The sequence below is a fragment of the Pantoea sp. B9002 genome, from assembly GCF_013385945.1.
Classification (GTDB): Bacteria; Pseudomonadota; Gammaproteobacteria; order Enterobacterales; family Enterobacteriaceae; genus Pantoea.
Map to the genome: position 1 here is coordinate 171792 of NZ_JACAPA010000002.1, position 56377 is coordinate 228168.

Here is a 56377-nt window from a genome sequence, read left to right on the forward strand (position 1 = left end):
CCGGGAATAATAAAGGAGTGATTAAACACAAACTTGCCGATACGGGTTGAACCGGTGTCATCCATTTCCACCGCAGCCAGTAGCGTAGGATAGGTCGGCAGCACGAACAGGGCGGAAACCGCCGCAAAGGACGCGACGGCGGCCAGCGGCGAGACGCCAAGCATCAACGCGGCAGGCATCAACGCTTTGGTGGTGGCGGCTTGCGAATAGAGCAGCGTGGAGGCGAAGAACAGCACCAGCGCCAGCATCCACGGATAACCTTGCAGCATGTCACCGGCTAACGCCTGAATATCGTTGAGGTGCGCTTTAACAAAGGTATCGCCCAGCCACGCCACGCCCATTACGCAGATACAGGCGCTCATGCCCGATTTAAAGGTGCTGGCGCTGAGGATTTCACCGGTATCGACTTTGCAGGTCAGGCAAATCAGCGTGGCAACGGTCAGCATAAATACCACGATGGCTTCGTTGCGCGGCAGCACGGGATTGCTGATCAGGCCAACGCTGTCGCTGATGGCGGTGGCGTAGAGCACCACGGCGGCGATGCCGATCAGGAACAGCAACACGGCACGCTTCGCGCCGGGTTTGATGTCATAAACCTGCTCACCGCGCAGTTTCACTTCACCTTTCGCCAGGCGCGCCTGATACACCTCATCATCCTTGAGCTCCTTGCCGAGGAAACTGGTGATGATAGCGGCGCAGAAGATCGCCGCCATGGTGGAGGGAATCGCCACGCCCAGCAGCGACAAATAGCTCACGCCGCGCGGTTCAAGGATGGAGGCGAAGAATACCACCGCCGCCGAGAGCGGCGAGGCGGTAATGGCAATCTGCGAAGCGACGACCGCAATCGACAGCGGACGCGACGGGCGCACGCCTTGCTCTTTCGCCACTTCGGCAATCACCGGCAAGGTGGAGAAGGCGGTGTGACCGGTGCCGGCCAGCAGCGTCATGACATAGGTGACCAGCGGCGCAAGGAAAGTGACATAGCGTGGATGGCGGCGCAGCAGGCGTTCCGCCAATCCCACCAGATAATCGAGACCGCCGGCGATTTGCATCGTAGCAATCGCGGCAATCACCGCCATGATAATTTCGATCACATCGAAGGGGATCGCGCCAGGTTTTAAGCCGCAAATCAGCGTCAACGCCAGCACACCTAAACCGCCCGCGAAACCGATACCGATGCCGCCAAGACGCGCACCGAGCCAGATCGCCAGCAGGACAATAACTAACTCCACTACTACCATTCGTTCCACTCCCTGAGCCGCGGAGAAATCCCGACTCTTAAAGTTGTAGCCGCCAAAATGAAAAAAGCACGCCGCATTGTATACGGGCGTGCTTTTGGCAACTTGATCCGGAACGGATTACTGTTCGTTTTCGTCGGTGTAGCGTTTGGCTTTGTAGGCCGGATGCATCAGGTTCTGAATGGAGAAAATATCGTCCAGTTCGGTTTCCGTCAGCAGGCCGCGCTCCAGCACCACTTCACGTACGCTCTTACCGGTTTCGGCGCAAATCTTACCGACGATATCGCCGTTGTGATGGCCGATGTACGGGTTGAGGTAGGTGACGATACCAATCGAGTTGAACACGTAGGCTTCACACACCGCTTTATTGGCGGTGATGCCGTTGACGCATTTTTCCAGCAGGTTGAAGCAGGCGTTTGTCAGGATGCTGATCGATTCAAACAGCGCCTGGCCAATCACCGGCTCCATCACGTTGAGCTGCAGCTGACCCGCTTCTGACGCCATGGTGACGGTGATGTCATTGCCGATCACTTTGAAGCACACCTGATTCACCACTTCAGGCACCACCGGATTGACTTTGGCAGGCATGATTGATGAACCGGCCTGCAGTTCAGGCAGGTTGATCTCATTCAGGCCAGCGCGCGGACCGGAAGAGAGCAGGCGCAGGTCGTTACAGATTTTCGACAGTTTCACCGCCAGACGTTTCAGCGCCGAGTGCACCATCACGTACGCGCCGCAGTCGGAGGTGGCTTCAATCAAATCTTCTGCAGGCACCACCGGCAGATTACTCACTTCCGCCAGACGCTGTACCGCCAGCTGCTGATAGCCATCCGGCGTGTTGAGACGTGTACCGATGGCGGTGGCGCCGAGGTTCACTTCCAGCAGCAGTTCGGCGGTGCGCAGAATGCTGCGAGTCTCTTCATTCAGCAGCACGTTAAACGCATGGAACTCCTGGCCAAGCGTCATCGGCACCGCATCCTGCAACTGGGTACGGCCCATTTTCAGGATGCTTTCGAATTCAACCGCTTTGCGCTGGAAACCTTCGCTCAGTTGATTGATGCCGTCGAGCAGTTTTAGGATCGAGGCGTACACCGCAATACGGAAACCGGTTGGATAAGCGTCGTTGGTGGACTGACACTTGTTCACGTGATCGTTGGGATTCAGGTACTGATATTCACCTTTCTGGTGGCCCATCAGCTCCAGACCAATGTTGGCCAGCACTTCATTGGTGTTCATGTTGACCGAAGTGCCCGCGCCGCCCTGATAGACGTCAACCGGGAACTGATCCATGCATTTACCGTTATTCAGTACTTCATCACAGGCCTGAATAATGGTGTTGGCGATATTGCGGGGAATGGTCTGCAACTCTTTGTTGGCGAGCGCGGCTGCTTTCTTCACCATCACCATACCGCGGACAAACTCCGGTATGTCACTGATTTTGTTATTACTAATATAGAAGTTTTCAATCGCACGCAGAGTATGAACACCGTAGTAAGCGTCTGCCGGAACTTCGCGCATGCCTAACAGGTCTTCTTCGATACGAATGTTGTTCGCCATGATTACCTTCTTGTTATTGCTGCCTGGTTACTGCCGGGCGTCGGGATGGACGGGCGGCAAACAACGTGCAGGTGAAGCGATTATATTGTCGTGGAATGTCAGCGCCGACATATTATCCATCTTCGCACTGACGGGCACGATCATATTCTGATGTTACAGAATTGTTTGTGCACAGATCACTTTACGGGCTTTTACAGGCCCAGCGGTAATAACGATATGTGATGTACTTCGCAATTTTAAGTCAGTGGGAAAAAAATGGCAGGATCGGTTGAAAATGCCGGTTCAAATGCCCATCTCTATCAATACGGTCATACAGACCCTCCCTTTCTGCTGCCTGGCAATTTGCGGGGCAGCTCCAACTCACAGGAGAATTCGGTGCGCTGGTTACCGTTAGTGATTTTTTTTGTTTTGGCCTGGATTGAGATCTCAATCTTCATTCAGGTCGCGCATGCGCTGGGCGTGCTGCTCACCATGCTGCTGGTGATCTTCACCTCGTGTATTGGTGTGTCGCTGGTGAAAAATCAGGGCATGAAGAACTTCCGGCTGATGCAAGAGAAGCTGGCGCGTAACGAAAGCCCGGCGGCGGAGATGACCAAAAGCGTTTCGCTGATCATCTCCGGCTTCCTGCTGCTGTTGCCCGGTTTCTTTACTGACTTCCTCGGTTTATTGCTGCTGTTGCCGCCGGTGCAGAAGCATCTGACCTTGAAGCTGATGCCGCATCTGCGCGTGTGGCGCGGACCGGGCGCCGGTCCGGATGCGGGCTTCACTATGGACGGTGAATATGAGCGCAAAGATCAGGACCGAATTGGTCACGATAAAGACCAATAATTTCATCAAGGCGGCGCAAGCCGCCTTTTTGCTGCATTTTTCGCCATCTGTTGCAGAAACGAAAATATTTATATTTTTTGCCCTTGAAACCCCACTTATTGCCCCTATCTCTTCCAGCACGAGGCCGGAAGCCATGCAGTCCGGTTCAACCCCAAAAAATGAATGATTGGACTTCTCAAAGGAGAGCTATCAAATGAAAATTCGTCCATTGCACGATCGCGTCATCGTCAAGCGTAAAGAAGTTGAAGCTAAATCAGCGGGCGGCATCGTGCTGACCGGTTCAGCTGCCGGTAAATCTACCCGCGGTGAAGTCCTGGCTGTTGGCAAAGGCCGCATCCTGGAAAACGGTGAAGTTAAGCCACTGGACGTAAAAGTGGGTGATCTGGTGATTTTCAGCGAAGGCTACGGTGCTAAAACCGAGAAAATCGACAACGAAGAAGTTCTGATCATCTCCGAAAGCGACATCCTTGCAGTTGTTGAAGCGTAATTTACGCGTAATTCACTGAACGAAACGAATTTAAGGGATATTTGAAATGGCAGCTAAAGACGTAAAATTCGGTAATGACGCACGCGTAAAAATGCTGCGTGGCGTAAACGTACTGGCAGATGCAGTAAAAGTTACCCTTGGCCCGAAAGGCCGTAACGTGGTTCTGGATAAATCTTTTGGTGCACCGACCATCACTAAAGATGGTGTTTCTGTTGCGCGTGAAATCGAACTGGAAGACAAGTTCGAAAACATGGGCGCACAGATGGTGAAAGAAGTGGCCTCTAAAGCGAACGACGCAGCAGGCGACGGCACCACCACCGCAACCGTACTGGCTCAGGCGATCATCACCGAAGGCCTGAAAGCCGTTGCTGCGGGCATGAACCCGATGGATCTGAAGCGCGGTATCGATAAAGCCGTTATCGCCGCCGTAGAAGAACTGAAAACCCTGTCTGTACCTTGCCAGGATTCACGCGCGATTGCACAGGTTGGTACCATCTCTGCTAACTCCGATGAAACCGTGGGCACCCTGATTGCCGACGCGATGGACAAAGTGGGCAAAGAAGGCGTTATCACCGTTGAAGAAGGCACCGGTCTGCAAGACGAGCTGGACGTGGTTGAAGGTATGCAGTTTGACCGCGGCTACCTGTCTCCGTACTTCATCAACAAGCCAGAAACAGGCGCAGTTGAGCTGGAAACCCCGTTCATCCTGCTGGCTGACAAGAAAATCTCTAACATCCGCGAAATGCTGCCAGTGCTGGAAGCCGTTGCGAAAGCCGGTAAGCCACTGCTGATCATTGCAGAAGACGTGGAAGGTGAAGCTCTGGCAACGCTGGTGGTGAACACCATGCGCGGTATCGTCAAAGTGGCTGCGGTTAAAGCACCTGGCTTCGGCGACCGTCGTAAAGCGATGCTGCAGGACATCGCTATCCTGACCGGCGGTACCGTGATCTCTGAAGAGATCGGTATGGAGCTGGAGAAAGCTACCCTGGAAGATCTGGGTCAGGCAAAACGCGTTGTGATCAACAAAGACACCACCACCATCATCGATGGCGTGGGCGATCAAGGCGCTATCTCTGGCCGCGTAACGCAGATTCGTCAGCAGATCGAAGAAGCGACCTCTGATTACGACAAAGAGAAACTGCAGGAGCGCGTAGCGAAACTGGCAGGCGGCGTAGCCGTTCTGAAAGTGGGCGCAGCAACTGAAGTTGAAATGAAAGAGAAGAAAGCACGCGTTGAAGATGCTCTGCACGCGACCCGTGCTGCGGTAGAAGAAGGCGTGGTTGCTGGTGGTGGTGTGGCGCTGGTTCGCGTTGCAGCGAAAATCGCCGCATCTGGCCTGAAAGGCGATAACGAAGATCAGAACGTGGGTATCAAAGTTGCGCTGCGCGCAATGGAAGCGCCACTGCGTCAGATCGTTTCTAACGCCGGCGAAGAGCCTTCAGTTGTTGCTAACAACGTGAAAGCGGGCGACGGTAACTACGGTTACAACGCGCAGACCGAAGAGTACGGCAACATGATCGACTTCGGTATCCTGGACCCAACCAAAGTGACCCGTTCTGCGCTGCAGTACGCTTCATCGGTTGCGGGCCTGATGATCACCACCGAAGCGATGGTGACTGATCTGCCAAAAGGCGACGCACCTGATTTAGGCGGCGCTGGCGGTATGGGTGGCATGGGCGGAATGGGCGGCATGATGTAATTGCCCCTGACTGCTTAAGTCATCTGGAAAACCCCCGATCGGAAACGGTCGGGGGTTTTTCTTTTGCTGGGGAACAAGGTATAAGTAAGGGCGCAATACTTCGGCTTTACGGGTTTAGGGCAATGAATGTTCAGAAAAAAAGTGCGCTTTTCTGCTACGCTGCCGCCCGACACTGATGATAATAAATGGGGATTACAATGCGGATTAACCTCTTGCTCGGTCTGGCAGTCGGAACTTTACTGCTGGCGGGCTGTAGCAGCTCCAATCAACTGAGTGCTGGCGGCGAACGTGTGACCTTCGTCGACCAACAACCCGCAAGTCAATGTCAGCTGCTGGGAACGCTTACCGGCTCCCAGAGCAACTGGCTGAGCGGTTCAGGCGGTGAAGGCAGTTCGCTGCGTGGCGCAGCCAACGACCTGCGCAACCGCGCGGCAGAAATGGGCGGCAACGTGATTTATGGTGCCACCAGCCCGACGCAGAATTTGCTGTCAGCTTTCGCACCGCTCGACAGCAAAATGTCCGGCCAGGTGTATAAGTGCCCGTAAGTTGCAGTCGTAAAAAAAGCCGCTGATGCGGCTTTTTTTATTCCTGACGCAGCTGTAAATCCAGCGGGGTCTTGCTTGGCTCGCCGCCAATCTCGCGCGCCAGTTTCGGCACCATATAACCAGACACCATCGGCAGCAGCTGGCGCATCAACCCACGCGCTTCCTCATCTGACACAAAGAAGTGCGCCGCGCCTTGCACCTTATCCAGCACGTGCAGGTAGTAGGGCAGAATGCCGGCATTAAACAGCGCATTACTGAGATCCGCTAGCGTTTGCGCATCATCATTCACATCACGCAGCAACACGCTCTGATTAAGCAGCGTAACGCCCGCACGCTTCAGCATCTGCATGCCGTAACGCAGCTCGTCATCAATTTCCTGCGCGTGGTTGATATGGCTCACCATCAATACTTGCAGACGCGTGTCCGCCAGAATCTGACACAAGCCTTCGGTGATACGCGCCGGGATCACCACCGGCAAGCGGCTGTGAATACGCAGGCGTTTGAGGTGTGGGATTTTCTCCAGCGCATCCACCAGCCATGCCAGCTCATGATCTTTCGCCATCAGCGGATCGCCGCCGGAGAAGATGATCTCATCCAGTTCCGGATGCGTGGCGATGTAATCGATCGCCGCCTGCCAGTTACGTTTGTTGCCCTGATTATCCTGATAGGGGAAATGACGGCGGAAACAGTAGCGGCAGTTAACCGCACAGCCGCCTTTTACCAGCAGCAGCGCACGGTTTCTATACTTATGCAGTAAACCTGGCACCACGCTGCTTTGTTCATCCAGCGGATCGGTGCTATAACCTGGCGCATCAATAAATTCCTGACGGCTGGTGAGCACTTGCAGCAGCAGCGGGTCCGTCGCATCGCCTTTTTTCATGCGTGCGATGAAGGCGCGCGGTACGCGCAGGGCGAAAAGCTTGCGTGCATCAGCGCCTGCAGCCAGATCAGCATGCTGATCAAGAGATAAAAGTTGCAGTAATTCAGCAGGTTCGGTGACAACATCAGCTAGTTGCTGCAACCAATCTTCTCTGACGGGGGGATTTAGGGTTACAATGTGTGCCATTTTTTTGGCTATTTACCAGTTCAATATTTACAGAGGGCCTTTATGGCGACTTATCTTAGCAACGATTTCCGTCCCGGTCTTAAAATCATGTTCGAAGGCGAGCCATATGCCATCGAAGCCAGTGAGTTCGTTAAGCCGGGTAAAGGCCAGGCATTTGCGCGCGTTAAAATGCGTCGTCTGCTGACCGGTTCTCGCGTTGAGAAGACCTTCAAATCTACTGACTCTGCCGAAGGCGCAGACGTTCGTGATATGACGCTGCAATACTCTTACAACGACGGCGACTTCTTCTACTTCATGCACCCGGAATCGTTCGAGCAGTATCAGATCGAATCTAAAGTGCTGGATGACGTGACCAAGTGGCTGCAGGACAATGCGGATTGTATCGTTACCCTGTGGAACGATAAAGCGATCGCTGTTCAGCCACCGAACTTCATCGAAGCTGAAGTTATCGAAACCGATCCAGGCCTGAAGGGTGATACCGCAGGTACCGGCGGTAAGCCAGCTACGCTGTCGACTGGCGCGGTGATCAAAGTGCCACTGTTCGTACAGATTGGCGAAGTGGTAAAAGTGGATACCCGCTCTGGCGAATACGTTTCTCGCGTAAAATAATCGTCAAATCAGGCGCATCATCGATGCGCCTTTTTTCTCCCTGTGTGTTTCCCTTCTCTTTTTTCATCCGCCCAATCCCGCAGTTTTACAGATCAAGACTATGCTTTAAGAGCTGTACTTTTACTGCAACCAAAAAGGATATGGCTATGTTAAAGAAAAGTATTGTCGCGATTTTTTCCGTGCTGGTGCTCTCATCCGTTCTGACCGCTTGTAACACCACGCGTGGTGTTGGCGAAGACGTTTCGGCGGGCGGCAAGGCAATCCAGCGCAGCGCACAGTAAGCTATTCCGGTGCGAAAGCGGCTTTCGCACCGGTCCTCTCTATTTCTGCTCCACCCAAATCAGTTCATCCACCGGGAATCCGGCACTTCTGGCCTGTTCAACCAGGCGTTGCTTAACATTTTCATCCAGCTGCGGCGTACGTGAAAGAATCCACAAGTAGCTACGATTCGGTCCGCACACCAGCGCATAGCGATAATCAGGATCCAGTGCGATCACGTTGTAGCCGCCATAGAACGGGCCAAAGAACGACACTTTCAGCGAGGCGCGCTGTTTATCGCCGGTGAAATAGGCTTTGCCAACGCTCTCTTGCCAGCGCTGTTTCTGCTGATTGTAACCGCGGTTGATCACCTTCAAGCCGCCGTCCTCGCGCGGACTATAATTAGCGGTAACCTGTTGTAATCCGCGCTCAAAGCGGTGATCGAGGCGGGCGATTTCATACCATTGGCCGAGATAGCGCTGACTGTCGAAACCTTCCACCACCGTCACGCCTTTGGGCGGCGCGGTTGAGCAGGCAACGGAGAGAAAAGCGCTCAGGCTGGCGAGCAGGGTTTTCCATGGGGACATTGTGGGATTCCTTTACGATTTTAATGGGTTAAGTATAGCTGCCCGATAGCAAATTGCTGCCTGCGCCCGCTGCCGTTGTTTGCCATCGGCATTGCGGGTAGACTTCCACCCCTTATCTGTATGAGGAGTCATCAACATGAGCGAAACGGCAAGCTGGCAGCCGAGCGCACCCATTGCCAATTTGTTGAAACGCGCCGCTATCATGGCGGAAATACGTCGTTTCTTTGCCGATCGCGGCGTGCTGGAGGTCGATACCCCGGCGATGAGCCAGGCGACCATCACTGACATCCATCTGGTGCCGTTCCAGACGCGTTTTGTTGGGCCAGGCGCAGCCGAAGGGCGCGATCTGTGGCTGATGACCAGTCCGGAATATCACATGAAGCGCCTGCTGGCGGCCGGAAGTGGTCCGATTTACCAGATGGGCCGCAGCTTCCGTAATGAAGAAGCCGGGCGTCACCACAATCCCGAGTTCACCATGCTGGAGTGGTATCGTCCGCACTACGATATGTACCGCCTGATGAACGAGGTGGACGATTTGATGCAGCAGGTGCTGGAGTGCGACAGCGCGGAATCCCTGTCGTATCAGCAGGCATTTATCCGCCATCTGGAAGTCGATCCGTTATCGGCTGATAAAGCGCAGCTACGCGAAGTGGCGGAGAAGCTGGGCGAGGGCGAGCTAGCCAATCGTGAAGAAGACCGCGATACGCTGCTGCAGCTGCTGTTTATGCTGGGCGTTGAACCGAAGATTGGTAACGATAAGCCGTGCTTTGTCTACCACTTCCCGGCGACGCAGGCCGCACTGGCGGAGATCAGTACGGAAGATCACCGTGTCGCCGAGCGCTTTGAGGTCTATTACAAAGGGATTGAGCTGGCGAACGGTTTCCGTGAGTTAACCGATAGCCGTGAGCAGCGTCAGCGTTTTGAGCAGGACAATCGTCGTCGTGCTGCACGTGGCCTGCCGCAACATCCTATCGATACCTATCTGCTGGATGCGCTGGCGCACGGTATGCCTGCCTGTTCTGGCGTGGCGTTGGGCGTGGATCGTTTGATCATGCTGGCGCTGAAAGCCAGCTCGCTGAGCGAAGTGATCGCCTTCCCGGTCGATCGCAGCTAAATCATCTGGGCGCGCAAGCGCCCTTATGGCGTGGTGGTGGCGGGAGCGGTCACTTCCGGGAATTCCTGAATCGTCACCGGCAAGGTCATTTTCTTTTCATTGCGCAAAATCTGCACGTCAATCACCGAGCCCGGACGAATTTCTGCCACCTGATCCATGGTTTCCTGCGCCGAGAGCGCCGGTTTACCATTCACTTCCAGCAACACGTCATTGGCCTGAATGCCAGCGCTATCCGCGGGGCCGCCAGGCGTCACGTCGCTAACGATAATGCCCTGCACGCGATCGAGATTACTGCCCTGGCCGTGCAGCGGCGGCAGTTCGCGTCCGGTGATGCCGATGTAGCCGCGAATCACCCGACCATCACGAATCAGCTTATCCATGATTTTGCTCGCCAGCGCGGTGGGAATGGCGAAACCAATCCCTTCTGGCGTTTCGCCATCGCTGCTTTTATCAAACGTCAGGGTGTTAATGCCCATCAGTTCGCCAAGCGAGTTAATCAATGCGCCGCCCGAGTTGCCCTGATTGATCGAGGCATCGGTCTGCAGGAAGTTTTGTCGTCCGGATGAGCTCAGGCCAACGCGTCCGGTGGCGCTGATGATGCCTTGCGTCACGGTTTGGCCGAGGTTGTACGGGTTGCCGATCGCCATGACGACGTCGCCGATGTGTGCGATACGTTTGGCGTTGATGGGGATAACCGGCAAGTTGGAGGCGCTGATTTTCAGCACGGCTAAATCGGTCATGGCATCGGAACCCACTAAGGTGGCTTCGAAGAAGCGTCCATCCTGCAGCGCGACGATGATCTGGTCAGCGTTATTAATCACGTGTTTGTTAGTGAGGATGTAGCCTTTGCCGTTCATGATCACGCCGGAACCCAGCGTGGTGATTCCGCGATTATTGTTACCATGGGCGCTGCGGTTATAGACGTTGACGACCGCGGGCACGGCACGTCGCACACCCTGATTAAAACTAGCGGGTGCTTCATCGTCGCTGTTGTCATGATCAAAGGTGACGTTGCTGCCCATACGCAGCGCAGGGATCGCGACGAGCAGTAAGCCAGCCACGATCAGGCCCATCACCACAGAACGCAAAAGTTTAAGAAACATGGTGTTATTTCAAGCCAGGTGAGATCGCAGGGCAGAATAGCATGAGAAAGGCGGACAAACACCTGCTTGTCCGCCTGTTGCGAGGATTATCGCAGAAGCAGGTAAATACTCTCTTCGCCACGCACCACGTTCAGTGCCAGCACCGGCGGTTTACCTTCCAGCACTTTACGCATTTCGGCAATAGAAGCGACGCGATTGCGGTTTACGCCGATGATCACATCATCTTTCTGCAAACCGACTTGCTCCGCTGGCGTGCCTTTTTCGATGGCATCGACTTTCACGCCTTTATCACCGGTTTTGGTCGCGCCGTCGCTCAGCGTTGCGCCTTGCAGTGCCGGCGACATCAGCTGCGCGCTGGCGGTGGTTTGTGCGCTCTGTTCCAGCGTGACGGTAACGTTTACCGGTTTGCCTTCGCGCAGCAGGCCGATTTTCACATCCTGGCCCGGCGGCGTGGTACCGACTTTCACACGCAGCTCAGCAAAGCTGGTGATCGGCTTATCATTGATGGAGGTGATGATATCACCGGCTTTGATGCCGGCTTTCTCGGCCGCTGACTTCGGCAGCACTTCCGAAACAAAGGCACCGCGCTGCGCATCAACGTTAAACGCTTTGGCGATGTCGGCGGTCATTTCCGTGCCTTTGATACCAAGCTGACCGCGCTTCACTTCGCCGAACTGAATCAGCTGCTGCGCCAGGTTCATCGCCATATTGGCGGGAATGGCGAAGCCAATGCCGATGTTGCCGCCGCTTGACGCCAGAATCGCGGTGTTGATACCAATTAACTCGCCATTCAGGTTAACCAGCGCACCGCCGGAGTTACCGCGGTTAATCGCGGCATCGGTCTGAATGAAGTTTTCCAGACCTTCCAGATTCAGGCCGCTACGACCGAGCGCAGAGATGATGCCTGACGTGGCGGTTTGACCCAGACCAAACGGGTTACCGATGGCCACGGCAAAATCACCCACTTTTAGCGAATCGGAATCAGCGATTTTCACCTGCGTTAAGTTTTTCGCGCCTTCAACCTGGATCAAGGCGATGTCGGTTTGTTCATCATGACCAATTAACTTAGCGTCATATTCGTTGCCGTCACCCAGCTGCACGCTGATTTTATCGGCGTTGCTGACCACATGGTTATTGGTGAGGATATAGCCTTTAGCGGCATCAATGATCACGCCAGAACCCAGACCTTCAAAAGGCTGCGGCTGCGATTGTCCCGGTGCCTGACCAAAAAAGCGCTTCAGCGGTTCAGGAATATCCTGCGCCTGCTGACCGCTGTCGGTACCTTCAACACGCACGCTCACTACTGCGGGCAGAACTTTTTCCAGCATCGGTGCCAGGCTTGGCAATGCTTGTCCCTGAATCTGGGCGGGAAGAGTCGCCAGCGCACTCGGCGCCGCAGCCAAACTCATCCCGATACCCAAGGCTAATGCGCTTAACAGACGTGCTTGTTTTTTCATTGCTACAACGCTCTCGCTGCGAAAGGGATAAAAGAAGTGTGACAGTAGTTTGTGGTTTGTGTTCGAAAACAAAAAGGGCACAGCCAAGCTGTGCCCCAAAAGGATTAATTACGCGGAGCGCGGTCGCTGCCACGTAACAGGCCGGATGCGCCTTCAGAGTAATCACGCGGCATCTGCACCGGCGCCTGATCGTTATCCGCTTCGGCTTCCGTTAACTGGTAGGCAAACGGATTTTTCTCGCCTGGCAGATTTGGCAGCAGGTCGTTAGACCCTTTCGCCATGTGCTGATACAGCTGGCGATAATCATGCGCCATGTTGTCCAGCAGCTCGGCGCTGCGGGCGAAGTGGTTAGTGAGCTCCTCGCGGTAATCCGCCAGCTCAGCCTTCGATTTTTCCAGTTCATACTGCATGCTACGCTGCTCACGCAGCTTCTTGTTGCCAAAACGCATGACGACTGCGCCGACAATAATGCCAATCACTAAACCAATCAGCCCGTATTCCCAGGTCATAATGACTCCCGTGTAATTTCCGTTGTTTCGTAGGGCATTGCTTCTGTTGCAACATCAACTTCAATAGCAGCCACTATACCCAATAATCTATTGGAAGTGGAACTATCGGGCTGCATCGCTTAGTGTAGAGCGGCCTAATTTTCGTCAACCGACCCGTGAATCGGACTTTTTCAGGGATTCTGAGAGAACCATGCAAACCTCATCTCCGCTTGCACGCTACGAGCAGGCGCTGTCGCAGGGCGAATTTCGCCCGGATGACGTACAACGAGAAGCGATTACCCGCTTAGATACCATCCAGCAAGGATTGATTGCCCGCCAGCAACAGGTTGAACCGGCTGCCAAAGGTCTGTTTGGCCGCCTGTCTAAGATGCTTAATAAAGAGAAAAGCACCAGCGAAGCGCCAGTGCGCGGCCTTTATATGTGGGGCGGTGTGGGACGCGGTAAAACCTGGGTGATGGATCTGTTTTTTCAGTCAATTCCTGGTGATCGTAAACTGCGTCTGCATTTCCACCGCTTTATGCTGCGTGTCCATCAGGAGCTGACGCAGCTGCAAGGCCACAGCGATCCGCTGCTGATTGTCGCCGATCGCTTTAAAGCGGAAACAGACATTCTCTGTTTCGATGAGTTTTTTGTCTCGGATATCACCGACGCAATGCTGCTTGGCACGCTGATGGAAGCGCTGTTTGCGCGCGGCATTTCACTGGTGGCAACCTCGAATATTCCGCCGGATGAGCTCTATCGCAACGGCCTGCAGCGCCCGCGTTTCCTGCCAGCCATCGAACAAATCAAGCGTCATTGTGAAGTGATGAACGTTGACGCGGGTATCGATTACCGTTTGCGCACCTTAACCTCGGCGCATTTGTGGAACTTCCCGCTTAACGATGCCACGCATAGCGAAATGGAACGCATGTTCCGCGCGCTGTCCGGCAAAGCGCGTGAAGACGCGCCGGTGCTGGAAATCAACCATCGCCAGATGCCCACGCTGGGCGTGCATGAAGGCGTGCTGGCGATCAATTTCCTGACACTGTGCGGCGAAGGGCGCAGTCAGCACGACTATATTGAGCTCTCGCGCCGTTTTCACAGCGTCTTGCTGTATGATGTGCCGGTGATGATTTATAAGACCGAAGATCAGGCGCGCCGCTTCCTTGCGCTGATCGATGAGTTCTACGAACGCCACGTGAAACTGGTTGTCGCGGCTGAAACATCACTGTTTGAAATTTATCAGGGCACACGCTTGAAGTTTGAGTATCAGCGCTGCTTGTCGCGTTTGCAGGAGATGCAGAGCGAAGAGTATTTGCGTCTGCCGCATCTGCCCTGATGACGTGGCATAAATCGTAGGTTTTAGATGCAAAAAGGTTCGATCTTTGAGTTCGACTTCTCTATAATCTTGCGACCCCACGTTACAGCATCGGTTTTCTTTCCCAAGAACTCGATGTGATCCGGTAACTCACTTGAAGGGGTGGCTTGCTGGGCAAAATGGTCGTGTGAGCCTCAATCGTTTACTTAGCGTTTGGGATTTCACCAACGTGTAACTTTTTATTTGGGTAAGCTTTTCAATGAAAACTTTTACAGCTAAACCAGAAACCGTACAGCGTGACTGGTATGTTGTTGACGCAACGGGCAAAACCTTGGGTCGCCTGGCGACTGAACTGGCGCGCCGTCTGCGTGGTAAGCACAAAGCGGAATACACTCCGCACGTTGATACCGGTGATTACATCATCGTTCTGAACGCAGAAAAAGTTGCTGTAACCGGCAACAAGCGTACTGACAAGATTTACTATCACCACACTGGCCACATCGGTGGTATCAAGCAAGCGACCTTTGCAGAGATGATCGAGCGCCGTCCTGAGCGTGTGATTGAAATCGCGGTTAAAGGCATGCTGCCGAAAGGCCCACTGGGTCGTGCTATGTACCGTAAACTGAAAGTTTACGCAGGCAACGAGCACAACCACGCGGCGCAGCAACCGCAAGTTCTTGACATTTAATCGGGATTATAGGCAATGGCTGAAACTCAAAACTACGGCACTGGTCGCCGCAAAAGCTCTGCCGCTCGCGTCTTCATCAAGCCGGGTAGCGGTAACATCGTAATTAACCAGCGCTCTTTGGAGCAGTACTTCGGTCGCGAGACTGCACGCATGGTCGTGCGTCAGCCGCTGGAGCTGGTTGATATGGTTGGTAAATTTGACCTGTACATCACTGTTAAAGGTGGTGGTATTTCTGGTCAGGCTGGTGCGATCCGTCACGGTATCACACGCGCTCTGATGGAGTACGACGAGTCTCTGCGTTCTGAACTGCGTAAAGCGGGCTTCGTTACCCGTGATGCGCGTGAAGTTGAACGTAAGAAAGTCGGCCTGCGTAAAGCACGTCGTCGTCCGCAGTTCTCCAAGCGTTAATTGTTTGCTGCTTCGGCAGCTGCAGTTGGCTCAAAAAACCCGCTTCGGCGGGTTTTTTATTGCCTGCATTTATGATTTTTTCCCACGAAAAACGCGAGCTTTACCCGCATTTTGCCCGCAAATCATCACGCCCGCCCCACAAGCTGCTTAAAATCTGGTAAACTCACTGTCACTTTGCGCCTGCGAGACGCAGCGTTGTGCTTGTCGTTCCTGTCCGGAAGACCGGGCGATGCTTCTAACGCTGACGGTAGGCGAATCTGATGAGCCGGTGAGTCGCCGCGTGGTTGGCTATTCGCAGTATCTTTTTGTGAACAAACTTGGAGGTTTTCATGGCTGTCGCTGCCAACAAACGTTCGGTAATGACGCTGTTTTCTGGTCCGACTGACATTTTCAGCCATCAGGTACGTATCGTACTGGCTGAGAAGGGCGTCAGCGTGGAGATCGAGCAGGTTGAAACGGATAACCTGCCGCAGGATCTGATTGACCTCAACCCGTATCGCACCGTACCGACGCTGGTCGACCGTGAACTGACGCTGTATGAATCACGCATCATCATGGAATACCTCGATGAGCGTTTCCCGCATCCTCCGCTGATGCCGGTTTACCCGGTAGCGCGCGGTGAAAGCCGTCTGATGATGCACCGCATTGAGCAGGATTGGTACAGCCTGATGCGCACCATCGAAACCGCCAACGGTGCCGAAGCCGATGCAGCGCGCAAGCAACTGCGTGAAGAGCTGCTGGCGATTGCGCCACTGTTCGCACGCACGCCGTTCTTCATGAGCGAAGAGTTCAGCCTGGTGGATTGCTATCTGGCGCCGCTGCTGTGGCGTCTGCCGCAGATGGGTGTTGACCTGTCTGGCGCGGGTTCTAAAGAGCTGAAAGGCTATATGACGCGCGTGTTTGAACGTGACTCTTTCCTTGCGTCACTGACGGAAGCAGAACGTGAAATGCGCCTGCAAGCTCGGGGCTAATGTATGGAAATGTCGCAACTAACGGCGCGTCGTCCTTACCTGTTGCGGGCGTTCTACGACTGGTTGCTGGATAACCAGTTGACGCCGCATCTGGTGGTCGACATCAATCTGCCAGGTGTGCAGGTGCCGCTGGAATATGCGCGTGATGGACAGATCGTTCTGAACATCGCGCCGCGTGCGGTAGGCAATCTTGACCTCGCCAATGATGAAGTGCGTTTCAACGCGCGTTTCGGTGGCGTACCGCGTCAGGTTTCTGTGCCGATGGCTGCGGTTCTGGCGATTTATGCCCGTGAAAACGGCGCTGGCACCATGTTCGAACCGGAACCGGCTTATGAGCTGGCGACGGACGAACAGGATGGGAGCGGTCAGGAAGAGACGATGATGTCTGTGATTGATGGCGATCGTCCGGATGATGCGACTGACGACGATCACTCGCCAGATGATGAGCCGCCGCCGCGTGGCGGACGACCTTCACTGCGTGTGGTGAAGTAAAACGTGCAATAAAAAACGGGCCGATTGGCCCGTTTTTTATTGCCTGCGCGCCTTAGTAGACGTCGCGCAGGTAGCGTTTATCTTTCTTCAGCTGATCAACGTAAGCCGCTGCGCGCTCGCTGGACAAGCCACCGAACTGACGAACCACTTCATACAGCGCCGCATCAACGTCTTTTGCCATGCGTGATGCATCGCCACACACGTAGAAGTACGCGCCATCCTGCAGCCAGGCATACAGCTCAGCGCCTTTCTCCAGCATGCGGTTCTGCACGTAGATCTTCTCTTCCTGATCGCGTGAGAAGGCCAGATCCAGATTAGTCAGCAGACCTTTCTCTTGCCATGCCTGCAACTCTTCTTCGTAGATGTAATCATGTGCCTGATGCTGGTCACCGAAGAACAGCCAGTTTTTACCTTCTGCGCCCGTTGCCTGACGTTCCTGCAGGAAGGCGCGGAACGGTGCAATACCGGTGCCTGGTCCAACCATAATCAGCGGCGCATTGCCGTTTGACGGCACACGGAACGCTTTGTTTGGCGAGATGAAGATCGCCGGCTTTTCGCCGCGACGAACACGTTCAGCCAGATAGGTAGAACACACGCCTTTACGCTCGCGGCCGCCGCTATGATAGCGCACGGAAGCGATGGTCAGATGGACCTGATTTGGATGGGCTTTCGAGCTCGACGAGATGGAGTAAGCGCGATGCTGTAACGGACGCAGCATGGCAACAAATTCCGGTACCGACAGGCTGCGCGTCAGCTCAAGCTGCAGCAGATCCAGCGTGTCTTTGCCCCACAGCCAAACGGCAAGGGTATCTTTATCGTCGTGCTGCAAGACGTGACGCAGTTCCTGGTTGGTGGTGTGCTGGCCAACCCACTCAATCAGTTTGCGTGACGGCTCGGAGATTTCGAACTGATAAGTCAGCAGATCGCCGAGGTTGCGATCAAAGCTGGGAACTGGCGTTTCGTAGTCTGCTTTCAGCTGGGTCAGCAGCAGTGAAACCAGTGCTGCGTCGTTCACCGGGATCACACCCAGCGCATCGCCCGCTTCATATTTCAAACCGCTGTCGGTGAGATCAAACTCGAAGTGACGAATATCTTTCGCCGACTCTTCTGCCGACAGGCGCTTGTTAGTCGCCAACGCAGCCGCATAAGGGTTTTGCTTATTGCTGCCCGGAATGACGGGCGCTTCTGGCGCGCTTTCTAATGCCGTACCGCTGCTGCCCGCGCTGGCGGCGAATTGCGGCATTGCCGTGCCAATCCACTCGCTGGATGGCTCTTCGAAGTCGATATCGCAGTCGATACGATCGGCAACGCGTTTCGCCCCGAGCTGTTCCAGACGCATATCGATGAATTTACCTGCCTGGCAGAAACCGTCGTAGCCGGTATCGCCAATCGCCAATACCGCAAAGTGCATCTGCTCCAGACGCGGCGCAGTGCTGGCTGAAATCGCGTTCCAGAACAGCTGGGCGTTGTCCGGCATTTCGCCTTCGCCATAGGTCGAGGTGACGATCAGTACATGACGCATGGTGGCGAACACATCCAGATCCACTTCGCCCAGCGCCTGCACCACCGGCACCAAACCTTTGGCGCGTGCGGCTTTAGCCGCCGTCTGTGAAAGCGCTTCAGCATTCCCGGTTTGTGAACCAAACAGGATATGCAGCTGGGTATTTGCACCCGCAGCCGGTGCGCTCTGCTTGTCTTCTAATACCAGCAGGCGCGAATGGAGACCGGCGAGAAAGCCTGCCAGCCAGTATTTCTGCTCACCGTTAAACGGTGCATCTTCAGGAATGTAAGGAATTTTCATCGGTAAGGCACTCAATCCTGTTCAATCAAAATATAAAGACTAAATTACACATGTTCATTAGCACTGCAATCAGGAAAGTTTCCCGACCGCAGCAGCGATTTCTGGCAGTGCAGCACGCGCAAACAGCTCTTCAAAATCAGGCAGATGACCAAGCACTTCGCGGTTGCAGGCATCCTGATAAATGATCCAGCCATAAGTGGCCAGGCTGTCCATCGAGCGAATGTTGCGCTGCGTTAATGCCGCTTTGTAATCCGCCATGCGTTTTGCGGCAATCAGGCTTGCCAGCTCGTCATCGCTGTAGCTCTCAATCGCAGAGCGTGCATGACGTTGCAGCTTGCTAATCAAGGTGAAATCTTCCGTCATCAGCAGATTGCGTACCGCTTTTTCGACGGCCGGATCTTCCACCGCCGTGCCTTTCGGCAGTTTGCCCAGCGCCAGCTGCTGCGCGAGACTAAGAACGGTGTAGTTGTTCAGCAGAACAAACATCTCCAGCGTATCGGTCGCGCCGTAAGCCGGAACCGCGCCGTTAGCAATGGTTTTACCGTCACGCCACGCGGATTTGAACTTCGCAACCTGATGCGCAGCCAGCGAGGTTGACAGCTCTTCGAGCAGGTCTTTACGTGATTTGGCTTTAAGGATCTCGGTGCCATCCTGATACAGCAGCAGCGAACGCGGCATCACATAAACAAAGTGGTGGCACTCGGTTTCCCAGTTATCCAGCAGCCAGGCCGCGCGTGGCGATTGGGTTGCTTCCAGATGCCAGTTCAGCATGGTCAGCACCGCTTGTTTGTGCACCTGCGCCATTTCGTCTTCATCGGCGATGGAACCAAACAGCACCGAATCACCTGCCGCGTGCGCCGCCAGCGAACCATACGGGTCGTACTGGTAAGCAAAACCGCCGCTCATGCCGTTGCCGAAGCCTTTACCAAAGGTGCCAAGGTTAAGGATGGCGCCGTTGGTCATGTATTCGCAGCAGAAGTCACCAACGCCTTCAACTACCGCGGTTGCGCCGGAGTTACGCACGGCGAAGCGGTCACCCGCCTGGCCCTGAACGAACAGACGACCGCCGGTGGCGCCGAACAGCGCGAAGTTACCGATCAGCACGTTGCCATCGCTATCCTGTGCGCCGCCGCCTGGTGACATCACCACCAATTCGCCGCCGCACTGCCCTTTGCCGACACCGTCGTTACAGGTGCCGTAATGCTTCATCTGCATGCCGTCGTTGCAGAACGCGCCGAACGACTGGCCGGCAGAACCGCTGGTGTTAATCAGCACGGTGGCTGGCGCCAGATAGTGACGACCGCGATCGTCTTTCAGCACCGCTGGCAATGCAGCCAGCTGCTCTTGCGAGAGTTCATGGTTAAGCATGCGTTCGATATCGATCGCCAGCTGACCACCGACGCTCTTGTTACGGTTGTTCAGCGCGATGCCCGCGCCCAGCGCGATTTCACGGCTTGCCGCGCCAACCAGCTGTGTTTTCAGCTCGTTGACCCAGCCATCATCCAGTTCAAAGTCTTTTTCCAGATACACCGGCTTGGCAATTTTCTGCTCTGGCACCACGGTCAACATCGCACGCAGATCCAGTTTGCCGACTTCCAGCGGGTGATCCATCAAGTGCAGCAGATCCGAACGGCCACGCGCTTCACGCAGGGAACGCAGACCGAGGCGGGCGAGGAACTCACGCACTTCCTGCGCCACGTTGATGAAATACTGCGCCAGCTGACGCGGATCACCATCAAACGCTTCGGCGTTGGTGGTTAAACCGGCCGGGCATTTGACGTTACAGTTTTTCGCCATTACGCATTTCAGCATCATCAGCGCGGTGGTGCCGAACTCGAAGCTGTCGCCACCGAGCAGGGCAGATTTGATCACATCGCTGCCGGTCTGCTGCGCGCCGGAGCAGCGCAGCTGCACTTTGTCGCGTAGGCCGTTAGCACACAGCGCCTGATGCACTTCGGCGATGCCGATTTCCGCCACGCGGCCGGTATATTTCAGGCTGGTAACGGACGCTGCGCCGGTGCCGCCGGTGTTACCCGCGACGTTAATCACATCCGCGCCAGCTTTCGCCACGCCGACGGCGATGGTGCCGATACCTTCAGATGAAACCAATTTGACGATGACACGCACGCGCGCGGCTTTACAGTCGTGGATCAGCTGAGCCAAATCTTCGATGGAGTAAGTGTCGTGGTGCGGCGGCGGTGAAACCAGCTCAACGCCCGGCGTACCGCCACGCGCTGCGGCAATCTCAACGGTCACTTTCGGTGCCGGCAACTGGCCGCCTTCACCGGGCTTCGCGCCCTGACCGATTTTGATCTCCAGCTCTTCCAGCATTGGATCAGCAAGATAAGCCGCCCACACGCCGAAACGACCGGATGCCAACTGTTTGATACGTGACGCGCGGATGGTGCCGTGACGTGAATAGTGCTCGCCACCTTCACCACAGTTACTCATGCCGCCAACCATGTTGGTACCGTGTGCGACAGCTTCGTGCGCCGGCGCAACCAGCGCTCCGTGGCTCATCGCACCGGAAGCAAAGGTACGCGTGATTTCGTGGGCCGGTTGAATCTCTTCCAGCGGCAACGATGGCAGCGCAGTGAAGATCAGCGACAGATAATCGGCCGCTTTGCCGTAAGCGGTGATGTGCAACACGCCATCCGCCACGTTACTGCTTTCGATATCGTCGGTGAAACGGGTTTTTAGCGCACGCGCCAGCGCTTCCAGACGCTCGCTTTCCGGTTTCAGGCCAGCAATGGCATCGATCAGACGCAGCTCGAACTGGTTCAGGCTGCCGTTCACCGCTTCACACTTGAGGCCACGCGTAGCGAAGCCGTTGTTCACCAGCGAGTAACGGCCCAGTTTGCGACCGAATTCGGCTTCGCTGTCCACGTGGGTCAGATCGCACGGCAGCGCAAGGATGTCACGCAGCGCCGCAGGACGACGTTTACGTTCGGCATGCATCAGGCCGGAGAACTGACGGTAATCTGGCGTGATGGCAAAGCTGTCGATCACATCATTTGGGATGCGCTCAAAGCTGCTGTCTTTAAAGGCTTCGGCTTTGATGTTGAAAGCGTTATCCAGTTTGGCCAGCGTCATCAAACGAATAAAGTTGTCCTCTTCGCGCTCTTTGTTAGCAAAGCGAATTGGTTGTTCCGTCATATCGATAAAGGTACGCACCGCGATAGTGCCGTACGAGTGGCCCGCGCCTTCAGCACGCTCTTTGAACAGGCCGAGCAACGGCACTTCTGCTTCGCCCTGAATTTTCAAGGAGCTCTGATGCCAATCCACCGCCATCTGGGCGATCGCTGGGAAGCCCGCGCCGCCGACCGGCGTTTTGATATTCGGGAAATACTTTTTCAATACCGGATCGTCGGTATTCAGGAAGTTCGGCTCGAAGAACTCGCCACAGCTGTAGCTCTCAACGGTACACAGGCCGACTTTGCCCATGGTTTTCATCAGCGCTTTTTCGGCTGCTTTGGCATAGCGTTTAAAGGCTTTGTTGCCTTCTTCGCCTTCACCGAACTTCTCTTCCGCACGCATCTGCACGCCGAGTGGGTAAACGGCAGAAGCACCGAAGCCCAGCGTTGCCGCGATATGGTGTGAAGAGATGCTTTGACCACTTTCGACCACCAGCGAAACATCCAGACGCAGACCTTCCTGCACCAGACGTTGGTTGATCGCCGACACCATCAGCAGCATCGGAATCGCTGCGTGCGTTGAAGAGATGTGACGATCGGTGATCACCGCGATGCCGCCTTGCTGGCGTGCGAAATCCACTACCTGCTGGGCTAAGTCATCAATGGCTTTTTCCAGCGCGTTGGCGTTGGCCGCACGGCTGACGATATCTTTGCCGACCACCGGCTCATACAGCATCTCGAAGCGCGCATAAGGTGCGACGGTTTGCTCACGCAGGCGCAGCATGTCGAGGTGCGTCAGGATTGGCGTCGGAACAATGATTTGCTGACCTTTACTGCGGCCAAGATGCGGTTTTGCACCCAGCGCAACACGCAGCGTCATGCCATCCGCTTCACGAATCGAGTCGAGCGGCGGGTTGGTAACTTGCGCAAATCGTTGTGAGAAGTAGTGCGCCATGCCGCCTTCGTGGTCGGACAGGCCGTTGATGGCGTTGCCGTAACCCATGGCTGAGATCTTCTCAGCGCCGGTTTGCAGCATCGGATCCATCATGAATTTGAAGCTTTCCTGGTTGTAGTAGTAGGCGACAAAACGTTGATAGGTTTTGAGGTCACCACGATAACGCAGCGGCGAGCCGAGCTGCTCTGCCTGAATTTCTGGCAGATCGGCGAGATCGATACGCGCTTTGCCCAGCAGCGACAGGTAATCTTTTTCAGCCGCCAGTTTTTCCAGCGCTTCAACCGTGGTGTAAGAGCGTTTCTCTTTGTGATCGTAATAGAGCATGCCGCCCGCTTCGATACGGCCACGACGCAACACGCTTTCCGGTGGGAAGGCGATCTGGCCCGCTTCAGACATCGCACCGATGTACTCCGCGGTTTCAACGGAACGCAGCGGACGCAGGCCGAGGCGGTCAAGACGTGCGCCAATCACCTCACCGTTTCCGAAGATCAGTGCAGCTGGGCCATCGTTCTTCTCTTCATATAAAGAGAAGTACTCAAGCATGGCGCGCACTTCGTTCGAGAGCGACGTATCGTTCTCCCACGCCGGCGGCATCATCGAAACCACGGCGTTGATCAGGTCGAGATTATCTTCCATCAAACGGCTGTGGATGCTCTGGTCGAGACGCGAGCTGTCGGACTGACCTTTTGGACGCACGATTTTTTTACCGCGTGCCAGCATCAATGCCGCTTCGGCGATACGGTTTTTACGATCGGTGTTCAGCTCACCGTTATGCGCCATTAAGCGGAACGGCTGGGCCATGGTGGTGTGCGGATCGGTGTTGGTCGAGAAGCGGGTGTGGAAGAACAGCCCGCGCACCTGATGATCGGCATCGGTCAAATCTTTGAAGTACGGAATAACTTCGTTGGAGTTCAGGCGTGCTTTAAATACCTGCGTGCGCGAAGAGAGTGACAGCGGATAGAGGCCGCCGAATTCGCTTTCGGTAAAGGCGCGAGCTTCGATATCCAACAGTGCGCGATAAATCTGACGCTCGAATTCGAGTTGTTCAGTCAATTCCTGCGGCGCGGCAAAAATCCACTGCACAATTGGCAGCTGGAATTGCAGGGCGGCCGGGCGCGTCACGCTGCCGTCTAGCGGCATATCGCGTTTCACTAATACCGGGAAGTTGTGCGCCGCCAGCGTTTCTTCAACCAGACGCTCAGCGTTGGCACGCAGCTCTGCATCTTTTGGCACAAAGAAGTTACCGACGCCAAAACGGCCGGCTTCCAGCGCCAGACCGGTGACCTTGCGGAAGAAGTTCAGGGAGAGATCGACGTTCACACCCGCGCCATCGCCCACGCCTTCGGCAGACATGCCGCCACGGTGCGGAACCGTGCACAGCGCGCTATGGGCCATCCGCAGAATCTCATGAGTCTGCTCGCCGTCCTTACGGGTAATGAAACCTACACCACAGCTGTCACTTCCGGCTGATGGGTCATACAAACCATAGGGATTCGGTTTTTGCGTGGACATTGAGAGTCTCCTTAAACTTCTTTTGACATTACCTGCATTATTTCGCGTACCGCAGCGTGACAATTTAAGCCCGCGCGGCGGTATCAATTCTTGTGCCGCTCAGTAAAGAGCGGGCGTCGCAGCACCGAGCAAGGGCTCTCAAGACACTGTTGTCACGTCCTTAATGAGCTGCTCTTTTTATTCCGGTCTCTTTCGGGAGATAGCTTGCATCCAGAGGGAGGCTTCTTGCTGCATAGATATGCCGAGACACAGGCCCACCAGGAAAGCTTCCAGTGGAATTCCAACTTATCGGGAAAGCGAACTCAGGTCAAATAGCCAGCTTTGATGCGGGTAATAGGCTTTCTTGCTACTTAATTGAATGATTATTAAGACTTTATTGCGTAAATTTATGTCAATCTCCCGCTTGGCATTCCCCCAGGAAGTGTGAGCCGTCTCACTGTGACCCAGCCCTCTAATATCCAAACAATGCTGGCAGCAAGGGTTATAACAGCATTTAATTCTGTTAGGAGCAGATGATACACAGCATGTATCTGTTTTTCTTATGGCGTCATATTTGAATCAAAATGGCGCTGCCATTAGTAAAATTAATCACGCGAGGCGTGCTTAAAAAATCATTTAAGTTGAATGGGTATGCAATAAAGAGGTGCAACCATCAGGGCAAATGGCTGCCAGGGTGCTGATTAGCACAGGATGTTGAGAAAAGGCCCGCAAAAGCGCGGCCCTCCAGATTATTCAGTTGGCAGAATTAGTCAAGCGCTTTGCGCATATAGAAGGGAACGTCGGCGAAATCGTGCTGCGATGCACCATTACAGGGCATAACCCGCGCGATATGGCCGGGTGAAGCGGGGCAGCGCAGCGATAATTACGCTATCATGAGCCAGATTTCGTTCAGGGAGCTCGTAATGAAACAGATTCGTCTTTTAGCGCAGTACTACGTTGATTTGATGGTCAAACTCGGCCTGGTACGCTTTTCGCTGCTGTTAGCCTCGGCGCTGGTGGTGCTGGCGATGGTGGTGCAGATGGCCGTCACCATGGTGTTGCGCGGACATGTGGAGAGCATAGACGTCGTCCGCTCCATCTTCTTCGGTCTGTTAATTACGCCCTGGGCGGTCTATTTCCTCTCAGTGGTGGTCGATCAGCTGGAAGAGTCGCGCCAACGCCTGTCAAAACTGGTGGATAAGCTGGAGGAGATGCGTACGCGCGATCTCGAGCTGAACCAGCAGATGAAAGAGACCATCACCCAGCTTAATCAGGAAATTAACGATCGTATCAAAGCTGAGCAGGCGCGCGAGCAGGTGATGGATAAGCTGCGCGAAGAGATGGCACGACGCGAGCAGGCGCAAATCGAGCTGGAACAGCAATCCTCCTTTCTGCGCTCCTTCCTTGATGCGTCACCGGATTTGGTGTTCTACCGCAACATTGATAAGCAGTTCTCCGGCTGTAACCGAGCCATGGAACTGCTAACCGGCATGAGCGAAAAGCAGCTGATTGGCCTGACTCCGCGCGATATTTACGATGACGAAGCCGCGACCAAAGTGCTGGAAACCGATGAGAAGGTGTTCCGCCACAATGTGTCGCTGACCTACGAACAGTGGCTGCAATATCCCGACGGGCGCAAAGCCTGTTTCGAAATCCGTAAAGTGCCCTATTACGACCGCGTCGGCAAACGCAGTGGCCTGATGGGCTTTGGCCGCGATATTACCGAGCGTAAGCGCTATCAGGACGCGCTGGAGAACGCCAGCCGTGAGAAGACCACCTTTATTTCGACTATCAGCCATGAGCTGCGTACGCCGCTGAACGGCATCGTCGGACTGAGCCGCATCCTGCTGGATACCGATCTCAATCAGGAGCAGCTGAAGTACCTCAAAACCATCCACGTTTCGGCCATTACGTTGGGCAACATCTTCAATGATGTAATTGAAGTGGACAAAATCGAGCGCCGCAAAGTGCAACTGGATAATCAGCCGCTGGATTTCACCGGTTTCCTCGCCGATCTGGAAAACCTCTCCGGTCTGCTGGCGCAGCCAAAAGGGCTGAAATTTGTCATGGCGCCGGAGCTGCCGCTGCCGCATAAAATTTCGGCGGATGGCACGCGCTTGCGTCAGATTCTGTGGAACCTGATCGGCAATGCTGTGAAATTTACTCAGCAGGGCGAGATTGTGGTGCGCGTTGCCTATCGTCAGGATGAAACGCTGCACTTTGAAGTGCAGGATTCCGGCATGGGCATTCCGCAGGAAGAGCAGGATAAGATCTTCGCCATGTATTACCAGGTGAAAGATCAGCACGGTGGCAAGCCGGCGACGGGCACCGGCATCGGTTTGGCGGTCTCGCGTCGCCTGGCTCAGGCGATGGGCGGCGATATCAGCGTCAGTAGCGTCGCGGGGCAGGGTTCCTGCTTTACCGTCGAGATCAACGCGCCACGCGTCGCTGAGGAAGTGGAAGATGATAATCTGGATGACAGCATGCCGTTACCGGCGCTGCACGTTTTGCTGGTGGAAGATATTGAGCTCAACGTGATTGTGGCGCGTTCGGTACTGGAGAAGCTGGGTTGCAGCGTCGAAGTCGCGATGACCGGTACGGACGCGCTGGCGATGTTTGATCCGCAGGAGTTCGATCTGGTGTTGCTCGATATTCAGCTCCCGGATATGACCGGCCTCGACGTGTCGCGTTCCATCCATCAGCGCTATGCAGATGTGGCGCTTCCGCCGCTGGTGGCATTGACCGCCAATGTGCTGAAAGACAAAAAAGAGTATCTCGATGCCGGCATGGATGATGTATTGAGCAAACCACTTGCTGTGCCCGCGCTTACGGCGGTGATCAAGAAGTTCTGGGATTATCAGCCTGAACAGGAGGATATTGCCGTCGAGTCATCAGACGCGCAGTCACGCACGCTGTTAGATGTGGCGATGCTGGAGCAATACATTGAACTGGTTGGCCCAGGATTGATTACCCAAAGCCTCACCATGTTTGAGCAGATGATGCCGGGCTACCTCGACGTGCTGGACTCCAACATGATGGCGCGCGATCAAAAAGGCATTGCTGAAGAAGGGCACAAGATTAAAGGTGCGGCAGGTTCGGTTGGCTTACTGCATTTACAGCAGTTGGCGAAGCAGATTCAGTCGCCGGAATTGCCAGCGTGGTGGGACAACGTGCAAGAGTGGGTCGACGAGTTAAAACAGGAATGGCTGAAAGACGTGAACGTGTTACGTGAGTGGGTAGCGGAGCGGGAAAAGTTACAGGACGTCAGAAAAAAATGACCCCAGTCGAAACTGGGGTGCGCGAATACTGCGCCAACACCAGGGAAATGGGTACTGCTGCTATTATTAGAAATCGAATAAGAAAGCAACAGTTCGGTATTGGTTAACGCTTCCAAATCACCTTAACAAATTCGCCAATACTTGTGACAAGATTCATTAAATTGTGTGATGTTGAGCAGCGATTAAATACAGAAAACATTAATTTGCTGACACAGTCAAGCAAGGAATTAATTTCTTTGCCATATTGCACCTTTTTTGACCAATTGTTCTGCTTTTTGCCTGGTTTTGCTTCAGTCGTTAGCAGGAAAAGCCTGACACAAGCATGGAAAATCTGATTCTGACAAAAAATTGAAGTTAAGTAAGTTTAACGTGCTGATATTGATGGATAAAGTCAGGTTTTTTGGCGGCTTATCCAAAACGTTTTGGAAACCTTAAACGGAAAGTTCCAGTTTATAGTTTATTGAATAATGTAAACCAAGTGTGCGGTAAATCGCTTTACCATCATTGAGGTCGAATGCTGGCAGGATCATACAGATTTGGTCGCATTTTTCAGAATCCTCTCTGTAATCAATGAACAAGTTCGAACATCATAAAAAATGATAGTTAAGTATCATGAAAGCTTTTACGTGAGCGATATCACATTCAGTTAAGTGTTCATGCATGCAGCACCTGGTGCATTTAACATCATGGAACCGATTCCTTTTTGGCGGAAGTGCTTGATGTGATTGGCTCTAATAGAGGAACGTTGATTGCGCAGGCAACAATTTCCCTGACGTTTTAGCCAGTCAGAGGATAAAATTTAGTGGTTAATCGCTGGTATTAGCTATCGTGACTTGGGTGATTGATTAATACAGGGAACAGGTAAGAGAAAATTGCATGAGCAAGAGTAAAGGGACGCTGGGAAAACGTATTAAAGTGCTGATTGCTAAAGTGCTGCTGGCCTGGCTCGGCATCTGGTTAGCGGGCATTCTGCTGTTTGCTTTTTTACCGGTACCGTTCTCGGCGGTGATGGTGGAGCGGCAAATCAGTGCCTGGTTTACGGGGCGTTTTGATTATGTGGCGCACTCGGATTGGGTCGGCATGGACGAGATCTCGCCGTGGATGGCGTTGGCGGTTATCGCTTCTGAGGATCAAAAGTTTCCCGAGCATTGGGGCTTTGATGTTGATGCCATTCAATCAGTGCTGGATAACGATGGCAATGAACGCATGCGCGGGGCTTCAACCTTGTCGCAGCAGACGGCAAAAAACCTGTTTCTTTGGGATGGCCGCAGCTGGGTGCGTAAAGGGCTGGAAGCGGGATTAACGGTGGGAATCGAAACCGTGTGGACCAAGCGGCGCATCCTGACGGTTTATCTCAATATCGCAGAATTTGGCGACGGCGTATTTGGCGTGGAAGAGGCCTCACAGCGCTATTTCCATAAACCCGCCAGCCGCCTGACGATGTCTGAAGCGGCGTTACTGGCGGCGGTTCTGCCCAATCCGATCCGTTTCCGCGCCGATGCGCCTTCCGGCTACACGCGACAGCGCCAGCAGTGGATTATGCGGCAGATGCGCCAGTTAGGCGGTGAGGGTTTCCTGAATCGCTACAAGCTGCACTGAAAGGCTTAATCTTCGTCAAAGCCCGCTTCAAACAGTTCGATAACCGCTGCCAGCGCCTGCTCTTCCTGCGGGCCGCTGGCTTCGATTTCAATATGACCGCCTTTCGCTGAGTCGAGCATCAGCAACGCAATCACGCTGCTGGCTTCAGCTTCGGTGCCCGATTCGTTACGTAGCAACACTTCAGCATCAAAACTCTGCACCAGTTCGAACAGCTTCATCGCCGGGCGCGCGTGCATGCCTAGCTTGTTACGAATCTCAACGGTTTGCTTCACGGTCATGATTTGCGTTTTTCCAGAGTGCGATGACGAGACTGCACGTTTTTACCGCGCGAGCGGAAATAATCCGCCAGTTGTTCCGCGATATACACCGAACGATGCTTCCCGCCGGTACAGCCAATGGCGACGGTAAGATAGCTGCGGTTATTGGTTTCCAGCATCGGCAGCCACAGTTCCAGATAGCTGCGCGTTTGATAGATAAAGTTGTGCACTTCGGTGTGACGATCGAGGAAGGCGGCAACTGGACGATCCAGACCGGTCATCGGACGCAACTTGGGATCCCAGTGCGGGTTCGGCAGGAAGCGCACATCGAAAACATAATCGGCGTCGATCGGAATGCCGTGTTTGAAGCCAAATGACTCAAACACCATAGTCAGTTCACGCTCGCGCTTGCCCAGCAGGCGGGTACGCAGCATCTCCGCCAATTCATGAACCGACATCTCAGACGTATCGATAATCAGATCGGCGCGTGAGCGCAGTGGCTCCAGCAGATCGTTCTCTTCATCGATAGCACTTTCCAGCGACAGGTTTTTGCTGGAGAGCGGATGCAGGCGACGCGTATCGCTGTAGCGGCGAATCAGCGTGTTGCGATCGGTATCAAGAAACAGCAGCTGCGGGGAAAAGGCATCGGGCAGATTGTTGAGCGCCGCTTCAAAGACTTCCGGTGATTCCGGCATGTTACGCACGTCAATGCTGACCGCGGCAGAGATATTGCGTTCGGTTAAGGTATTCGCCAGCTCCGGTAGCAATACCACCGGCAAGTTGTCGACACAGTAAAAGCCCATATCTTCGAGGGCACGCAGCGCGACTGATTTTCCTGAGCCTGACCGACCGCTAACGATCATCAGCACCATCACATTTCTCCCGTTTTAAACCGGCGAATACGCCGGTAAAAGTGTTTCTCGCTTAAGAGTGTGCTTCCTGAGCTTCTGTGATAATGGCGTAGAGCTCTTGGTCGCTCTGTGCCGCGCGCAAACGACGACAGACGGTTTTATCCGCCAGGCGTTTGGCAACCAGCGAAAGCGTGTGCAAGTGGGTTTTACACTGGTCCGCAGGTACCAGCAGGGCAAACAGCAGGTCAACCGGCTGATTATCTACCGCATCAAAAGCGATAGGCTGATCGAGGCTGATAAACACGCCGACAGCGCGTAAAGTGTCCTCTTCCAGCTTGCCATGTGGAATGGCGATGCCGTTGCCAATACCGGTACTGCCCATGCGTTCGCGGGTCAGGATGGCTTCGAAAAGCGTCTGGTGTGGCAGATTGAGCTGCTTCGCTGCCAGCTCGCTGATAATCTCCAGCGCGCGTTTTTTACTCTGGCAGTGTACGCCGCTACGGGTACAGTCCAGTGAAAGGACCGAGCTCAATTCCAGTGTTAGATCGTTGTTCATCATCGTTTCACTTGCGAGTTCACATAGCCGCGAGTTTCAGGCAATTGATTTCATTGCCGTTCGCCCGCTGGCGCTTGCGCAGATGACAAAACGGGGCGGTAAGTTCCGCCCCATTTATGCTCTAAGTGCCGAATCAGTCAGCACTCTGCAAGCGTGAAGGTTAGTGTTTTTTCAGTTTGTCTTTGTGTTTGGTCAGCTGACGGGAAAGCTTATCGATTAACCCGTCGATGGCCGCGTACATGTCTTCCGCTTCCGATGTGGCGTGCAGCTCCCCGCCGTTGACGTGCAGTGTTGCATCCGCAACCTGCGTCACCTTCTCTACCTTCAGAACAATATAAACCTGATTGATACGATCAAAATAGTGTTCCAGTTTGGCAAATTTGGTATTTACAAATTCACGCAGAGGTTCGGTAATTTCAACATTAAGTCCGGTAAGGTTTAGCTGCATAGGTCTTCCTTCTTCGTTCGGTCAAACCAACTGCTTGCGCTGGTTTGATGGCGGTATCGATAAAGACTCGCGATATTTAGCAACCGTACGTCGCGCTACCATGATGCCCTGTTCGGATAACATGGAGGTCAGTTTGCTGTCGCTCAAGGGTTTTGCGGGGTTTTCCGCCGAGATTAATTTTTTCACCAATGCACGAATCGCCGTGGACGAGGCTTCGCCGCCGCCTTCGGTGTTGACGTGACTGGAGAAAAAATACTTCAGTTCAAAGATGCCACGCGGGCTGTGTAAATACTTTTGCGTGGTCACGCGGGAAATGGTGGATTCATGCATATCAACAGCCTGAGCGATATCCGCCAGCACCATCGGACGCATGTACTCCTCACCCTGCTCAAAAAACGCCTGCTGCTGTTCAACGATACAGCGTGTCACTTTCAGCAGCGTGTCGTTGCGGCTCTCCAGGCTCTTAATCAGCCACTTGGCTTCCTGTAAGTTGCTGCGAATAAACTGATTATCGCTTTCATTACGGCCGGCTCCGCCCATCGCCGCATACTGCTGATTGATCTTCAGACGCGGCATGCTGTCGGAATTGAGTTCAACCGTCCAGCGCTTGCTGATTTTGCGCACCAGCACATCGGGAATGACATATTCCGGTTCGCTGGTGTTAATCGACTGGCCTGGGCGCGGATCGAGTGACTGAATCAGCAGCATCGCCTCTTTCAGCACCTCTTCCTTCAGACGGGTTACGCGCATCAGGCTGCGGAAATCATGGTTGGCCAGCAGATCGAGATGTTCGCTAACAATCAGGCGCGCTTCCGCCAGCATCGGCGTGTCGGCAGCATATTGCGACAGCTGGACTAACAGGCAATCACGCAAATCACGCGCACCGACGCCGACCGGATCGAAACGCTGCACGCGCTTGAGCACGGCTTCGACTTCTTCCAGCGCCAGCTCTTCATCGCCAATACTGTCATAAATGTCTTGTAAGCTGACGGTGAGATAGCCGGTTTCATCAATGGCATCAACAATTGACGTGGCAATCGCACGATCGGTATCAGTGAAAGGCGTTAACTCAACCTGCCACATCAGGTAATCCTGCAGCGATTGGGTAGTTTCGCCCTGATAGATGGGCAGTTCGTCATCCTGGTAATCGGTGCCGGTGCCTGACGGTGTGCCAGCGGTGTAGATTTCGTCCCAGGTAGCGTCGAGCGGAAGCTCTTCGGGCATATCTTTCTGTTCAAGCGCTTCGCGCGTGTCTAAAGAATCACTTTCCTGATCCTGAAATTCACGTGCGTCGACTTCTTCGTGCAGATCGGTTTGTTCAAGCAGCGGATTGCTTTCCAGCGCCAGTTGCAGTTCTTGCTGGAGTTCAAGCGTAGAGAGTTGCAGCAAGCGAATTGCTTGCTGCAACTGTGGAGTCATCGCCAGCTGTTGGCTGAGCCTGAGTTGCAAACCTTGCTTCATAATTCGGTAAGAATTTCCTAAGCAAACGTAGGGTGTTACAACACCTTATCAGAGTCTGAACTCTTCGCCCAAATAAACACGCTTAACCTGCTCATCTACAAGAATTTCATCAGGCGTGCCATGGGCAATTAAATGTCCCTGGCTGACGATATAAGCGCGTTCACACACCGCGAGGGTTTCACGCACGTTGTGGTCGGTAATCAGCACGCCAAGGCCACTGTCACGCAGATGCTCGATGATTTTCTTGATGTCGATAACCGAGATCGGGTCAACACCGGCAAAAGGCTCATCCAGCAGGATGAATTTCGGATTAGCCGCCAGCGCGCGGGCAATTTCCACACGACGGCGTTCACCACCCGACAGCGCCTGGCCCATGCTGTCGCGCAGATGGCCAATATGGAACTCTTCCATCAGCTCGTTGGCACGGTCCTGACGCTGTTCTTCGGTTAAATCATCACGAATCTGCAGCACAGCCATCAGGTTGTCGTACACGCTCAGGCGACGGAAGATCGAGGCTTCCTGCGGCAGATAGCCGATGCCGCGACGCGCGCGCGCATGCAGCGGCAGAATGCTGATGTCTTCATCATCAATCACGATGCGGCCCGCATCGCGCGGCACAATGCCCACCACCATGTAGAAGGTGGTGGTTTTACCGGCACCGTTTGGGCCCAGCAGGCCGACAATCTCGCCGGATTTTACCTGCAGGCTAACATCTTCCACCACGCGGCGGCCTTTGTAGGCTTTCGCCAGGTTCTCAGCGATTAGTGTAGCCATAGCAATCAGTTACTCTTTTTAGGGCTCGCGGACGAACCGTTTTTATCCTGCAGCTGCGACGGTACCAGAACGGTAGTCACGCGCTTGTTGTCGCCCTGGCTGAACGCCTGCATCTTCTGCTCTTTCACCAGGTAAGTGATGCGGTCGCCTTTGATGTTGCTGTCCTGCTGCTGAATGAAGGCATTACCGGTCAGCTCAACAAAATCGTTCGCCAATTCATAATGCAGTTTACTGGCGTGGCCTTGTACCGGCTTGCCGTTATCCTGCATCTGATAGAAGGTAGCTGGCGTGCCGTAAGCATCAACGATGGTTTTTTTGCTATCGCCGCCCGGACGAGTGACCACCACTTTATCGGCGGTAATCTTGATGGAACCCTGCGTCACAATCACGTTGCCGGTAAAGGTCGCGACGTTGCCCTGCAGGTCCAGCGCCTGGTTGACGGAGTCGATATTTACCGGTTTGTCTGAGTCGCCGGTTAATGCCAGCGCAGGCAGGCTCGTTGCCAGCAGCGTACTCACCAGCAATAACTTAAGGCTATTTTTTTTCATTTTGAATTTCATAGGAAGTTTTGACCTTTTCAAGCAGCTCAGCATGTTTCGTCCGTAAATTGCCGCGCATTTTCATGCCAGTGGAATTAAAACTGCGGCCAAAAAGGGTGACTTGATCGTCAGATGTCACATCCTGGGTGACCAAATTAACCTGAGCGTTATCGGTAAGGATGCGCTCAAGCTGTGAATCCTGAGTCAAAGAATTGACGACAACGTTGCCGTAAAGATAAAGCATACGATCTTTAGTCAGCTTTGCCTTATCGGCGCGCACCGACCATGTCGCTACTTTATTTACGTCATAGGTGGTCATCACCGGATTATCGAACCAACTTATCTCATCGGCAGCAAAGTAGGTCACTTTATCGGAGACCAGCTTATAGCCCAGCGCGCCTGTGGGGTTATACACCACCGTGTTCGATTTCTCGCTGGTGTAGGTTGGCGCTTGATCGTTGGTCGCCACCGGCGTTCTGTCGTCATCCTGGTTGGTGAGATTCCAGCCGATCAGCACTAAGGCGATCAAGGCCAGGATCAGCGTCATCCAACGCCTGCTCTTACTCATATTGATTGCCCTTTGGCATCCTCAAATTTGTTCTGCGCCATCAAAATCAGATCGCACAACTCACGTACTGCACCGCGGCCACCGGCAATGCGGGTCACATAATGCGCGCGCGGCAGTAAAATCGGGTGAGCATCAGCAACGGCAACGCTCAAACCCGCCTGCGCCATCACCGGCCAGTCGATCAGGTCATCGCCAATGTAGGCGACCTGATCGGCCGTTAAGGACAGTTTATCCAGGAGTTCCCGCCAGGCCAAAAGCTTATCCGATTGTCCCTGATAAAGATGCGTAATGCCGAGCGTCTTACAGCGATCTTCCAGCAGTTTTGCTTTGCGGCCGGTAATAATAGCCACTTCGACGCCGGAGGTCAGCAGGCAACGCACGCCATAACCATCACGCACGTTAAAAGCCTTCAGCTCTTCACCGCTGTTGCCCATGTAAATCACGCCATCGGACATCACGCCATCGACGTCACAAATCAGCAGGCGAATCTTCGCAGCTCGCGCCATGACGTCCGCGCTCACCGGACCGTAGCAAGTCTCGACCATCGCCGTTTCAGCACTCATTATTTCTTCCTGTTCAGACCACGCCAGCGCGCAGCATGTCATGCATATGTACCACACCGAGCAGGCGATCGTCATCGGCCACCAGCAGGGCGGTGATGTTTTTGTTTTGCATCAGATTAAGGGCATCAACGGCCAGCATATTGGGGCGCACGCGAATGCCGCCGCTGGTCATCACTTCCTGAATGCTGGCTTTCTGGAAATCGATGCCCATATCGAACACGCGGCGCAAGTCACCATCGGTGAAGATGCCTTCGATTTTCATCAGGTCATCGACGATCACTGTCAAACCGAGATTCTTGCGGGTAATTTCCAGCAGCGCATCGCGCATCGACGCATCACGGCTAACGTGTGGGATCTCATCGCCGCTGTGCATGATATCGCTGACGTGCAGCAGCAGTTTGCGGCCCAGCGCACCGCCAGGATGCGACAGCGCAAAATCTTCCTGGGTAAATCCGCGCGCTTCCAATAACGCCACGGCCAGCGCATCGCCCATGACTAACGTCGCGGTGGTGCTGGTGGTCGGTGCCAGGCCGAGCGGACAAGCTTCCTGCGGCACTTTCACGCACAGATGCACATCCGCAGCGCGGCCCATCGCGCTCTCCGGACGGCCGGTGATACAAATCAGCTGCACTTTCTGGCGCTTTAACACCGGCACCAACGCAAGGATTTCGCCGGATTCACCGCTATTGGAAATCGCGATCACCACATCATTGGTGCTGACCATGCCGAGATCGCCGTGGCTGGCTTCGCCGGGATGCACAAAGAACGAAGGCGTACCGGTGCTGGCAAAAGTCGCGGCCATTTTTTTACCGATATGCCCGGATTTGCCCATGCCCATCACCACCACTTTGCCGCGGCAGGCAAAAATCATCGCGCAGGCGCGATCGAAATCATCATTGATATATTGATCAAGCTGCTCCAGCCCTTCGCGTTCGATGCGCAGCACCGCTTTACCTGCCTGCTGAAAATCGAAATCCGGTTGCTGATGTGACATGGTCAGTCCGTCCTTAATAGCTTGTGATAAGCATGGGGCTCAGCCACAGCCACAGCACCCACGCGATAAAACCACCTAATAATAGTGTGCCTGCGATACGACCAATACGGCGTTTACGCAGCAGGCAGAGCAGGGCGAACAGCACGCTCACTGCCAGCATCACCCAGTAATCACGTGCGAAGGCATGCGCATCAACGCTGCCGGGATGAATCAGCGCTGGCAGGCCGAGCACAATCGCCAGATTGAAAATATTGGCGCCGATCAGGTTGCCGATAGCGATATCGTCCTCACCTTTCAGCGCGCCAGCCACCACGGTGGCCAGTTCGGGCAAGCTGGTGCCGACGGCAATTAGCGTCAGGCCCATCACCAGTTCACTCACACCAAAGTAGTCGGCAAACACGGTGGCGTTGTCGATCACCATACGCGTCGACATCGGCAAAATAATCAGAGCAACCGCCAGCCACAGAAAGGCCACGGTGTTGCCGGCCTCATCGCGCGGCAGTTCGGCCAACTGTTCGCGGGTTAGCGTGTCGTTATTATCGCGTTCAGCACGACGAGCAATGCGAATCACCACCAGCAGATAACCCAATGCAATCAGCAATAACGCGATACCGTCGAGCCGACTCAAATGGTTATCAAACAGCATGATGCCGCTGAGCAGTGAGACTAGCAGCATTAATGGCAGTTCGCGCCGAATCAGATTGGAGTGTACTGTCAATGGGTGGAGCAATGCTGCGCCGCCCAGAATTAATAGAATATTGGTGATGTTCGAGCCCAGCGCGGTGCCAACCGCTAAATCCATCTGTCCATGCTGCGCGGCCGAGAACGAGACGATCAATTCCGGCAATGATGTGCCAATGCTCACCACCGTCATACCAATGATCAGCGGTGGGATGCCAAAGGATCGACAGAGGATCGCGGCGCTAAATACCAGACGGTCGGCGCCGTAAACCAGTAAAATCAATCCGATAAACAGCAAGGCAGAGGCTACGAACATTAAAAATCCTTGATGGATGGAGGTGTCGGCGAACCTTGTCCGACAGGTAAAAACATACTGCACGCACTAACAGGCGCTGATTTTGACTGTCTGGGAGGCAAAAGTAAATTTTAAGGCCGTTTTCGCCACACTAAGTGGGTAAGTTTCTGTAAAACTATCGTGCATTCGAGGCTACCAGGCTACCATCCACAGCTTTGATAGCGCCCGATCCGCATAAAGAGGTAAAGATGATCCAGCAGCAAACGAATCTGGTTGAGGTTCGTGGCGTCAGTTTCACGCGCGGAGATCGTACTATCTTCGACGACATCTCGTTAACGGTACCTGCCGGTAAAGTCACCGCGATTATGGGCCCGTCCGGAATTGGCAAAACCACATTATTGCGCCTGATTGGTGGGCAATTACAGCCCGACAAAGGCGAGATTTGGTTCCGCGATCAAAATATCCCGACGCTTTCCCGCACCAAATTGTACGAAGCGCGTAAAAAAATGAGCATGCTGTTTCAGTCAGGTGCGCTGTTTACCGATCTCAACGTGTACGAAAACGTTGCCTGGCCGTTGCGTGAACATACGCAACTGCCACCAGAACTGCTGCACAGCACCGTATTGATGAAGCTGGAAGCGGTGGGTTTGCGCGGAGCCGCTAAACTGATGCCTGCTGAACTCTCTGGCGGTATGGCGCGCCGTGCGGCGCTGGCGCGTGCTATCGCGCTGGAACCCGAACTGATCATGTTCGATGAGCCTTTTGTCGGTCAGGATCCGATTACCATGGGCGTGCTGGTGAAGTTAATTGACGAACTGAATCATGCCCTCGGCCTGACCTGCATCGTGGTTTCACACGATGTGCCTGAGGTCTTGAGCATTGCTGATCATGCCTATATTGTTGCCGGACAAAAAATCATTGCTCAGGGCAGCGCGCCGGAACTGCGGGAAAATCCCGATCCGCGTGTGCGCCAGTTTATCGAGGGTCATGCGGATGGTCCGGTGCCTTTCCGCTTTGCCGCTGGCGATTATCTCAGCGACTTGACCCGCTCAGGGAGAACGTAAACTGATGTTGTTACAGGCGCTAGCGTCATTTGGACGTCAGGGAATTAATACCTGTGCCGCTTTTGGCCGCGCAGGCCTCATGCTATTTCATGCGCTGGTGGGTAAGCCGGCATTTCGTCGCCATGCGCCGCTGCTGGTAAAACAACTGTATAGCGTGGGCGTGTTATCGTTGCTGATCATCGTGGTATCCGGCCTGTTTATTGGCATGGTGCTGGGCCTGCAAGGCTATCTGGTGCTCACCACGTACAATGCTGAAACCAGCCTTGGCATGCTGGTGGCGCTCTCGCTGCTGCGTGAGCTCGGTCCGGTCGTCACGGCACTACTGTTTGCAGGCCGTGCAGGTTCAGCGTTAACCGCCGAAATCGGGCTGATGAAAGCCACTGAACAGCTCTCCAGCATGGAGATGATGGCCGTCGATCCGCTTCGTCGCGTGGTATCACCGCGCTTCTGGGCCGGTTTTATCAGCATGCCGTTGCTGGCGCTGATCTTTACCGCCGTCGGTATTGCTGGTGGCGCGTTGGTTGGCGTGAGCTGGAAAGGGATCGATCCCGGTTTCTTCTGGTCGGCGATGCAGAACGCGGTAGATTTCCGCACTGACGTCGTTAACTGCATGATCAAAAGCGCAGTCTTTGCCGTCACGGTAACCTGGATTGCGCTATTTAATGGCTATGATGCTATCCCGACTTCGGAAGGGATCAGTCGTGCGACAACGCGTACCGTGGTGCATGCTTCATTGGCGGTACTCGGTTTGGATTTTGTGCTGACAGCACTGATGTTTGGGAATTGATGCAATGCAAAGCAAGAAAAACGAAATCTGGGTTGGCGTCTTCATGCTGGCTGCGCTGCTGGCGCTGTTATTCCTCGGCCTGCGCGTTGCCGATCTCAAAACTATCGGCACCGAACCGACGTGGAAGATGTATGCCACCTTCGATAATATTGGCGGACTGAAAGTCAGTTCTCCGGTAAAAATTGGCGGCGTGTTAATTGGCCGGGTTTCAGATATCGCGCTGGATGAGAAAACCCTCTCACCGCGTGTGACCATGGATATCAGCGATAAATACGCGGATAAAATCCCCGACACCAGCTCATTAGCCATCCGCACTCAAGGCCTGCTCGGTGAGCAGTTCCTGGCGCTGAATTTAGGTTTTGACGATCCCGAGCTTGGCTCTTCAATGCTGAAAGATGGCGGCACGCTGCGTGACACCAAGTCGGCGCTGGTGCTGGAAGACCTGATCGGTCAATTCCTCTATAAGAGCGGCGATAACAAATCTGACGACAAATCCCAGGGTGCGGAGAGCGCACCAGCAGCACCTGCAACAACGGAATAACCTACGAGGTAAAACATGATGTTTAAACGTTTACTGATGATTGCCCTGTTGGCAATTGCACCGCTGGCAGCCAACGCCGCAGCGGACCAAACTAATCCTTACAAGCTGATGAACGAAGCGGCGGATAAGACCTTTACCCGCCTGAAAAACGAACAGCCGAAGATTAAGCAGGATCCGAACTATCTGCGCCAAGTGGTGCGTCAGGAACTGATGCCATACGTGCAGGTAAAATATGCCGGTGCGTTGGTTCTTGGTCGCTATTATCGCGATGCGACACCGGCGCAACGTGATGCCTACTTTGCCGCTTTCGGTGATTATCTGGCGCAGGCTTACGGCCAGGCGCTGGCGCTCTACAACGGTCAAACCTACCAGATTCAGCCGGAGCAGCCGATTGGCGATGCCAATATCGTGGCGATTCGCGTCACCATTATCGATCCGAACGGGCGTCCGCCCGTGCGCCTCGATTTCCAGTGGCGTAAGAACAGCCAAACCGGCAACTGGCAGGCGTATGACATGGTGGCCGAAGGCATCAGCATGATCACCACCAAACAGAATGAGTGGGGCGATCTGCTGCGCACCAAAGGCATTGATGGCCTGACGGCTCAGCTGAAAACCTATGCCGCACAGCCGATCACCCTGGATAAAAAGCAATAATGAGTGAACCGTTACGCTGGCAGCGCACTGCCAGCACGCTGGCCTTAAGCGGCAAATTGGATCGTGATACTTTGCTAACCTTGTGGCAGGAACGTGACACTGCGGTGGCGGATATCACCACCATTGATGTCGCCGGGCTGGAAAGGGTGGATTCAGCGGGATTGGCGCTGCTGGTGCATCTGCGTGAAATTGCGCGTGCTCAAGGCAGCGCACCACTTTTCTCTGGGATCTCCGATAAACTCCAGTCACTGATCACGCTGTATAACCTGCAGCAGATTATTGTTTCTGCGGAAAAAATCGCCTGATCTGCGGATGTCGATGCTAAGCCCCTGATTTTTTCAGGGGCTTTTGCGTATTTAAGAGTCAGGCGCTTTCCTCTAAGATGTCTGCCTTATTATTATTAAGCGAAGTAACGAGCGATGGAAAATAGTGAAGTTCAGGCCGTGCTGATGCAGGCGCTGGCATTAGAAGAAGTACACGTACTCAGCAACGATGGCAGCCATTTTCAGGTCATCGCGGTGGGCGAAATGTTCGGCGAACTGAGCCGCGTGAAGAAGCAGCAGGCTGTGTACGCGCCGCTGATGGAATATATTGCGGATAACCGTATTCATGCGGTTTCCATCAAAACTTATACCCCAGCCGAGTGGGCGCGCGACCGTAAACTCAACGGTTTCTAAGTGCCTCACCGGTTGTTTTGTTGATAGATAATTGAGAGCCGTGTTAATGGACAAATTTCGTGTGCAAGGCCCCACCCGTTTAAGTGGTGAAGTGACCATTTCCGGGGCGAAGAATGCTGCGTTGCCGATTCTGTTTGCTGCGCTGCTGGCTGAAGAGCCGGTAGAGATTCAGAACGTACCGAAGCTGCGTGATATCGATACCACCATGAAGCTGCTGAATCTGCTGGGTGCGCGCGTTGAGCGCAATGGTTCGGTCCACGTTGATGCTCGCGAAGTTAATGTTTTCAGTGCGCCATACGATTTAGTGAAAACCATGCGTGCTTCGATCTGGGCGCTGGGTCCGCTGGTGGCGCGTTTTGGTCAGGGACAGGTTTCACTGCCAGGCGGCTGCGCTATCGGTGCGCGTCCGGTCGATCTGCACATTACTGGCCTGGAACAGCTGGGTGCGGAAATTAAGCTGGAAGAGGGCTACGTTAAAGCTTCTGTTAATGGCCGCCTGAAAGGCGCGCATATCGTGATGGATAAAGTGTCTGTCGGCGCTACCGTTACCATCATGAGCGCGGCTACGCTGGCCACTGGCATCACCATCATTGAGAACGCCGCGCGTGAGCCGGAGATTGTCGATACGGCAAACTTCCTCAACACGCTGGGTGCGAAAATCACCGGCGCGGGCACAGACAAAATCACCATTGAAGGTGTTGAGCGTCTGGGCGGCGGCGTTTATCGCGTGCTGCCAGATCGTATCGAAACCGGTACTTTCCTGGTCGCAGCAGCGATTTCACGTGGCAAAGTTGTTTGCCACAACACGAAGCCAGATACGCTGGATGCCGTGTTGTCTAAATTGCGTGAGGCTGGTGCAGAGATCGAAGTGGGCGAAGATTGGATTAGCCTGGATATGCACGGTAAGCGTCCAAAAGCGGTGAATATCCGCACCGCGCCACATCCTGGCTTCCCTACTGACATGCAGGCGCAGTTCACGCTGCTGAACCTGGTGGCAGAAGGAACCGGTGTGATTACCGAAACCATCTTCGAAAACCGCTTCATGCATATCCCTGAGCTGATTCGTATGGGCGCGCATGCGGAAATCGAAAGCAACACGGCGATTTGTCATGGCGTTGAAACCTTGTCGGGTGCGCAGGTGATGGCTACCGATCTGCGTGCATCAGCGAGTCTGGTGCTGGCGGGTTGTATTGCTGAAGGCACCACGATAGTGGATCGCATCTATCACATCGACCGTGGCTACGAGCACATCGAAGACAAGTTGAAAGCGATGGGTGCAAATATCGAGCGCGTAAGCGGCGAATAATTTCTGCTTTGCAGATCAAAAAAACCAGTCACGGCAACGCGGCTGGTTTTTTTTCATCTGTAATACAGTCAGATCTTTTTACGATCCTTCGGCGATCGTATGCACTTCTTGCGATCCAATAACTGGCCGGTAACAGGATCGTAATATCGGCTTGGCCAGATATCTGCCGGATGAACCTTGATCGCATTGGCGATTAGCCACTCACCTTTGGGCCAGGGACGCGACAGCGCATTGGCCAGCGTTGAGGAGCTGAGCCCTGATTCGCGTGACAGCGCTGCCAGTGATGTGCCTTTCTTACGTAATGCAGCAATGATATCTGCCGGGTGCCAATCCGCTTTCCTTGTGTACATAACTCTCTTCTCCGTGTCCGTGTTATTACTTCATCTCCGCTGCAAAAAGGCTCTCCCGTGGCAGAGATATCTGGAAAAATCCCGCATTTTTATAGCAAATGTTTCCTGTAATTTTCCAGTAAATGTTCGGCCGGCGCACGAAACTGCGTCGCTTTCCGCAAAAGCGATGCAAGAGATGTAAGTAAAAAGAGAGAAAAGTGAGGAAGGAAACGGGGCCAGAGAAGGCCCCGTTGAAATCAGAAGTCGCGCTGTACTGACATGTGCGCCAGCGCTTCGAGTGCGCTGCGCCACGGGCTTTCATGTAATTCCTGTAGTGCTGCGATGGCTTTATCCGCCTCTTCTTCAGCGCGTTTGCGCGTCCACTCCAGCGAGCCGGTTTGTTGCATTGCTGCCAGCACCGGTTCCAGCAGGTGACGACCGTTACCTTCTTCAATGGCTTTACGGATCATCTGCGCCTGCTCAGGCGTTCCGTTGTGCATCGCGTGCAGCAGCGGCAGCGTCGGTTTACCTTCGCTCAGGTCATCACCGGTATTTTTGCCCAGCGTTTCGCCATCCGCGCTGTAATCCAGCAAATCATCAATTAACTGGAAAGCGGTGCCAAGATAGCGACCATAATCCTGCAGCGCCTTTTCCTGCGCGGGCGTCGCCTCGGCTAAAATCGCCGACGCTTGCGAAGCGGCTTCGAACAGGCGGGCGGTTTTGCTGTAGATCACCCGCATGTAGCTCTCTTCCGTGATATCGGGATCGTTGCAGTTCATTAACTGCAGCACTTCCCCTTCGGCGATCACGTTGACCGCTTCCGACATCAGCGCAAGGATCTTTAAGGATCCCATGCTGGTCATCATCTGGAATGAGCGCGTATAGATAAAATCGCCCACCAGCACGCTAGCCGCATTACCGAACGCGGCGTTCGCGGTGGCTTTGCCACGGCGCATATCGGATTCATCCACCACATCATCGTGCAGCAGCGTCGCCGTATGGATAAATTCGATCAGCGCCGCATTGGTGATGTGCATCGATCCCTGATAATTCAGCGCGCGTGCCGACAGCACAGCGATCATCGGACGGATGCGTTTGCCCCCGCCGCTGATGATGTAATAGCCCAACTGGTTAATCAGTGAGACTTCTGAATTCAGCTGCTCGAGGATGGTCTGGTTGACGGCCGCCATGTCCTGCGCGGTTAATTCATTAATCTGTTCTAAGTTCATTCGTCTTTTCAGCTTTACTCGTTTTTTGCATGGTAAGCGCTTTACACAGCGTGAGTTCAGGTAATCTGTTACTGATTGTACTTGAAAAATCGGGTTGCGAAACGTTTGCATTCGCCTTGCGCTTTTTTTCTGCAAGAGAGTGCAAAGTGCTCTTGTCTTCTGCTGGAGTATTGCGTAGAATTCGCGCCCTATTGTGAATATTTATCGCGCCGCCTGATGAATAGAAAGGCACGCGCAGAAGCGGAGTTTTATATGTACGCGGTTTTCCAAAGTGGTGGTAAACAACACCGAGTAAGCGAAGGTCAGACCGTTCGCCTGGAAAAGCTGGACATCGCAACCGGTGAAACCATTGAGTTTGACCAGGTTCTGATGATCGCAAATGGCGAAGACGTGAAAATCGGCGCGCCACTGGTTTCAGGCGGTGTGATCAAGGCAGAAGTTGTTGCTCACGGTCGTGGCGAGAAAATTAAGATCGTTAAGTTTCGTCGTCGTAAACACTACCGTAAGCAAGCTGGTCACCGTCAGTGGTTCACAGATGTGAAAATCACTGTGATCGGCGCGTAAGAGGAGATCTGACAAATGGCACATAAGAAGGCTGGTGGCTCGACCCGTAACGGTCGCGACTCCAACGCAAAACGTCTGGGTGTAAAACGTTTCGGTGGCGAATCTGTTCTGGCAGGTAGCATCATCGTTCGTCAGCGTGGCACCAAATTCCACGCAGGTAGCAACGTAGGTTGTGGTCGTGACCACACCCTGTTTGCCACCGCAGACGGCAAAGTAAAATTCGAGATTAAAGGCCCGAACAACCGTAAATATATCAGCATCGTTGCTGAGTAAGGTTGTCGTGCTGCAGACGTCTAACGTCTGAATACACGAATGAAAGGCCCCGCAGCTTTGCGGGGCTTTTTACATTCTGCTACTGAGCTTGCTGGATAACAGTTACGCTTTAGCACAGTTGTTGTACAATTTATGTACTCCTGGCTTTGCCAGTCTTGTATTATCCGCCGTCGGTCAGCGCAGAAGACCCTGGCGGACCCGTTTGCGGCCTGCAAGCTGCCGTGAACGACAGCGTGACGGAGAAATAAAATGAAGTTTGTAGATGAAGCGACGATCCTTGCGGTCGCGGGTGATGGCGGCAACGGTTGCGTAAGCTTCCGCCGTGAAAAATATATTCCAAGAGGCGGCCCGGATGGCGGCGACGGCGGCGACGGCGGCGACGTATATCTGTTGGCGGATGAAAACCTCAACACCCTGATCGATTATCGCTTTGAAAAGTCTTTCCGTGCCGAACGTGGCCAGAATGGCCAAAGCCGTGATTGCACCGGTAAACGTGGTAAAGACATCATCGTTAAAGTGCCCGTTGGTACCCGCGTGATTGACCAGGGTACCGGCGAAACGCTGGGCGACATGACGCGTCATGAGCAGAAGCTGATGGTGGCGAAAGGCGGCTGGCATGGCCTTGGTAACACGCGCTTTAAATCCTCAGTTAACCGTTCCCCGCGTCAAAAAACTATGGGAACACCGGGCGAGAAGCGTGACCTGCAACTGGAACTGATGCTGCTGGCTGACGTTGGTATGTTGGGTCTGCCGAATGCCGGTAAATCGACCTTTATTCGCTCGGTATCCGCAGCGAAACCCAAAGTCGCGGATTATCCGTTTACTACGCTGGTGCCAAGCCTTGGCGTGGTGCGTATGGACAACGAAAAGAGCTTTGTTGTCGCCGACATTCCTGGCCTGATTGAAGGCGCAGCGGATGGCGCAGGTCTGGGTATTCGCTTCCTGAAGCACCTTGAGCGTTGTCGCGTTCTGTTACACCTCATCGACATCGCGCCAATCGACGAATCTGATCCGGTTGAAAACGCCCGCATCATTCTTGGCGAACTGGAAAAATACAGCGATAAGCTGTTCCAGAAGCCGCGCTGGTTGGTGTTTAACAAGACTGACCTGCTGAGCCGTGAAGAAGCGGAAAGCCGTGCTAAGGCGATTGCAGAAGCGCTGGGTTGGGAAGATAAGTACTACCTGATCTCTGCCGCGAGCCGCGATGGCGTGACCGACCTGTGCTGGGATGTGATGAGCTTTATCATCGAGAATCCTAAAGAAGCTGAGCTGGAAGAGAAGCAACCAGAGAAAGTGGCCTTCATGTGGGATGATTATCACCGTGAAGCCATGGAAACAGCGCAGGAAGTGGAAGAAGACGACGATTGGGATGACGACTGGGACGAAGAAGACGACGAAGGCGTCGAAATCATTTACCAGCGTTAATCGCACAAAAAAAGCGGCCTGAAGGCCGCTTTTTTTATGTCTTAACCCAACACCGCCACCGTCAATCTCGAGGTGCAGCACAGTTGGTCGCGGGCATTGCGAATCTCAATCTGCCAGCTCTGATTGCGTGCCCCCAAGTGCAGCGGGCGGCAAATACCGCGCACTTCACCGCTGCTCACCGCGCGATGGTGGCTGGCGCTCACCTCAATCCCCACCACGCTTTTGCCTTCTTCGATGCTGAGATAACCGGCGATCGATCCCATCGACTCCGCCAGCACCACAGAGGCGCCGCCGTGTAGCAGGCCAAACGGCTGCTGCGTGCGGGCATCCACCGGCATGGTGGCTTCGAGATAATCTTCACCGATGGTGGTAAACACAATGCCGACGTGTGCCACCAGCGAGTTCTCACCCATCTTATTCAGCGTTTCAACATCGACCGAACGTTTCCAGATTGCCATAACTTAGGATCCCAGCGTTGCGCCACCGTCGACCACAATATCCTGCAGCACCACGTGGCTGGCAAGATCCGACGCGAGGAACATCACGTTAGCGACGATCTCCTGCGGTTTAGCGATCTTACGCAGCGGGATCCCCAGTTTGTACTGATCCGGGAAACCATTGATCATCTCCTGCTCGGCTTCTGGCGTATGCCACAGGCTGCGTTGCATATCGGTATCGGTGGAACCCGGAGAAACGATATTGCAGCGCACGCCGTAAGGTGCCATCTCTAAACCCACGGTCAGACACAGACTGCGCAGCGCAGCTTTGGAGGCGCCATAAGCGGACATGCCAAGACGCGGCGCATGTGCCGCATTGGAGGCGATAGTCACAATCGCGCCCGCACGCTGCTGGCGAAACACCGGCAAGGTTTGCTGGAACATGTTGAACGCGCCACCAGCATTCACCGCCAGACACGCCTGCCAATCGTCGAACGACAGTTCATCGGTGCTGCCAATACGCAGGATGCCAGCACCGTTCACCAGCACATCGAGACGTGGCTGATCTGCCAGCAAACGCTGACAAACCGCCTTTACCTCGGCAGCATTCGCCACATCCAGCACCTGCGTGGCGAAGGGATAGTCGGCCTGATCGAAACGCAAATCGAAGCCGGTCACCTGGGCGCCGGCCTGATGGAAGCTCAGTGCGGTGTGATAACCAATGCCTTTGCCTGCGCCGGTTACCCAGACGATCTTCCCGCTGAAATCAAAAGTGGCACTCATTTGGCAGGCACCCGTGACAGCAGCGCCCACCAACCGTTAATGGTGGGATTTTTTGCCAGGCTGACAAAATCGATATCGCTATGCACCTGACGCCAGCGCGCCGCCAGCGCCATCACGCGTACTGAATCCAGACCGTAATCGATCAGGTTCTCGTCATCTGCAGGCACATCGTCATCTTCCAGCAGCGGCAGAATAAGCGCACGCAGATCGTCCTTGCTCAACGGCAGCGGCATCAGATCGGCGGTCATCACCACTTTACCGCTGCGACCTGCGGTGTAAGTCAGCGCCATCATGTGCTCTTCGCGCGTGAAGTCAGCCAGCGCATCCGCCACCATGAACGGCTGGATATTACGCATAAAGGCATCAGTCGCGGTGGTCAGGCAACCGATGTGCGCGTACACACCGGTGATGATCAGCTGATCGCGGCCCATCTCCTGCAGGATTGATTCCAGCGGTGAGCGCACGAAGGCGCTGTAACGCCATTTGGTCAGTACCTGATCGTCCTGATCCGGTGCCAGCGCATCAACGATCTTCTGCTGATCCGGATGTTTGTTCAGGCCCGGTCCCCACATGTCGTTAAGCAGCGCGCGATCGGCATCGCTCTGCTCGTTCGGCTGAGCGGTATAGAACACCGGAATGCCCTGCGCTTTGCAGTAAGCGCGCAGGCGAGCGATGTTTTCCACCACCTGATTAACCAGCGGACTGTTTTCGCCCCAGAAATTGAGGAAGTAAGCCTGCATATCGTGAATCAGCAGCGCGGCACGCTGAGGTTCCACCGCCCACTTTACTTTGTTGGTTGGCAGTTCAGTCGCTGCGGGCAGCGCGTAAGAGTTCAGTTTTGGAATAGCCATTACAATCTCCGGAACAGGTCAGGCGTGCGCTTGTTGGTCGGCAAGCTGTTGGCGTAAACGTTTTTTATCCACCTTGCCGACAGGCGTCAGCGGCAGGGCATCTACGCAGGTAATACGGTCAGGTAATTTGAACTCGGCCACGCCCAGTTCACGCAGGTGACGACGCAGCGCCACCGCTTTGATCGGTTGGCTGGCAACGATAAAGGCGCAGCTCTTTTCACCCATCAGTTCGTCATTCATCGATACCAGCGCAGCGTGGATCACATCCGGATGGCGCTGCAGCAGGTTTTCGATCTCTTCCGCGGCGATCTTCTCGCCACCGCGATTGATCTGATCCTTTTCGCGCCCTTGCACGGTGATGTAGCCCTGCGCGTCGATCTCAATCAGATCGCCTGAACAGTAAAAACCGTTGGCATCGAAGCTGGCGGCGTTATGTTCCGGGCTCTTGTAGTAGCCACGGAAGGTGTATGGGCCGCGCGTCATCAGGCGGCCGATGGTGCCAGTTGGCAGCGCGTTGCCGTGTTCATCGGCAACCCACACTTCGTCGTCTTCAGAGATCGGGCGGCCTTGCGTGGTGAGAATGATGTTCTCATCGTCGCCAAAGCGCGTGTAGTTCACCAGACCTTCGGCCATGCCGAACACCTGCTGCAGCTGACAGCCAATTTCACGCTGAATACGTGCCGCCAGGGTTTCGCCCAGCTTGGCGCCGCCCACCTGAATGCGCTGCAGCGAAGCCAGCTGTTTATTGCTGCCCCATTCCTGAATCGCCTGTAGCCACAAACTCACCGCCGGCGGCACCAAACCGGTATCGGTGACCTGATGCTTCTCAATCAGCGGGAAACAGAGCGTGGCGCTGGGATCGGCAGCCAAAATCACCTGACCACCGGCATAAAACACGCCGAGCGAACCTGGTGAGCTCATGGCAAAGTTATGCGGCGCGGGCAGGGCGATGAGATAGCGCGTATCGGCGGTCACTGCGCAGATCTCATCACTGGCGCGAATGCTGTAGTAATAGTCGTTGTGGGTGCGCGGAATCAGCTTCGGCGTGCCGGTGCTGCCGCCGGAGAGCTGGAAAAACGCCACTTCATCGGCGGCGGTTGGCGTGGCGACGAAATCACCCGCGGCTTCCGCCATCAGCGCTTCCAGCGTGTTTTCCGGCTGGTTGTCATTACGCAGAATTACCTGCTGCAGCGAAGGCTGCGCGGCGCACAGTGCGTTGATAAAGCTATCGTCAGCAAACAGCGCGTGAGTGCGATCAGCAATCAGCAGCTTAGGTTCGATCTGCGCCGCATAGGCGTTCAGTTCGGTGCGCTGATGGCTAAACAGCGCGAATACCGACGCCACGCCGAGCTTAAACAGCGCAAATACCGTGACATAAAAATCGGCCACGTTGCCAAGCTGCACCAGCGCAGTATCGCCGTTTTGCAGGCCACGACGCTGCAGCGCGGCGGCCAGGTTGCTGCTCAGCACATCCATTTCGCGATAGCTGATCTGACGATCGCCATCAATCACCGCAATGGCATCGTTATGCTGCTGACGCGCCAAAATATCGGTCATCGGCACATCCAGCCAGTAGCCTTTTTCGCGGTAGCGCGCAGCCAGATCGTCCGGCCAGCGAGTATAGGGAATGCTCATGCTCTTTCCTTTATTGCAGTCCAAAGGCGCGCAGCATGGTATCCAGCTTCACGCCGGTTTCACGCCACTCTGATTCAGGTTGGGAGTCGGCAACGATGCCCGCGCCGGCAAACAGGCGCACACGCGTGCCGTGCACGGTGCCACAGCGGATGGTGACCACCCATTCGCCATTGCCTTCGCTGTCGCACCAGCCGACGATGCCGCCAAACAGTTGGCGATCAAAAGGTTCCAGCTGCTGAATGAGCTGCTGTGCGCGCTGATGCGGGAAGCCGCTCAATGCTGGCGTGGGATGCAACAGGCAAGCCAGCGACAGCGCATTTTCGCGCTCATCCTGCACTTCACCGTCAATTTGCGTGGCGAGATGCCACAGCGTGGCGGTGGTGATCAGCGATGGGATAGTTGGCACCGACAGCAAACGGCTGCGCGCTTGCAGCGTGTCACGCATCGCATCCGTTACCAGTTTGTGTTCATGACGATCTTTGTCTGATCCCATCAGCGATTCACCGGCCAGGCGATCCAGCTGCGCATCGTGATGATCGCGGCGCGCCGATCCGGCCAGCGGACAAGAGCTAAAATCGCGCCCCTGTTTGCGCAGCATCAGCTCCGGACTGGCGCCAATCAGCGCACCGCCTTGCGGCAGCGGCAGATGGAAATGGTAGCTGTTGGGGTTCTGCGCAATCACGCGCTGCATCAGCGCTGCGGTATCAACCGGCTGTTCGGTAACGATATCCATCAGACGCGACAGCACCACTTTATCCAGATCGCCGCGCTGCGTGGCCGCCACCGCATCTGCCACCATCGTGGTAAACACATCGTGATCCGGCACTGCGGTGCGACGCCGCACCTGCGGCAGATCGCTGACATTTTCCGGCAGCGCGTTTTGCAGGTCAGCGCGATTAAACGTTTGATAGGATTCAGGAATAAACAGCGCAGCGGGCTGGCTGACGTCAAACGGGATCGCCCCGACCAGAATCGGATTGTCGATGCCCTGTTTTTTCGCCGCGGCAAAATGCTGACGCAGCTGTTGTTGGAAATCACCGTCCAGCGACGCGGCGTCATCTACCGGCGCGGTAATGGTGGTATAGCATCCTTGCGTTGCCAAACTACGCCACGGCGAGGTAAAGAGGAAACCACGGCTTAGCGCGGAATAATCCTTCAGCCAGGCATTTTCAAACGTGGAAGATTCCACCATAATTTTCACCTATAAATGATAAGATTATTAAGAATGATTATCATTTTTATTATGGGCCTGTAACCTACGTCGATTGGGCAAAAGTGTCAATCCATTCGCGGGATTTCAGCTGCGTTTAGACGTAATCAGGCGCTGACGCTAAGCAGGGCAATATGCTAAAAAGTGGACCAAAACTTATGAATAAATGCGGTTTTTGGGGCATTGCAGCCCTTATATGTGTTTTCCAGATTTTCACCAGCGTCGCCCATGCCGAACAAGGTTGGCCGCGCACCGTTCAGGGTGCCAACGGATCGATCACGCTCAATCACGCGCCGCAGCGCATTGTCTCGACCAGCGTCACGCTGACCGGATCGCTGCTGGCCATTGATGCACCCGTCATTGCTTCCGGCGCGACAGCGCCGAACAGTCGTCTGGCCGACGATCAGGGTTTTTTCCGCCAGTGGAGCGATGTTGCTAAAAAGCAGCATCTTCAACGTCTGTACATCGGTGAACCGAATGCCGAAGCGGTTGCCGCCCAAGCGCCGGATCTGATCATCGTTAGCGCCACCGGCAACGATTCTGCCATCAAGCTTGCCGAACAGTTTTCGGCTATCGCACCAACGCTGGTGGTCAATTACGACGACAAAAGCTGGCAGGATGTCGTCACGCAGTTAGGCCAGGCGACCGGGCATGAAGCGCAGGCGGCGCAGCGCATTAAAGCTTTCGACGATCGTGAAGCGGCGCTGAAAAAAGCCATCACGCTGCCACCGCAGCCGGTCTCCGCAATGGTGTGGAACGGCGGCGGACGCGCGGTCAATGTGTGGACCGCAGCTTCGGCGCAGGGCAAGCTGCTGGAACAACTTGGCTTTACCCTGGCGACGCCACCGGCGACGGTTGAGCAGGGACACAGCATGGGACAGCGCAAAGACATCATTCAGCTGTCGGGCGAAAACGTTGCCAGCGGCCTGACCGGTAAAACCTTCCTGCTGTTCGCCGCTGACGATAAAACCACGCAATCGGTGCTGAGCAATCCGTTCCTCGCGCAAAACGCGGCGGTGCAAAACAAGCAGGTTTACGAGCTGGGCGTTGATTCATTCCGCCTCGATTACTACAGCGCCAGCAATCTGCTGGCGCGTCTGGAAAAGCTGTTCGTTAAATCATGATGCCTGTTCCGCCAGCTCTGGTGCTGGCGGATGGTAACGACGTAAACGGCCCATCACCAACCACATCACGATGCCGAGCAGCGCCGCCGCAAAGCCAAATACCGCGGCGGCCTGTGGTGGCAGCAACCATGAACCCATCGCGCCAATTACCGCTGCACCAATCGCATCGCCGGTCACGTTCTGTGCGGTCCACAAGCCGTTGATGCGGCCCAACAGATGATCTGGCGTTAATGCCTGAATCATCGCGTACTGTACCAGGCTGTTGATGGCGCTGAAGTAACCGAAAGCGACTAAACAGGCTAACGCCAGCGGCAGATTCGGCATCAGGCTAAACAATCCCAGCGCGACAAACGCCGCAATCGCACTGCCGAGCACCAGCTGTCCGGGATGCGCGGCGTGTTTCAGTTTACCGCTGGTGAACGCGCCGATCGCTGCGCCGAGCGGCACGGCGGCATACATCAGGCCAAGCTGGTCAGCGCTCACTGACCAATGCGGCGCGAGTGACGGATAAAGCACGCGCACCGCGCTGGCCAGCGTGACCAATGCGCCAATCAGCGCCACCATGCCGACAATCGGACTGGCGAAAAGAAACTGCACGCCAGCGGCGAGGGATTTCAGCGGATGTTCACGCGGCTGCGGCGGAGGCGGCAAGGTCGGCAGTTTCAGCAGCGTTAACACGGTAAGTAAGGTGCCAAAGGCAGCGAGTGCGTAGTTCCACGTCACGCCGCCGTGGGCAATCACCAAACCGGCAATCGCGGGCGATAAAATCGAGCCGAAGCGCACCGTCAACATGGTGATAGCGCCCGCCTGCATAATGTTTTCCCTGCCGACCAGCGCGGGCGTCGCCGCCAGCAGCGCGGTAACGCCAATCGCGCCGAAAAAGCCATCCCAGAAACCCAGCAGATAAACCGCGATCAAAGAGGGTTCCGGTAGCGCGGCGTTGATGGCCAGCGCGATAAAACCTAAGCCGCAGGTCGATCGGGCAAACAAAATCAGCTTTTTGCGTTCATGGCGATCTGCCAAAACGCCGCCGGTGAGCAGGCCGATAAACATGCCGGCAGCGGCCAGCGTCACCGCCAAGCCCACCAGCAGCGGTGAATGGGTCATGTGCTGAATCTGTACCGGCACCGCCACGGCGAGCATGCCGAGCGCGACAATCGAGATAAAACGCGCGATAAACACCGCGCGAAAAGCCGGATGGGTTTTCAGCAGCGAGAGATCGATAAAGTGGGAAGATTTGTTCATGTGTTCGCCTTATTGCACCAATTTTCCTCATCGTCCGCGAGGCGAGTCATGGTAACATAGCTAAACGCGAGTAATAACGATAACCATTATCAAGTTACATCGCGCATGCGACGACGTTGAACAGTGAAGGTTTAGAACGCTATGCGCCAGATTCGTGCATTAGCAGGCTCAGGGATTCTGCTCTTGCTCCTCATCGCGCTCAGCTTAATGCTGGGGGCAAAATCAATACCGCTTCCCGATGTTTATCATTCGCTTACCACCTCCTGTAACAGCGCGGAGTGCGTCATTGTGCGCGACGCGCGCCTGCCGCGCACGCTAGCCGGTTTACTGGCGGGCGTGGCGCTCGGCCTCGCCGGTGCGTTGATGCAGAGCCTGACGCGCAATCCGCTGGCCGATCCCGGCATTCTAGGCGTCAACGCCGGAGCCGGATTTGCGGTGGTGATTGGCATTGCGCTGTTCGGTGCTGACTCGCCGTTGGATTGGCTCGGCTTCGCCTTTGGCGGCGCGCTGCTGGCTTCAGTGCTGGTGGCGATGACCGGCGCGATTGGCGGCGGGCGCGTCAATCCGGTACGTCTGACGCTGGCCGGCGTGGCGCTGGGCGCGGTGCTGGATGGATTAACCTCTGGCCTGTCGCTGCTCAATCCCGACATCTACGATCATCTGCGCTTCTGGCACAGCGGCTCGCTGGATATTCGCAATTTCACCACGTTGCGCACGCTGTTCCCGGCGGTGCTGATCGGCAGCGTGGTGGCCATTGCGCTGTCGCAGGCGCTGAACAGTTTGAGTATGGGTGGCGACATGGCGACCGCGCTCGGTACGCGGGTGGCGCGCACCCAACTGCTTGGCCTGCTGGCGATTGCGCTGTTGTGCGGCGCAGCCACGGCGGCGGTGGGCCCGATTGCGTTTGTCGGTTTGATGACGCCGCACTTTGCCCGCTGGCTGGTGGGCAACGATCACCGCTGGATGCTGCCTGCGACCGCGCTGATCACGCCGATTCTGCTGCTCGCCGCCGATATTCTTGGCCGCCTGCTGGTGGCGGGCGAGCTGCGGGTTTCCATCGTCACGGCGATGCTCGGTGCACCCATGCTGATTGTGCTGGTGCGCCGTAAATTGGGCCGGGGTGCAATATGACGCGTCGTGTCGGATTACATACGCTTTGGCTGCTGTGCGCCTGCGCTCTGCTGGCTTATCTGGCGATGACGCGCGGCGCATTGCAGATCAGCGGGGAGCAAATCTGGCAAATTCTGCTCGGTCAGGGCGCCAGCAACGTCAAACTGATCGTGCTGGAGTGGCGCTTGCCGCGCGTGCTGATGGCGCTGCTGATTGGTGCGGCGTTAGGCATCAGCGGCGCGATTTTCCAGTCGCTGCTGCGCAATCCGCTCGGCAGCCCGGACATTCTCGGCTTCAATACCGGCGCTTACAGCGGCGTGCTAGTGGCGCTGGTGCTGTTCAATCAAAGCATCACGGCGATGACCGGCGCAGCGTTGATTGGCGGCATCGCCACGGCGGCGTTAGTCTATCTGTTTGCCTGGCGCAACGGCGTGGAGACCTTCCGCCTGATTATCGTCGGCATCAGCGTGCGTGCGCTACTGATGGCGTTGAATTCATGGTTGATTATCAGCGCCTCGCTGGAGTCGGCGCTGAGTGCGGGTTTGTGGAGCGCCGGATCGCTCAACGGCATTACCTGGGCAAAAACGCCGCCGGTGATTGCGGTGCTGCTGCTGGCGTTACTGCTGATGGCGCTGTTGGCGCGGCGGATGCGTTTGCTGGAGATGGGCGATGATACCGCCTGCGCGCTCGGCGTGCCGGTGGAGCGCAGCCGCATGTGGCTGATGCTGATTGGCGTGGTGCTTACGGCGGCGTCAACCGCGCTGGTCGGGCCGATTTCGTTTGTCGCGCTGCTGGCGCCACAGATTGCCCGTCGTCTCGGCGGCGGCGTCAAAGGTGCTTTGCCGCTGGCGGCGCTGTGCGGCGCGCTGTTGCTGATTGCCGCAGACTTCGCCGCGCAGCATCTGTTCCTGCCTTATCAATTACCGGTTGGCGTGATAACCGTCATTCTCGGTGGACTTTATCTGATCGCTTTACTGGTGCGGGAGGCGCGACGCCAATGACCGATATCCCTTCACGTCTGCGCGGCGATGGCCTGACGCTGGGCTACGACAAAAAGGTGGTTGCAGAGAATCTGTCAGTGGCGATTCCGCAAGGTGAGCTGACGGTGATTATCGGCCCTAACGCCTGCGGAAAATCGACGCTGCTGCGCACGCTGAGTCGCCTGCATACGCCGCTGAAAGGTGAGGTGTTACTGGATGGCGCGGCCATTGCCAGCTATCCCACCAAAGAGGTGGCGCGGCGTTTGGGTTTGCTGCCGCAAAGTTCCAACGCACCGGCGGGCATCAGCGTCACCGAGCTGGTGGCGCGCGGACGTTATCCGCATCAGGCGCTGTTTGGGCGCTGGCGTGCGGAAGATGAAGCGGCGGTGCAGAATGCGATGCGCGCCACCGGCGTGGCCGATTTGGCGCAGCAGTCAGTGGATACGTTATCGGGCGGTCAGCGTCAGCGCGTGTGGATTGCCATGGTATTGGCGCAGGAAACGCCGCTGCTGCTGCTGGATGAACCGACCACCTGGCTGGATATCACCCATCAAATTGAGCTGCTGGAGTTGATGCAGGAGCTGAATCAACAGCATGGGCGAACGCTGGTGGTGGTGCTGCACGATCTTAACCACGCTTGTCGCTATGCCACGCATTTGATCGCGATGCGCTACGGCAAGATTGTTGCCGAAGGGAAGCCGTCGGAGATTGTGACGCCCGCGTTGATCGAGCAGGTGTATGGCTTGCGCTGCGTGATTGTGGACGATCCGGTGGCGCATACGCCGATGATAGTGCCGCTGGGGCGCGGGAGTAATTGAGGAGGTCGCCATAAATGGCGACCCTACAACATCGTACCGGCCCTGCGTAGGGTCGCCATTCATGGCGACCTTCTTGCAAATTACCCCAATAACTCCTGCAACAACGGCCCGATCTGCTCAAACATCCGCGGTGAAATGATCTCCACGTGGGCGCAATCCATCGGCCACACTTCCAGT

At 55.0% G+C, this 56377-nt stretch carries 57 protein-coding genes (2 of these 57 only partly in view); 28 read left to right on the plus strand and 29 right to left on the minus strand.

The features are described 5' to 3' along the window. Positions 1–1241: the 5' portion of an anaerobic C4-dicarboxylate transporter gene (locus tag HX773_RS01475; protein ID WP_176970150.1), read on the minus strand. It extends 61 nt beyond the left edge of the window; only the first 1241 of its 1302 coding nucleotides appear in the window; the start codon lies at positions 1239–1241; its stop codon lies beyond the left edge, outside the window. 117 nt (positions 1242–1358) lie between these two features. Further along, on the minus strand, positions 1359–2795 hold the full coding sequence (aspA, locus tag HX773_RS01480; protein ID WP_101762300.1) for an aspartate ammonia-lyase: 1437 nt from the start codon (positions 2793–2795) through the stop codon (positions 1359–1361). Between the two features lie 375 nt (positions 2796–3170). Here aspA and HX773_RS01485 point away from each other — a divergent pair, with 375 nt between their 5' ends. From HX773_RS01485 to HX773_RS01500, 4 genes are all read left to right on the plus strand, one after another. Then, entirely contained in the window at positions 3171–3623 is a 453-nt protein-coding gene (locus HX773_RS01485) for an FxsA family protein (protein ID WP_176970151.1), read from the plus strand. A gap of 193 nt (positions 3624–3816) precedes the next feature. Then, on the plus strand, positions 3817–4110 hold the full coding sequence (locus tag HX773_RS01490) for a co-chaperone GroES (RefSeq protein ID WP_008104420.1): 294 nt from the start codon (positions 3817–3819) through the stop codon (positions 4108–4110). A gap of 46 nt (positions 4111–4156) precedes the next feature. Next, positions 4157–5809: a chaperonin GroEL gene (gene groL, locus HX773_RS01495; RefSeq protein WP_176970152.1), complete on the plus strand. Its 1653-nt coding sequence runs from the start codon at positions 4157–4159 to the stop codon at positions 5807–5809. A 197-nt stretch (positions 5810–6006) separates the two neighbouring features. After that, complete coding sequence (locus HX773_RS01500) at positions 6007–6354, plus strand: DUF4156 domain-containing protein (protein WP_097095130.1); 348 nt, start codon at positions 6007–6009, stop codon at positions 6352–6354. Between the two features lie 37 nt (positions 6355–6391). Here HX773_RS01500 and epmB read toward each other — a convergent pair whose 3' ends face one another. After that, complete coding sequence (gene epmB / locus HX773_RS01505; RefSeq protein WP_176970153.1) at positions 6392–7420, minus strand: EF-P beta-lysylation protein EpmB; 1029 nt, start codon at positions 7418–7420, stop codon at positions 6392–6394. Between the two features lie 42 nt (positions 7421–7462). Between epmB and efp the strand changes: the two genes are divergently transcribed. Next, the gene (gene efp, locus HX773_RS01510) at positions 7463–8029 is read left to right on the plus strand and encodes an elongation factor P (protein ID WP_008104410.1); all 567 of its coding nucleotides are present in this window, start codon (positions 7463–7465) and stop codon (positions 8027–8029) included. A 146-nt stretch (positions 8030–8175) separates the two neighbouring features. Next, complete coding sequence (locus tag HX773_RS01515) at positions 8176–8310, plus strand: entericidin A/B family lipoprotein (protein ID WP_007886592.1); 135 nt, start codon at positions 8176–8178, stop codon at positions 8308–8310. 39 nt (positions 8311–8349) lie between these two features. On the opposite strand, the gene HX773_RS01520 is transcribed toward HX773_RS01515, so the two are convergent. Then, a complete protein-coding gene (locus tag HX773_RS01520; RefSeq protein WP_176970154.1) occupies positions 8350–8874 on the minus strand; it encodes a lipocalin family protein in 525 nt (174 codons plus the stop codon). A 136-nt stretch (positions 8875–9010) separates the two neighbouring features. Here HX773_RS01520 and epmA point away from each other — a divergent pair, with 136 nt between their 5' ends. Next, positions 9011–9988: an elongation factor P--(R)-beta-lysine ligase gene (epmA, locus tag HX773_RS01525; RefSeq protein WP_101762293.1), complete on the plus strand. Its 978-nt coding sequence runs from the start codon at positions 9011–9013 to the stop codon at positions 9986–9988. 23 nt (positions 9989–10011) lie between these two features. On the opposite strand, the gene degS is transcribed toward epmA, so the two are convergent. The 3 genes from degS to zapG all read right to left on the minus strand — a co-directional run bounded on the left by degS (position 10012) and on the right by zapG (position 13057). Further along, on the minus strand, positions 10012–11091 hold the full coding sequence (gene degS / locus HX773_RS01530; protein ID WP_176970155.1) for an outer membrane-stress sensor serine endopeptidase DegS: 1080 nt from the start codon (positions 11089–11091) through the stop codon (positions 10012–10014). Positions 11092–11177: 86 nt separating this feature from the next. Then, positions 11178–12548: a serine endoprotease DegQ gene (gene degQ, locus HX773_RS01535; protein WP_061718286.1), complete on the minus strand. Its 1371-nt coding sequence runs from the start codon at positions 12546–12548 to the stop codon at positions 11178–11180. Positions 12549–12652: 104 nt separating this feature from the next. Further along, positions 12653–13057 (minus strand): Z-ring associated protein ZapG, encoded by a 405-nt coding sequence (zapG, locus tag HX773_RS01540; protein ID WP_064737767.1) that lies wholly within the window; start codon positions 13055–13057, stop codon positions 12653–12655. A 190-nt stretch (positions 13058–13247) separates the two neighbouring features. On the opposite strand from zapG, the gene zapE reads away from it, so the two are divergent. The 5 genes from zapE to sspB all read left to right on the plus strand — a co-directional run bounded on the left by zapE (position 13248) and on the right by sspB (position 16913). Then, on the plus strand, positions 13248–14375 hold the full coding sequence (gene zapE / locus HX773_RS01545) for a cell division protein ZapE (protein WP_061718281.1): 1128 nt from the start codon (positions 13248–13250) through the stop codon (positions 14373–14375). Between the two features lie 238 nt (positions 14376–14613). Further along, entirely contained in the window at positions 14614–15042 is a 429-nt protein-coding gene (rplM, locus tag HX773_RS01550; protein WP_007886599.1) for a 50S ribosomal protein L13, read from the plus strand. Positions 15043–15057: 15 nt separating this feature from the next. Further along, entirely contained in the window at positions 15058–15450 is a 393-nt protein-coding gene (rpsI, locus tag HX773_RS01555; protein ID WP_007886600.1) for a 30S ribosomal protein S9, read from the plus strand. A 329-nt stretch (positions 15451–15779) separates the two neighbouring features. Continuing rightward, positions 15780–16421 carry a stringent starvation protein SspA gene (gene sspA, locus HX773_RS01560; RefSeq protein ID WP_008104394.1) on the plus strand — a complete coding sequence of 214 codons (642 nt, stop codon included), beginning with the start codon at positions 15780–15782 and terminating at the stop codon, positions 16419–16421. Between the two features lie 3 nt (positions 16422–16424). Next, positions 16425–16913 (plus strand): ClpXP protease specificity-enhancing factor, encoded by a 489-nt coding sequence (gene sspB, locus HX773_RS01565; RefSeq protein WP_176970156.1) that lies wholly within the window; start codon positions 16425–16427, stop codon positions 16911–16913. 52 nt (positions 16914–16965) lie between these two features. Here the strand turns inward: sspB and HX773_RS01570 are convergent, their stop codons facing one another. Continuing rightward, positions 16966–18714: a sulfite reductase subunit alpha gene (locus HX773_RS01570; RefSeq protein ID WP_176970157.1), complete on the minus strand. Its 1749-nt coding sequence runs from the start codon at positions 18712–18714 to the stop codon at positions 16966–16968. A gap of 69 nt (positions 18715–18783) precedes the next feature. Next, positions 18784–24315 (minus strand): glutamate synthase-related protein, encoded by a 5532-nt coding sequence (locus HX773_RS01575; RefSeq protein WP_176970158.1) that lies wholly within the window; start codon positions 24313–24315, stop codon positions 18784–18786. A 902-nt stretch (positions 24316–25217) separates the two neighbouring features. On the opposite strand from HX773_RS01575, the gene arcB reads away from it, so the two are divergent. Continuing rightward, positions 25218–27572: an aerobic respiration two-component sensor histidine kinase ArcB gene (gene arcB, locus HX773_RS01580; protein WP_176970159.1), complete on the plus strand. Its 2355-nt coding sequence runs from the start codon at positions 25218–25220 to the stop codon at positions 27570–27572. Between the two features lie 876 nt (positions 27573–28448). Continuing rightward, on the plus strand, positions 28449–29171 hold the full coding sequence (mtgA, locus tag HX773_RS01585; RefSeq protein WP_176970160.1) for a monofunctional biosynthetic peptidoglycan transglycosylase: 723 nt from the start codon (positions 28449–28451) through the stop codon (positions 29169–29171). Between the two features lie 5 nt (positions 29172–29176). Here the strand turns inward: mtgA and npr are convergent, their stop codons facing one another. The 11 genes from npr to HX773_RS01640 form a co-directional block, all read right to left on the minus strand. After that, positions 29177–29449 carry a PTS phosphocarrier protein NPr gene (gene npr / locus HX773_RS01590; RefSeq protein ID WP_008104379.1) on the minus strand — a complete coding sequence of 91 codons (273 nt, stop codon included), beginning with the start codon at positions 29447–29449 and terminating at the stop codon, positions 29177–29179. After that, on the minus strand, positions 29446–30300 hold the full coding sequence (gene rapZ / locus HX773_RS01595; protein WP_101762285.1) for an RNase adapter RapZ: 855 nt from the start codon (positions 30298–30300) through the stop codon (positions 29446–29448). Before rapZ ends, npr begins: the two co-directional genes overlap by 4 nt. Positions 30301–30352: 52 nt before the next feature. Further along, positions 30353–30835, minus strand: coding sequence for a PTS IIA-like nitrogen regulatory protein PtsN (gene ptsN / locus HX773_RS01600; protein WP_176970221.1), 483 nt, complete (start codon positions 30833–30835; stop codon positions 30353–30355). 160 nt (positions 30836–30995) lie between these two features. Further along, on the minus strand, positions 30996–31283 hold the full coding sequence (gene hpf / locus HX773_RS01605; protein ID WP_101762283.1) for a ribosome hibernation promoting factor: 288 nt from the start codon (positions 31281–31283) through the stop codon (positions 30996–30998). A gap of 21 nt (positions 31284–31304) precedes the next feature. Next, positions 31305–32744, minus strand: a complete 1440-nt coding sequence (gene rpoN, locus HX773_RS01610; protein ID WP_176970161.1) for an RNA polymerase factor sigma-54 — start codon at positions 32742–32744, stop codon at positions 31305–31307. Between the two features lie 48 nt (positions 32745–32792). After that, positions 32793–33518: an LPS export ABC transporter ATP-binding protein gene (gene lptB, locus HX773_RS01615; protein WP_008104371.1), complete on the minus strand. Its 726-nt coding sequence runs from the start codon at positions 33516–33518 to the stop codon at positions 32793–32795. A 5-nt stretch (positions 33519–33523) separates the two neighbouring features. Next, positions 33524–34078: a lipopolysaccharide ABC transporter substrate-binding protein LptA gene (gene lptA, locus HX773_RS01620; RefSeq protein ID WP_176970162.1), complete on the minus strand. Its 555-nt coding sequence runs from the start codon at positions 34076–34078 to the stop codon at positions 33524–33526. After that, the gene (gene lptC / locus HX773_RS01625; RefSeq protein ID WP_176970163.1) at positions 34053–34625 is read right to left on the minus strand and encodes an LPS export ABC transporter periplasmic protein LptC; all 573 of its coding nucleotides are present in this window, start codon (positions 34623–34625) and stop codon (positions 34053–34055) included. The genes lptA and lptC overlap by 26 nt, the downstream gene beginning before the upstream one ends. Continuing rightward, positions 34622–35188 carry a 3-deoxy-manno-octulosonate-8-phosphatase KdsC gene (gene kdsC, locus HX773_RS01630; RefSeq protein WP_101762280.1) on the minus strand — a complete coding sequence of 189 codons (567 nt, stop codon included), beginning with the start codon at positions 35186–35188 and terminating at the stop codon, positions 34622–34624. Before kdsC ends, lptC begins: the two co-directional genes overlap by 4 nt. A gap of 13 nt (positions 35189–35201) precedes the next feature. Continuing rightward, positions 35202–36182 (minus strand): arabinose-5-phosphate isomerase KdsD, encoded by a 981-nt coding sequence (kdsD, locus tag HX773_RS01635; protein ID WP_176970164.1) that lies wholly within the window; start codon positions 36180–36182, stop codon positions 35202–35204. 13 nt (positions 36183–36195) lie between these two features. Continuing rightward, complete coding sequence (locus HX773_RS01640) at positions 36196–37179, minus strand: calcium/sodium antiporter (protein ID WP_176970165.1); 984 nt, start codon at positions 37177–37179, stop codon at positions 36196–36198. Positions 37180–37406: 227 nt separating this feature from the next. Between HX773_RS01640 and mlaF the strand changes: the two genes are divergently transcribed. From mlaF to murA, 7 genes are all read left to right on the plus strand, one after another. Beyond that, positions 37407–38222 carry a phospholipid ABC transporter ATP-binding protein MlaF gene (gene mlaF, locus HX773_RS01645; RefSeq protein WP_008104360.1) on the plus strand — a complete coding sequence of 272 codons (816 nt, stop codon included), beginning with the start codon at positions 37407–37409 and terminating at the stop codon, positions 38220–38222. Between the two features lie 4 nt (positions 38223–38226). Beyond that, positions 38227–39009: a lipid asymmetry maintenance ABC transporter permease subunit MlaE gene (mlaE, locus tag HX773_RS01650; protein ID WP_007886633.1), complete on the plus strand. Its 783-nt coding sequence runs from the start codon at positions 38227–38229 to the stop codon at positions 39007–39009. Between the two features lie 4 nt (positions 39010–39013). Continuing rightward, a complete protein-coding gene (gene mlaD / locus HX773_RS01655) occupies positions 39014–39550 on the plus strand; it encodes an outer membrane lipid asymmetry maintenance protein MlaD (RefSeq protein WP_176970166.1) in 537 nt (178 codons plus the stop codon). Positions 39551–39568: 18 nt separating this feature from the next. Further along, positions 39569–40204, plus strand: a complete 636-nt coding sequence (mlaC, locus tag HX773_RS01660; RefSeq protein ID WP_176970167.1) for a phospholipid-binding protein MlaC — start codon at positions 39569–39571, stop codon at positions 40202–40204. Next, positions 40204–40509, plus strand: a complete 306-nt coding sequence (gene mlaB, locus HX773_RS01665; RefSeq protein ID WP_008104353.1) for a lipid asymmetry maintenance protein MlaB — start codon at positions 40204–40206, stop codon at positions 40507–40509. The genes mlaC and mlaB overlap by 1 nt, the downstream gene beginning before the upstream one ends. A gap of 114 nt (positions 40510–40623) precedes the next feature. Beyond that, positions 40624–40881, plus strand: a complete 258-nt coding sequence (ibaG, locus tag HX773_RS01670; protein WP_008104351.1) for a BolA family iron metabolism protein IbaG — start codon at positions 40624–40626, stop codon at positions 40879–40881. 46 nt (positions 40882–40927) lie between these two features. Further along, positions 40928–42187, plus strand: coding sequence for a UDP-N-acetylglucosamine 1-carboxyvinyltransferase (murA, locus tag HX773_RS01675; RefSeq protein WP_110868080.1), 1260 nt, complete (start codon positions 40928–40930; stop codon positions 42185–42187). Between the two features lie 68 nt (positions 42188–42255). Here the strand turns inward: murA and HX773_RS01680 are convergent, their stop codons facing one another. Both HX773_RS01680 and ispB read right to left on the minus strand, forming a co-directional pair. After that, complete coding sequence (locus HX773_RS01680; protein ID WP_101762273.1) at positions 42256–42537, minus strand: helix-turn-helix domain-containing protein; 282 nt, start codon at positions 42535–42537, stop codon at positions 42256–42258. Positions 42538–42773: 236 nt separating this feature from the next. Continuing rightward, positions 42774–43745, minus strand: a complete 972-nt coding sequence (gene ispB / locus HX773_RS01685) for an octaprenyl diphosphate synthase (RefSeq protein WP_176970168.1) — start codon at positions 43743–43745, stop codon at positions 42774–42776. A 252-nt stretch (positions 43746–43997) separates the two neighbouring features. On the opposite strand from ispB, the gene rplU reads away from it, so the two are divergent. The 3 genes from rplU (at position 43998) to cgtA (ending at position 46007) form a co-directional block, all read left to right on the plus strand. Continuing rightward, the gene (gene rplU, locus HX773_RS01690; protein ID WP_007886644.1) at positions 43998–44309 is read left to right on the plus strand and encodes a 50S ribosomal protein L21; all 312 of its coding nucleotides are present in this window, start codon (positions 43998–44000) and stop codon (positions 44307–44309) included. 15 nt (positions 44310–44324) lie between these two features. Then, entirely contained in the window at positions 44325–44582 is a 258-nt protein-coding gene (gene rpmA, locus HX773_RS01695) for a 50S ribosomal protein L27 (protein WP_007886647.1), read from the plus strand. A 249-nt stretch (positions 44583–44831) separates the two neighbouring features. Further along, entirely contained in the window at positions 44832–46007 is a 1176-nt protein-coding gene (gene cgtA, locus HX773_RS01700; protein ID WP_176970169.1) for an Obg family GTPase CgtA, read from the plus strand. Between the two features lie 41 nt (positions 46008–46048). On the opposite strand, the gene HX773_RS01705 is transcribed toward cgtA, so the two are convergent. Genes HX773_RS01705 through HX773_RS01725 form a run of 5 tightly spaced genes read right to left on the minus strand, consistent with a single transcriptional unit; the run spans position 46049 to position 50905 of the window. Next, positions 46049–46465: a hotdog fold thioesterase gene (locus HX773_RS01705; protein ID WP_176970170.1), complete on the minus strand. Its 417-nt coding sequence runs from the start codon at positions 46463–46465 to the stop codon at positions 46049–46051. A gap of 3 nt (positions 46466–46468) precedes the next feature. After that, a complete protein-coding gene (dhbA, locus tag HX773_RS01710) occupies positions 46469–47227 on the minus strand; it encodes a 2,3-dihydro-2,3-dihydroxybenzoate dehydrogenase (RefSeq protein ID WP_176970171.1) in 759 nt (252 codons plus the stop codon). Then, on the minus strand, positions 47224–48078 hold the full coding sequence (locus tag HX773_RS01715; protein ID WP_176970172.1) for an isochorismatase: 855 nt from the start codon (positions 48076–48078) through the stop codon (positions 47224–47226). Before HX773_RS01715 ends, dhbA begins: the two co-directional genes overlap by 4 nt. Before the next feature lie 18 nt (positions 48079–48096). Further along, positions 48097–49713: a (2,3-dihydroxybenzoyl)adenylate synthase gene (locus HX773_RS01720; RefSeq protein ID WP_176970173.1), complete on the minus strand. Its 1617-nt coding sequence runs from the start codon at positions 49711–49713 to the stop codon at positions 48097–48099. 10 nt (positions 49714–49723) lie between these two features. Continuing rightward, the gene (locus tag HX773_RS01725; RefSeq protein ID WP_176970174.1) at positions 49724–50905 is read right to left on the minus strand and encodes an isochorismate synthase; all 1182 of its coding nucleotides are present in this window, start codon (positions 50903–50905) and stop codon (positions 49724–49726) included. Positions 50906–51081: 176 nt separating this feature from the next. Here HX773_RS01725 and fepB point away from each other — a divergent pair, with 176 nt between their 5' ends. Further along, positions 51082–52047 (plus strand): Fe2+-enterobactin ABC transporter substrate-binding protein, encoded by a 966-nt coding sequence (gene fepB, locus HX773_RS01730; protein WP_176970175.1) that lies wholly within the window; start codon positions 51082–51084, stop codon positions 52045–52047. Here fepB and entS read toward each other — a convergent pair. Further along, the gene (gene entS, locus HX773_RS01735) at positions 52042–53292 is read right to left on the minus strand and encodes an enterobactin transporter EntS (protein WP_176970176.1); all 1251 of its coding nucleotides are present in this window, start codon (positions 53290–53292) and stop codon (positions 52042–52044) included. The genes fepB and entS overlap by 6 nt on opposite strands. Before the next feature lie 141 nt (positions 53293–53433). On the opposite strand from entS, the gene fepD reads away from it, so the two are divergent. From fepD to HX773_RS01750, 3 genes are read left to right on the plus strand one after another with little or no spacing between them, the layout of a single operon-like run. Continuing rightward, a complete protein-coding gene (gene fepD / locus HX773_RS01740; RefSeq protein ID WP_176970177.1) occupies positions 53434–54423 on the plus strand; it encodes a Fe(3+)-siderophore ABC transporter permease in 990 nt (329 codons plus the stop codon). After that, entirely contained in the window at positions 54420–55403 is a 984-nt protein-coding gene (gene fepG / locus HX773_RS01745; protein ID WP_176970178.1) for an iron-enterobactin ABC transporter permease, read from the plus strand. Before fepD ends, fepG begins: the two co-directional genes overlap by 4 nt. Further along, entirely contained in the window at positions 55400–56200 is an 801-nt protein-coding gene (locus HX773_RS01750; protein ID WP_176970179.1) for an ATP-binding cassette domain-containing protein, read from the plus strand. The genes fepG and HX773_RS01750 overlap by 4 nt, the downstream gene beginning before the upstream one ends. 80 nt (positions 56201–56280) lie before the next feature. Here HX773_RS01750 and HX773_RS01755 read toward each other — a convergent pair whose 3' ends face one another. After that, a protein-coding gene (locus tag HX773_RS01755) for an enterobactin synthase subunit F (RefSeq protein ID WP_176970180.1) crosses the window boundary here: on the minus strand, positions 56281–56377 show its final stretch. It continues 3815 nt past the right edge of the window; only the last 97 of its 3912 coding nucleotides appear in the window; the start codon falls outside the window, past its right edge — the gene reads right to left on this strand; its stop codon occupies positions 56281–56283.

Coding starts and splice junctions, on each gene's coding strand:
- entS (WP_176970176.1), bottom strand. CDS start 53,292: ATGAACAAATCTTCCCACTTTATCGATCTCTCGCTGCTGAAAACCCAT.
- HX773_RS01500 (WP_097095130.1), top strand. CDS start 6,007: ATGCGGATTAACCTCTTGCTCGGTCTGGCAGTCGGAACTTTACTGCTG.
- sspA (WP_008104394.1), top strand. CDS start 15,780: ATGGCTGTCGCTGCCAACAAACGTTCGGTAATGACGCTGTTTTCTGGT.
- rapZ (WP_101762285.1), bottom strand. CDS start 30,300: ATGGTGCTGATGATCGTTAGCGGTCGGTCAGGCTCAGGAAAATCAGTC.
- dhbA (WP_176970171.1), bottom strand. CDS start 47,227: ATGAGTGCCACTTTTGATTTCAGCGGGAAGATCGTCTGGGTAACCGGC.
- zapG (WP_064737767.1), bottom strand. CDS start 13,057: ATGACCTGGGAATACGGGCTGATTGGTTTAGTGATTGGCATTATTGTC.
- efp (WP_008104410.1), top strand. CDS start 7,463: ATGGCGACTTATCTTAGCAACGATTTCCGTCCCGGTCTTAAAATCATG.
- mlaF (WP_008104360.1), top strand. CDS start 37,407: ATGATCCAGCAGCAAACGAATCTGGTTGAGGTTCGTGGCGTCAGTTTC.
- HX773_RS01705 (WP_176970170.1), bottom strand. CDS start 46,465: ATGGCAATCTGGAAACGTTCGGTCGATGTTGAAACGCTGAATAAGATG.
- rplM (WP_007886599.1), top strand. CDS start 14,614: ATGAAAACTTTTACAGCTAAACCAGAAACCGTACAGCGTGACTGGTAT.
- rpoN (WP_176970161.1), bottom strand. CDS start 32,744: ATGAAGCAAGGTTTGCAACTCAGGCTCAGCCAACAGCTGGCGATGACT.
- HX773_RS01640 (WP_176970165.1), bottom strand. CDS start 37,179: ATGTTCGTAGCCTCTGCCTTGCTGTTTATCGGATTGATTTTACTGGTT.
- mlaE (WP_007886633.1), top strand. CDS start 38,227: ATGTTGTTACAGGCGCTAGCGTCATTTGGACGTCAGGGAATTAATACC.
- epmB (WP_176970153.1), bottom strand. CDS start 7,420: ATGGCACACATTGTAACCCTAAATCCCCCCGTCAGAGAAGATTGGTTG.
- rpmA (WP_007886647.1), top strand. CDS start 44,325: ATGGCACATAAGAAGGCTGGTGGCTCGACCCGTAACGGTCGCGACTCC.
- ispB (WP_176970168.1), bottom strand. CDS start 43,745: ATGAACTTAGAACAGATTAATGAATTAACCGCGCAGGACATGGCGGCC.
- mtgA (WP_176970160.1), top strand. CDS start 28,449: ATGAGCAAGAGTAAAGGGACGCTGGGAAAACGTATTAAAGTGCTGATT.
- kdsC (WP_101762280.1), bottom strand. CDS start 35,188: ATGAGTGCTGAAACGGCGATGGTCGAGACTTGCTACGGTCCGGTGAGC.
- HX773_RS01515 (WP_007886592.1), top strand. CDS start 8,176: ATGTTAAAGAAAAGTATTGTCGCGATTTTTTCCGTGCTGGTGCTCTCA.
- groL (WP_176970152.1), top strand. CDS start 4,157: ATGGCAGCTAAAGACGTAAAATTCGGTAATGACGCACGCGTAAAAATG.
- ptsN (WP_176970221.1), bottom strand. CDS start 30,835: ATGAACAACGATCTAACACTGGAATTGAGCTCGGTCCTTTCACTGGAC.
- murA (WP_110868080.1), top strand. CDS start 40,928: ATGGACAAATTTCGTGTGCAAGGCCCCACCCGTTTAAGTGGTGAAGTG.
- degS (WP_176970155.1), bottom strand. CDS start 11,091: ATGTTTCTTAAACTTTTGCGTTCTGTGGTGATGGGCCTGATCGTGGCT.
- rpsI (WP_007886600.1), top strand. CDS start 15,058: ATGGCTGAAACTCAAAACTACGGCACTGGTCGCCGCAAAAGCTCTGCC.
- HX773_RS01725 (WP_176970174.1), bottom strand. CDS start 50,905: ATGGTGGAATCTTCCACGTTTGAAAATGCCTGGCTGAAGGATTATTCC.
- aspA (WP_101762300.1), bottom strand. CDS start 2,795: ATGGCGAACAACATTCGTATCGAAGAAGACCTGTTAGGCATGCGCGAA.
- fepG (WP_176970178.1), top strand. CDS start 54,420: ATGACGCGTCGTGTCGGATTACATACGCTTTGGCTGCTGTGCGCCTGC.
- lptB (WP_008104371.1), bottom strand. CDS start 33,518: ATGGCTACACTAATCGCTGAGAACCTGGCGAAAGCCTACAAAGGCCGC.
- npr (WP_008104379.1), bottom strand. CDS start 29,449: ATGACCGTGAAGCAAACCGTTGAGATTCGTAACAAGCTAGGCATGCAC.
- sspB (WP_176970156.1), top strand. CDS start 16,425: ATGGAAATGTCGCAACTAACGGCGCGTCGTCCTTACCTGTTGCGGGCG.
- kdsD (WP_176970164.1), bottom strand. CDS start 36,182: ATGTCACATCAGCAACCGGATTTCGATTTTCAGCAGGCAGGTAAAGCG.
- mlaB (WP_008104353.1), top strand. CDS start 40,204: ATGAGTGAACCGTTACGCTGGCAGCGCACTGCCAGCACGCTGGCCTTA.
- rplU (WP_007886644.1), top strand. CDS start 43,998: ATGTACGCGGTTTTCCAAAGTGGTGGTAAACAACACCGAGTAAGCGAA.
- HX773_RS01575 (WP_176970158.1), bottom strand. CDS start 24,315: ATGTCCACGCAAAAACCGAATCCCTATGGTTTGTATGACCCATCAGCC.
- fepB (WP_176970175.1), top strand. CDS start 51,082: ATGAATAAATGCGGTTTTTGGGGCATTGCAGCCCTTATATGTGTTTTC.
- HX773_RS01680 (WP_101762273.1), bottom strand. CDS start 42,537: ATGTACACAAGGAAAGCGGATTGGCACCCGGCAGATATCATTGCTGCA.
- HX773_RS01720 (WP_176970173.1), bottom strand. CDS start 49,713: ATGAGCATTCCCTATACTCGCTGGCCGGACGATCTGGCTGCGCGCTAC.
- HX773_RS01750 (WP_176970179.1), top strand. CDS start 55,400: ATGACCGATATCCCTTCACGTCTGCGCGGCGATGGCCTGACGCTGGGC.
- epmA (WP_101762293.1), top strand. CDS start 9,011: ATGAGCGAAACGGCAAGCTGGCAGCCGAGCGCACCCATTGCCAATTTG.
- arcB (WP_176970159.1), top strand. CDS start 25,218: ATGAAACAGATTCGTCTTTTAGCGCAGTACTACGTTGATTTGATGGTC.
- lptC (WP_176970163.1), bottom strand. CDS start 34,625: ATGAGTAAGAGCAGGCGTTGGATGACGCTGATCCTGGCCTTGATCGCC.
- HX773_RS01570 (WP_176970157.1), bottom strand. CDS start 18,714: ATGAAAATTCCTTACATTCCTGAAGATGCACCGTTTAACGGTGAGCAG.
- HX773_RS01715 (WP_176970172.1), bottom strand. CDS start 48,078: ATGGCTATTCCAAAACTGAACTCTTACGCGCTGCCCGCAGCGACTGAA.
- lptA (WP_176970162.1), bottom strand. CDS start 34,078: ATGAAATTCAAAATGAAAAAAAATAGCCTTAAGTTATTGCTGGTGAGT.
- degQ (WP_061718286.1), bottom strand. CDS start 12,548: ATGAAAAAACAAGCACGTCTGTTAAGCGCATTAGCCTTGGGTATCGGG.
- mlaC (WP_176970167.1), top strand. CDS start 39,569: ATGTTTAAACGTTTACTGATGATTGCCCTGTTGGCAATTGCACCGCTG.
- HX773_RS01520 (WP_176970154.1), bottom strand. CDS start 8,874: ATGTCCCCATGGAAAACCCTGCTCGCCAGCCTGAGCGCTTTTCTCTCC.
- fepD (WP_176970177.1), top strand. CDS start 53,434: ATGCGCCAGATTCGTGCATTAGCAGGCTCAGGGATTCTGCTCTTGCTC.
- ibaG (WP_008104351.1), top strand. CDS start 40,624: ATGGAAAATAGTGAAGTTCAGGCCGTGCTGATGCAGGCGCTGGCATTA.
- hpf (WP_101762283.1), bottom strand. CDS start 31,283: ATGCAGCTAAACCTTACCGGACTTAATGTTGAAATTACCGAACCTCTG.
- cgtA (WP_176970169.1), top strand. CDS start 44,832: ATGAAGTTTGTAGATGAAGCGACGATCCTTGCGGTCGCGGGTGATGGC.
- mlaD (WP_176970166.1), top strand. CDS start 39,014: ATGCAAAGCAAGAAAAACGAAATCTGGGTTGGCGTCTTCATGCTGGCT.
- zapE (WP_061718281.1), top strand. CDS start 13,248: ATGCAAACCTCATCTCCGCTTGCACGCTACGAGCAGGCGCTGTCGCAG.
- HX773_RS01490 (WP_008104420.1), top strand. CDS start 3,817: ATGAAAATTCGTCCATTGCACGATCGCGTCATCGTCAAGCGTAAAGAA.